The organism is Streptomyces sp. MUSC 14 (assembly GCF_001866675.1).
In the GTDB taxonomy this organism is placed as follows: Bacteria; Actinomycetota; Actinomycetes; order Streptomycetales; family Streptomycetaceae; genus Streptomyces.
On sequence record NZ_MLYN01000009.1, the window covers coordinates 112,534 to 168,076 of the forward strand.

55 protein-coding genes and 1 riboswitch (2 of these 56 running past the window's edge) are annotated in these 55,543 nt (G+C 72.8%); of the genes, 24 read left to right on the forward strand and 31 right to left on the reverse strand.

The features are described from left to right. Positions 1 to 238, reverse strand: partial view of a hypothetical protein gene (locus tag BIV25_RS05060; RefSeq protein ID WP_071370911.1) — the 5' portion only. Its footprint begins 122 nt before the window's first position; only the first 238 of its 360 coding nucleotides appear in the window; its start codon is at positions 236 to 238; its stop codon lies off the left edge, out of view. 110 nt (positions 239 to 348) lie between these two features. Between BIV25_RS05060 and BIV25_RS05065 the strand changes: the two genes are divergently transcribed. Beyond that, positions 349 to 1,146 carry an HAD family acid phosphatase gene (locus BIV25_RS05065; RefSeq protein WP_071370912.1) on the forward strand — a complete coding sequence of 266 codons (798 nt, stop codon included), beginning with the start codon at positions 349 to 351 and terminating at the stop codon, positions 1,144 to 1,146. Positions 1,147 to 1,236: 90 nt separating this feature from the next. On the opposite strand, the gene BIV25_RS05070 is transcribed toward BIV25_RS05065, so the two are convergent. Further along, positions 1,237 to 2,076 (reverse strand): hypothetical protein, encoded by an 840-nt coding sequence (locus BIV25_RS05070; RefSeq protein ID WP_071370913.1) that lies wholly within the window; start codon positions 2,074 to 2,076, stop codon positions 1,237 to 1,239. Continuing rightward, positions 2,073 to 2,642, reverse strand: a complete 570-nt coding sequence (locus BIV25_RS05075) for a SigE family RNA polymerase sigma factor (protein ID WP_071370914.1) — start codon at positions 2,640 to 2,642, stop codon at positions 2,073 to 2,075. The genes BIV25_RS05070 and BIV25_RS05075 overlap by 4 nt, the downstream gene beginning before the upstream one ends. Before the next feature lie 169 nt (positions 2,643 to 2,811). Between BIV25_RS05075 and BIV25_RS05080 the strand changes: the two genes are divergently transcribed. After that, positions 2,812 to 4,209, forward strand: a complete 1,398-nt coding sequence (locus BIV25_RS05080) for an NCS2 family permease (RefSeq protein ID WP_071370915.1) — start codon at positions 2,812 to 2,814, stop codon at positions 4,207 to 4,209. Between the two features lie 6 nt (positions 4,210 to 4,215). Here the strand turns inward: BIV25_RS05080 and BIV25_RS05085 are convergent, their stop codons facing one another. Both BIV25_RS05085 and BIV25_RS05090 read right to left on the reverse strand, forming a co-directional pair. After that, entirely contained in the window at positions 4,216 to 5,670 is a 1,455-nt protein-coding gene (locus BIV25_RS05085; RefSeq protein WP_071370916.1) for a penicillin-binding protein 2, read from the reverse strand. Between the two features lie 95 nt (positions 5,671 to 5,765). After that, positions 5,766 to 6,539, reverse strand: a complete 774-nt coding sequence (locus BIV25_RS05090; RefSeq protein WP_071370917.1) for an IclR family transcriptional regulator — start codon at positions 6,537 to 6,539, stop codon at positions 5,766 to 5,768. 158 nt (positions 6,540 to 6,697) lie between these two features. On the opposite strand from BIV25_RS05090, the gene BIV25_RS05095 reads away from it, so the two are divergent. The 5 genes from BIV25_RS05095 to BIV25_RS05115 all read left to right on the forward strand — a co-directional run bounded on the left by BIV25_RS05095 (position 6,698) and on the right by BIV25_RS05115 (position 11,391). Next, complete coding sequence (locus BIV25_RS05095; protein WP_079176424.1) at positions 6,698 to 8,227, forward strand: aldehyde dehydrogenase (NADP(+)); 1,530 nt, start codon at positions 6,698 to 6,700, stop codon at positions 8,225 to 8,227. Between the two features lie 47 nt (positions 8,228 to 8,274). Next, positions 8,275 to 8,883: a DUF1349 domain-containing protein gene (locus BIV25_RS05100; protein WP_071370919.1), complete on the forward strand. Its 609-nt coding sequence runs from the start codon at positions 8,275 to 8,277 to the stop codon at positions 8,881 to 8,883. A 58-nt stretch (positions 8,884 to 8,941) separates the two neighbouring features. Further along, the gene (locus tag BIV25_RS05105; protein ID WP_177235157.1) at positions 8,942 to 9,445 is read left to right on the forward strand and encodes a GNAT family N-acetyltransferase; all 504 of its coding nucleotides are present in this window, start codon (positions 8,942 to 8,944) and stop codon (positions 9,443 to 9,445) included. A 78-nt stretch (positions 9,446 to 9,523) separates the two neighbouring features. Next, positions 9,524 to 10,243, forward strand: coding sequence for a DsbA family oxidoreductase (locus tag BIV25_RS05110; RefSeq protein WP_071370992.1), 720 nt, complete (start codon positions 9,524 to 9,526; stop codon positions 10,241 to 10,243). 95 nt (positions 10,244 to 10,338) lie between these two features. Then, entirely contained in the window at positions 10,339 to 11,391 is a 1,053-nt protein-coding gene (locus BIV25_RS05115) for an aminotransferase class V-fold PLP-dependent enzyme (RefSeq protein ID WP_071370920.1), read from the forward strand. Between the two features lie 97 nt (positions 11,392 to 11,488). On the opposite strand, the gene thpD is transcribed toward BIV25_RS05115, so the two are convergent. The 6 genes from thpD to BIV25_RS05145 form a co-directional block, all read right to left on the reverse strand. Continuing rightward, a complete protein-coding gene (gene thpD / locus BIV25_RS05120) occupies positions 11,489 to 12,376 on the reverse strand; it encodes an ectoine hydroxylase (RefSeq protein WP_071370993.1) in 888 nt (295 codons plus the stop codon). Positions 12,377 to 12,381: 5 nt separating this feature from the next. Then, positions 12,382 to 12,786 carry an ectoine synthase gene (locus tag BIV25_RS05125; RefSeq protein WP_071370921.1) on the reverse strand — a complete coding sequence of 135 codons (405 nt, stop codon included), beginning with the start codon at positions 12,784 to 12,786 and terminating at the stop codon, positions 12,382 to 12,384. A gap of 40 nt (positions 12,787 to 12,826) precedes the next feature. Further along, complete coding sequence (gene ectB, locus BIV25_RS05130) at positions 12,827 to 14,098, reverse strand: diaminobutyrate--2-oxoglutarate transaminase (RefSeq protein WP_071370922.1); 1,272 nt, start codon at positions 14,096 to 14,098, stop codon at positions 12,827 to 12,829. Between the two features lie 52 nt (positions 14,099 to 14,150). Beyond that, positions 14,151 to 14,669 carry a diaminobutyrate acetyltransferase gene (gene ectA / locus BIV25_RS05135; protein WP_071370923.1) on the reverse strand — a complete coding sequence of 173 codons (519 nt, stop codon included), beginning with the start codon at positions 14,667 to 14,669 and terminating at the stop codon, positions 14,151 to 14,153. A gap of 266 nt (positions 14,670 to 14,935) precedes the next feature. Continuing rightward, positions 14,936 to 15,472, reverse strand: a complete 537-nt coding sequence (locus tag BIV25_RS05140; protein WP_071370924.1) for a DinB family protein — start codon at positions 15,470 to 15,472, stop codon at positions 14,936 to 14,938. A 453-nt stretch (positions 15,473 to 15,925) separates the two neighbouring features. Further along, the gene (locus BIV25_RS05145; protein WP_071370925.1) at positions 15,926 to 17,032 is read right to left on the reverse strand and encodes an alanine--glyoxylate aminotransferase family protein; all 1,107 of its coding nucleotides are present in this window, start codon (positions 17,030 to 17,032) and stop codon (positions 15,926 to 15,928) included. 167 nt (positions 17,033 to 17,199) lie between these two features. Here BIV25_RS05145 and BIV25_RS05150 point away from each other — a divergent pair, with 167 nt between their 5' ends. From BIV25_RS05150 to BIV25_RS05170, 5 genes are all read left to right on the forward strand, one after another. Continuing rightward, on the forward strand, positions 17,200 to 18,072 hold the full coding sequence (locus BIV25_RS05150; RefSeq protein WP_071370926.1) for a transporter substrate-binding domain-containing protein: 873 nt from the start codon (positions 17,200 to 17,202) through the stop codon (positions 18,070 to 18,072). A gap of 4 nt (positions 18,073 to 18,076) precedes the next feature. Then, entirely contained in the window at positions 18,077 to 18,913 is an 837-nt protein-coding gene (locus tag BIV25_RS05155) for an amino acid ABC transporter permease (RefSeq protein ID WP_071370927.1), read from the forward strand. Continuing rightward, entirely contained in the window at positions 18,910 to 19,704 is a 795-nt protein-coding gene (locus BIV25_RS05160) for an amino acid ABC transporter ATP-binding protein (RefSeq protein WP_071370928.1), read from the forward strand. Before BIV25_RS05155 ends, BIV25_RS05160 begins: the two co-directional genes overlap by 4 nt. A gap of 18 nt (positions 19,705 to 19,722) precedes the next feature. Further along, positions 19,723 to 20,814: an amidohydrolase family protein gene (locus BIV25_RS05165; protein WP_071370929.1), complete on the forward strand. Its 1,092-nt coding sequence runs from the start codon at positions 19,723 to 19,725 to the stop codon at positions 20,812 to 20,814. Positions 20,815 to 20,977: 163 nt separating this feature from the next. Then, a complete protein-coding gene (locus BIV25_RS05170; RefSeq protein WP_107485935.1) occupies positions 20,978 to 21,931 on the forward strand; it encodes an SCO1860 family LAETG-anchored protein in 954 nt (317 codons plus the stop codon). A gap of 91 nt (positions 21,932 to 22,022) precedes the next feature. Here BIV25_RS05170 and cobC read toward each other — a convergent pair whose 3' ends face one another. The 6 genes from cobC to cobM are packed head-to-tail and all read right to left on the reverse strand — an operon-like array spanning position 22,023 to position 28,457. Next, positions 22,023 to 23,096: an Rv2231c family pyridoxal phosphate-dependent protein CobC gene (cobC, locus tag BIV25_RS05175; protein WP_079176425.1), complete on the reverse strand. Its 1,074-nt coding sequence runs from the start codon at positions 23,094 to 23,096 to the stop codon at positions 22,023 to 22,025. Beyond that, positions 23,086 to 24,021 (reverse strand): sirohydrochlorin chelatase, encoded by a 936-nt coding sequence (locus BIV25_RS05180; protein WP_071370931.1) that lies wholly within the window; start codon positions 24,019 to 24,021, stop codon positions 23,086 to 23,088. The genes cobC and BIV25_RS05180 overlap by 11 nt, the downstream gene beginning before the upstream one ends. Next, positions 24,018 to 24,605 (reverse strand): precorrin-8X methylmutase, encoded by a 588-nt coding sequence (locus BIV25_RS05185; RefSeq protein WP_071370932.1) that lies wholly within the window; start codon positions 24,603 to 24,605, stop codon positions 24,018 to 24,020. The genes BIV25_RS05180 and BIV25_RS05185 overlap by 4 nt, the downstream gene beginning before the upstream one ends. Further along, positions 24,602 to 26,305 carry a precorrin-3B C(17)-methyltransferase gene (gene cobJ, locus BIV25_RS05190; RefSeq protein WP_071370933.1) on the reverse strand — a complete coding sequence of 568 codons (1,704 nt, stop codon included), beginning with the start codon at positions 26,303 to 26,305 and terminating at the stop codon, positions 24,602 to 24,604. The genes BIV25_RS05185 and cobJ overlap by 4 nt, the downstream gene beginning before the upstream one ends. Beyond that, entirely contained in the window at positions 26,302 to 27,630 is a 1,329-nt protein-coding gene (locus tag BIV25_RS05195) for a bifunctional cobalt-precorrin-7 (C(5))-methyltransferase/cobalt-precorrin-6B (C(15))-methyltransferase (protein ID WP_071370934.1), read from the reverse strand. The genes cobJ and BIV25_RS05195 overlap by 4 nt, the downstream gene beginning before the upstream one ends. After that, on the reverse strand, positions 27,627 to 28,457 hold the full coding sequence (gene cobM, locus BIV25_RS05200) for a precorrin-4 C(11)-methyltransferase (RefSeq protein WP_071370935.1): 831 nt from the start codon (positions 28,455 to 28,457) through the stop codon (positions 27,627 to 27,629). The genes BIV25_RS05195 and cobM overlap by 4 nt, the downstream gene beginning before the upstream one ends. A gap of 117 nt (positions 28,458 to 28,574) precedes the next feature. On the opposite strand from cobM, the gene BIV25_RS05205 reads away from it, so the two are divergent. Continuing rightward, positions 28,575 to 29,309, forward strand: a complete 735-nt coding sequence (locus tag BIV25_RS05205; RefSeq protein ID WP_071370936.1) for a ZIP family metal transporter — start codon at positions 28,575 to 28,577, stop codon at positions 29,307 to 29,309. 53 nt (positions 29,310 to 29,362) lie between these two features. Here BIV25_RS05205 and cobI read toward each other — a convergent pair whose 3' ends face one another. The 10 genes from cobI to BIV25_RS05255 all read right to left on the reverse strand — a co-directional run bounded on the left by cobI (position 29,363) and on the right by BIV25_RS05255 (position 42,995). Further along, a complete protein-coding gene (cobI, locus tag BIV25_RS05210) occupies positions 29,363 to 30,112 on the reverse strand; it encodes a precorrin-2 C(20)-methyltransferase (RefSeq protein ID WP_071370995.1) in 750 nt (249 codons plus the stop codon). Beyond that, complete coding sequence (locus tag BIV25_RS05215; RefSeq protein ID WP_071370996.1) at positions 30,109 to 31,458, reverse strand: cobyrinate a,c-diamide synthase; 1,350 nt, start codon at positions 31,456 to 31,458, stop codon at positions 30,109 to 30,111. Before BIV25_RS05215 ends, cobI begins: the two co-directional genes overlap by 4 nt. Continuing rightward, positions 31,455 to 32,063 carry a cob(I)yrinic acid a,c-diamide adenosyltransferase gene (cobO, locus tag BIV25_RS05220; RefSeq protein ID WP_071370937.1) on the reverse strand — a complete coding sequence of 203 codons (609 nt, stop codon included), beginning with the start codon at positions 32,061 to 32,063 and terminating at the stop codon, positions 31,455 to 31,457. The genes BIV25_RS05215 and cobO overlap by 4 nt, the downstream gene beginning before the upstream one ends. After that, positions 32,063 to 34,063 (reverse strand): putative cobaltochelatase, encoded by a 2,001-nt coding sequence (locus tag BIV25_RS05225; RefSeq protein ID WP_071370938.1) that lies wholly within the window; start codon positions 34,061 to 34,063, stop codon positions 32,063 to 32,065. Before BIV25_RS05225 ends, cobO begins: the two co-directional genes overlap by 1 nt. Beyond that, the gene (cobN, locus tag BIV25_RS05230; RefSeq protein ID WP_079176426.1) at positions 34,060 to 37,725 is read right to left on the reverse strand and encodes a cobaltochelatase subunit CobN; all 3,666 of its coding nucleotides are present in this window, start codon (positions 37,723 to 37,725) and stop codon (positions 34,060 to 34,062) included. Before cobN ends, BIV25_RS05225 begins: the two co-directional genes overlap by 4 nt. Then, a complete protein-coding gene (locus BIV25_RS05235; protein ID WP_071370940.1) occupies positions 37,722 to 39,230 on the reverse strand; it encodes a cobyric acid synthase in 1,509 nt (502 codons plus the stop codon). The genes cobN and BIV25_RS05235 overlap by 4 nt, the downstream gene beginning before the upstream one ends. Then, positions 39,227 to 40,189, reverse strand: coding sequence for a cobalamin biosynthesis protein (locus BIV25_RS05240; protein WP_071370941.1), 963 nt, complete (start codon positions 40,187 to 40,189; stop codon positions 39,227 to 39,229). The genes BIV25_RS05235 and BIV25_RS05240 overlap by 4 nt, the downstream gene beginning before the upstream one ends. Before the next feature lie 97 nt (positions 40,190 to 40,286). Then, positions 40,287 to 40,429: riboswitch (cobalamin riboswitch) on the reverse strand. Positions 40,430 to 40,561: 132 nt separating this feature from the next. After that, on the reverse strand, positions 40,562 to 40,789 hold the full coding sequence (locus BIV25_RS05245) for a hypothetical protein (protein WP_071370942.1): 228 nt from the start codon (positions 40,787 to 40,789) through the stop codon (positions 40,562 to 40,564). Between the two features lie 34 nt (positions 40,790 to 40,823). Beyond that, positions 40,824 to 42,095: an inorganic phosphate transporter gene (locus BIV25_RS05250; RefSeq protein WP_071370943.1), complete on the reverse strand. Its 1,272-nt coding sequence runs from the start codon at positions 42,093 to 42,095 to the stop codon at positions 40,824 to 40,826. Positions 42,096 to 42,251: 156 nt separating this feature from the next. Then, positions 42,252 to 42,995 carry a lysozyme gene (locus BIV25_RS05255; protein ID WP_071370944.1) on the reverse strand — a complete coding sequence of 248 codons (744 nt, stop codon included), beginning with the start codon at positions 42,993 to 42,995 and terminating at the stop codon, positions 42,252 to 42,254. A gap of 211 nt (positions 42,996 to 43,206) precedes the next feature. Between BIV25_RS05255 and BIV25_RS05260 the strand changes: the two genes are divergently transcribed. The 3 genes from BIV25_RS05260 to BIV25_RS05270 all read left to right on the forward strand — a co-directional run bounded on the left by BIV25_RS05260 (position 43,207) and on the right by BIV25_RS05270 (position 46,808). Next, positions 43,207 to 43,869, forward strand: coding sequence for a class II aldolase/adducin family protein (locus tag BIV25_RS05260; protein ID WP_071370945.1), 663 nt, complete (start codon positions 43,207 to 43,209; stop codon positions 43,867 to 43,869). Positions 43,870 to 44,092: 223 nt separating this feature from the next. Next, entirely contained in the window at positions 44,093 to 45,220 is a 1,128-nt protein-coding gene (locus BIV25_RS05265) for an alpha/beta hydrolase (protein WP_071370946.1), read from the forward strand. A gap of 181 nt (positions 45,221 to 45,401) precedes the next feature. Further along, positions 45,402 to 46,808: a hypothetical protein gene (locus BIV25_RS05270; RefSeq protein WP_177235158.1), complete on the forward strand. Its 1,407-nt coding sequence runs from the start codon at positions 45,402 to 45,404 to the stop codon at positions 46,806 to 46,808. A 27-nt stretch (positions 46,809 to 46,835) separates the two neighbouring features. Here the strand turns inward: BIV25_RS05270 and BIV25_RS05275 are convergent, their stop codons facing one another. Next, positions 46,836 to 47,249 (reverse strand): VOC family protein, encoded by a 414-nt coding sequence (locus BIV25_RS05275; RefSeq protein WP_071370948.1) that lies wholly within the window; start codon positions 47,247 to 47,249, stop codon positions 46,836 to 46,838. Between the two features lie 226 nt (positions 47,250 to 47,475). Between BIV25_RS05275 and abc-f the strand changes: the two genes are divergently transcribed. The 3 genes from abc-f to BIV25_RS05290 all read left to right on the forward strand — a co-directional run bounded on the left by abc-f (position 47,476) and on the right by BIV25_RS05290 (position 50,558). After that, a complete protein-coding gene (abc-f, locus tag BIV25_RS05280) occupies positions 47,476 to 49,074 on the forward strand; it encodes a ribosomal protection-like ABC-F family protein (protein ID WP_071370997.1) in 1,599 nt (532 codons plus the stop codon). 323 nt (positions 49,075 to 49,397) lie between these two features. Next, the gene (locus tag BIV25_RS05285) at positions 49,398 to 49,619 is read left to right on the forward strand and encodes a helix-turn-helix domain-containing protein (RefSeq protein WP_004002281.1); all 222 of its coding nucleotides are present in this window, start codon (positions 49,398 to 49,400) and stop codon (positions 49,617 to 49,619) included. 135 nt (positions 49,620 to 49,754) lie between these two features. After that, the gene (locus BIV25_RS05290; protein ID WP_071370949.1) at positions 49,755 to 50,558 is read left to right on the forward strand and encodes an enoyl-CoA hydratase/isomerase family protein; all 804 of its coding nucleotides are present in this window, start codon (positions 49,755 to 49,757) and stop codon (positions 50,556 to 50,558) included. A 54-nt stretch (positions 50,559 to 50,612) separates the two neighbouring features. Here the strand turns inward: BIV25_RS05290 and BIV25_RS05295 are convergent, their stop codons facing one another. Next, positions 50,613 to 51,317 carry a nucleopolyhedrovirus P10 family protein gene (locus BIV25_RS05295; protein ID WP_071370950.1) on the reverse strand — a complete coding sequence of 235 codons (705 nt, stop codon included), beginning with the start codon at positions 51,315 to 51,317 and terminating at the stop codon, positions 50,613 to 50,615. Between the two features lie 87 nt (positions 51,318 to 51,404). Between BIV25_RS05295 and BIV25_RS05300 the strand changes: the two genes are divergently transcribed. Genes BIV25_RS05300 through amaP form a run of 5 tightly spaced genes read left to right on the forward strand, consistent with a single transcriptional unit; the run spans position 51,405 to position 53,709 of the window. Beyond that, a complete protein-coding gene (locus tag BIV25_RS05300) occupies positions 51,405 to 51,887 on the forward strand; it encodes an Asp23/Gls24 family envelope stress response protein (RefSeq protein WP_071370951.1) in 483 nt (160 codons plus the stop codon). Between the two features lie 51 nt (positions 51,888 to 51,938). Continuing rightward, a complete protein-coding gene (locus tag BIV25_RS05305; protein ID WP_071370952.1) occupies positions 51,939 to 52,133 on the forward strand; it encodes a hypothetical protein in 195 nt (64 codons plus the stop codon). 6 nt (positions 52,134 to 52,139) lie between these two features. Then, on the forward strand, positions 52,140 to 52,511 hold the full coding sequence (locus BIV25_RS05310; RefSeq protein WP_071370953.1) for an Asp23/Gls24 family envelope stress response protein: 372 nt from the start codon (positions 52,140 to 52,142) through the stop codon (positions 52,509 to 52,511). Then, on the forward strand, positions 52,511 to 53,122 hold the full coding sequence (locus tag BIV25_RS05315; RefSeq protein WP_071370954.1) for a DUF6286 domain-containing protein: 612 nt from the start codon (positions 52,511 to 52,513) through the stop codon (positions 53,120 to 53,122). The genes BIV25_RS05310 and BIV25_RS05315 overlap by 1 nt, the downstream gene beginning before the upstream one ends. Before the next feature lie 5 nt (positions 53,123 to 53,127). Further along, positions 53,128 to 53,709, forward strand: a complete 582-nt coding sequence (gene amaP / locus BIV25_RS05320) for an alkaline shock response membrane anchor protein AmaP (protein WP_071370998.1) — start codon at positions 53,128 to 53,130, stop codon at positions 53,707 to 53,709. Between the two features lie 3 nt (positions 53,710 to 53,712). On the opposite strand, the gene BIV25_RS05325 is transcribed toward amaP, so the two are convergent. Next, entirely contained in the window at positions 53,713 to 54,468 is a 756-nt protein-coding gene (locus tag BIV25_RS05325) for an SDR family oxidoreductase (protein ID WP_071370955.1), read from the reverse strand. A gap of 5 nt (positions 54,469 to 54,473) precedes the next feature. Continuing rightward, on the reverse strand, positions 54,474 to 55,543 hold the 3' portion of the coding sequence (locus tag BIV25_RS05330) for a glycoside hydrolase family 15 protein (RefSeq protein WP_071370956.1). It continues 715 nt past the right edge of the window; 1,070 of the gene's 1,785 nt are visible here — the last part of the coding sequence; its start codon lies beyond the right edge, outside the window; it ends in the stop codon at positions 54,474 to 54,476.

The window sequence follows — 55,543 nt, forward strand, 5'->3', positions numbered from 1 at the left end:
CTCCGGAATGGTCGACGACCGTGCCCACCGCCGGGAGGACGCCGTCCGTGACCGGGGCCGCCGGGACCCACGAGGGCACGGTCAGGTCCGTGCTCGGCGACTCGGCGCCCCAGGGCCGCCCGGGGCTCACCTGCGGGACCTGGGCCCGGAGTTCGCGCACGCCGGGGAAGTCCGCCGCGAGGAGTGCGGTGAGGACTTCCCGGAGACCGAGTCCGGCAGGAGGAGGGCGGCGTGGCATGGGACCGCCATCGTATCGATCGGATAACACCGCTCGCCCTGTGGGGTGTGATGCGCGTAGACAGTCGGTGACCTGGTGCATCACTCTCAATATCCGGATCCGGAGTTTTCATGCGGAAGTCCCACAGGGTTGTCGCCGCCGGTGCCGCCTGTGCCATCGCCGGTGCCGCGCTGTACGGCGCGGGCGCGGCCGGTGCCCGGCAGTCGACCGCCAACTCGACCCACGAGCCCTACAACATCGGGCAGTTGGTGAAGGACATCGACACCTACTACGGCACCTCCGCCGACAGCAACGGTGTCTACCAGGCGTCGCCCCACAGCCCGTACGCCAAGGACCTGGCGCGGATCGACGCCGACGCCAGGGCCTACATCGACAAGGCCGCCCGCAAGGCGCACCGGCACGGCGAGAAGCCGGCCGTCATGTTCGACATCGACGACACGCTGCTGCTCAGCCTGGACTACGAGAAGCGGTACAACTACACGTACAACTCCACCACGTGGAACGACTACGTGAACCGCGCCGACCGGCCGGCCGTCTTCGGCAGCCCCGAACTGGTCCGCTACGCGCAGTCCAAGGGCGTCGAGGTCTTCTACAACTCCGGTCTCACCGAGGCCCAGCGCACCGCCGCCGTCGCCAACCTGAAGAAGGTCGGCGCCGACGTGAACCTCGACGCCGACCACATGTTCCTCAAGGACGCGGCCAACCCGCCCGCCTACCTGAGCGGTTGCGCCACCCAGGGCAGCTGGAAGTGCACGACCGTGCAGTACAAGTCCGGCACCCGCAAGCACATCGAGGACGACCTCGGGTACGAGATCATCGCCAACTTCGGCGACCAGTACTCGGACCTGGACGGCGGCTTCGCCGACCGGACGTACAAGCTGCCGAACCCGACGTACTTCGTCGCCTGACGGCCGTACCCGCTCCGCCCCCGTCCGCCGGCAGCACCGTGCCGTGGCGGGGCGCGTGAGCGGGGTGGTGCCCTTCCCGGGGGCGCGGCCTCACCTGTGTGCCGCGAAGTCGCCCTTCACCGCGTAGCCGACGCCGTCCGCGGTGCCCGTGATGGTGTAGCCGTCGGCCTTCGCGTCCCGGCTGCCGCGCCCGTGGTTGTACTGGCCGGCGAACACCCACTGGCCCGCCGGGACCGTACGGCCCTCCTTGAGGGTCCAGGTGCAGACGAGGAAGCCGTCCCGCTCCTCGGCCGTCTGTGTGAAGTCCGTCTCCGGCAGGGAGCGCCAGGCACCCGCAAAGGACACTCCGCCGGTCTGGGCGACCGTCAACTCGACGGTGAGCGAGCTCAGTTGCCTCGACGTCTTGAGGGTCAGATCGCTCTGCGCCCAGAAGTCGTTGCTGTGCGGGTCGACCGAGCCGTCCGACCACAGGGGGCCCTGCTGGCCGCCGCGGGCCGCGGGCGGCCGCCCGGAGGCGTCCGGTGTGCGCGCCGGGGCGGAACCCGGTGCGCGCGTCGCGTGGGTGGCGCCCGTGCCGGGCGCCGGGTTCGTGGCGCCCGCCGACGGGTGTGCCGGCGTCGTGTGCGGAGCCGGCGTCGGGGTCGGCGAGACCGCGACCGTCTGTTGCGCGGGAGGCTTGTCCTTCGCCGCGGACGCCACCGCGTATCCGCCGACCGCCAGCACACCCGCCACCGCCGCCGTGGCGCCGGCCACCCGGGCCCAGCCCCACACCGGCGGGCGGCTGGACCGGTGTCCGGCACGGGGGGAGCCGGCCGGGGCGGCCATCCCGCGTTCCACGCGGGCCAGGATGCGCGCGCGGTCCGGCTCGTGGGCCTCGGCCGCCTCGTGCAGCCGGGCGCGCAGCTCGTCGTGCACGTCCTGCCGCCTCATCGGTTCCTTCCTCCGTTCTCGCCGGCCCGGGCCGCCATCGCCTCGTGCACCCGCCGCGGATCGCCCTGGGGGCCGAGCAGCCGTTGCAGCTCGGCCATGCCCTTGGACGTCTGGCTCTTAACCGTACCCACCGACACCCCGAGCGCGAGCGCGGTGTCCTTCTCCGAGAGGTCGAACGCGTGCCGCAGCACCACACACGCCCGTTTACGGAACGGCAGTCCGCGCAGCGCCCCCCGCACGTCCACCACGCCGGCCACGTCCGGGTTCTCGGTCCTCTCCTCGCGGTGCGACCAGAACAGCGCGATCCGGCGCCGCTCGCGCACCGCGCTGCGGATCCGGGTGCGGGCGAGGTTGGCGACCACGCCGCGTGCGTACGCCACCGGGTGGTCGGCGGCGCGCACCCGGTCCCAGCGGTGCCACAGCGCCAGCAGCGCGTCCGCCGCGAGATCGTCGGCGGCGTCGGACTCGCCGGTCAACAGGCAGGCAAGACGGGAGAGTTCGGCGTAGTGCCGTTCGAAGAAGGCATGGAACTCCACGGAGGCGGCGTCGTCGACGACTGTGCCCACGGGTGACCTCTTCTCGGTGCGGCTCTTGGAGTGAATGTACGGGGTATCGGACAACGTATGGTCCACCGAACCAGATTCCGTAACACAGGGAAAACCTGAAACAGGTTGAACAGGGGAACAATCCAGCCAGCATCCGCAAGCCGATCACCAGGTCACGAGGAGTGGCACGATGTCAGTGGACCGGTATTTCCGGATCTCCGAGCGGGGATCCACGTTCGGCAGGGAGATACGCGGCGGCTTCGCCACGTTCTTCACCATGGCCTACATCCTTGTCCTGAATCCGATCATCCTGGGAAGCGCCAAGGACAAGTACGGCCACACGCTCGACACCGGCCAACTCGCCACCGCCACCGCGCTGGTGGCGTGTGTGATGACGATCGTCATGGGCGTCGGCGGCAACCTGCCGCTCGCGATCGCCGCCGGCCTCGGCCTGAACGCCGTCGTCGCCTTCCAGCTCGCCCCGCTGATGAGCTGGCCCGACGCGATGGGCCTCGTCGTGCTGGAAGGCCTGATCATCTGCCTCCTGGTCCTCACCGGGCTCCGGGAAGCGATCATGAACGCGATCCCGCACCAGCTGAAGCAGGCCATCGGCGTCGGCATCGGTCTGTTCATCGCGTTCATCGGCTTCGTCGACGCCGGGTTCGTCAGCCGGATCCCGGACGCCGCCGACACCACCGTGCCCGTGCAGCTCGGCGCCGTCGGACGCCTCACCGGCTGGCCCGTGCTCGTCTTCTGCCTCGGTGTGCTGCTGACCATCGCCCTGCTCGCCCGCAAGGTGAAGGGCGCGATCCTCATCAGCATCGTGACGATGACGGCCGTCGCGATCGTCATCGACTCCGTCGCCGACATCAAGACCTGGGGCCTGACCACGCCCAAGGTCCCGGACAGGCTCGTCGCCGCCCCGGACTTCGGACTGGTCGGTCATTTCAGCGTGTTCGGCGGCTTCGGCAAGGCCGGCGGGCTCACCGCCGTCCTGCTCGTCTTCACCCTGATCCTGTCGGACTTCTTCGACGCCATGGGCACGATCGTCGGCATCAGCGCCGAGGCCGGGCTGCTGGACGAGCGGGGCCAGGTGCCCGGCATCGGCCGCGTGCTGTTCATCGACGGCGCTGCCGCTGTCGCGGGCGGCCTCGGCTCCGCCTCCTCCAACACCGCCTACATCGAGTCGGCCGCCGGCGTCGGCGAGGGCGCCCGCACCGGCCTCGCCAACATCGTCACCGGCGGCCTCTTCGGCCTCGCCCTCTTCCTCACCCCGCTGCTCACCATCGTCCCGCTCCAGGCGGCGGCCCCCGCGCTGATCGCGGTCGGGTTCCTGATGATGACCCACGTCAAGCACATCGACTGGGACCGGTACGAGATCGCCGTCCCGGCGTTCCTGACCATCGCGGCGATGCCGTTCACCTACTCCATCACCGACGGCATCGGCGCCGGTTTCCTGGCCTACGTGCTCATCAAGACGGTGCTGGGGAAGGCGAAGGAGGTCAACTGGCTGCTGTGGGGGGTCTCGGCGCTGTTCCTCGTGTACTTCGCCATCGACCCCCTGGAGCAGGTTCTCGGGGTGAAGTGAGCGGGACTACTTCAGCGCCGCCCGCATCATCGCCTTCGCCACCGGCGCCGCCAGGCCGTTGCCGCTGACCTCCGACCTGGCCGCGTCCGACTGCTCGACCAGCACCGCCACGGCGACCTCCTTGCCGTTGCTGTCGGACTTGCCGAAGGACGTGAACCAGGCGTACGGCGTCTTGCTGTTGTTCTCGCCGTGCTGGGCGGTGCCGGTCTTGCCGCCGACGGTGGCGCCGTCGACCAGGGCGTTCGTGCCGGTGCCGTCCTTGACCACCGTCTCCATCGCCGACTGGAGCTGCTCGGCGGTGGAGGAGCTGACGATCTCCTTGGTCCCGGCGGCGGAGTCATAGTCCTTCACCACATCGCCGCCGCTGTCGGTGATCTGGGACACCATGTGCGGCGAGACCAGCTTGCCGCCGTTGGCTATGGCCGCGGACACCATGGCCATCTGGAGCGGGGTCGCCGTGACGTCGAACTGACCGATGCCGGACAGCCCGGTCTGCGCCTTGTCCATGTGCGACGGGTACACGCTGGCGTAGGCCCGCACCGGCACATCGAGCGAGTCGTCGTTGAAGCCGAACTTCTCGGCCATGGCCTTCACCTTGTCCTGCCCGAGGTCGACGGCCATCTTGCCGAAGACGTTGTTGCAGGAGTACTGCAGGGCGACCCGGATCGAGGCGTTCTCGCAGGGGGCCGACGGGTTCTCGTTCGCCAGTGGCCGCACCGTGCCCGGCAGGGTGTACGGGTTGGGGCTGTCGGTGTGCTCGTCCACGTTCTTGTAGAGCCCGTCCTCCAGCGCGGCCGCCGCCACGACCAGCTTGAACGTCGAGCCCGGCGGCAGCGGCTGGCGCAGCGCCCGGTTGGTCAGCGGCTTGTTCTTGTCCGCGTTGAGCTGCTTCCAAGCGCTGCCGGCCGTGTTGGCGTCGGTGAGCGAGGAGGGGTCGTACGACGGCGTCGAGACCACCGCGAGGATCCTGCCGGTCTTCGGGTCGATCGCGACGGCCGCGCCCTTCTTGTCACCGAGGGCCTGGTAGGCGGCCTTCTGGACGGCGGGATCGATCGTGGTGAGCACGTTGCCCGGGTCGGAGCGCTCGCCGGTGAGCGTGCCCAGCACGGTCTTGAGCCGGGGGTCCGTGCCGTTGAGCAGGTCCTGGTAGATGCCCTCCAGCTGGGTGGGGGCGTAGGCCTGCGAGGCGTAGCCCGTCACCGCGGCGTAGAGCTTGCCGTCCGTGTACGTCCGCTTGTACGCGAGGTCGCTCCCTGTCGTCCGCGTGGAGCCGGTGATCGCGCTGCCGGCCACGATGATGTTCCCGAGCGGCCGCGAGTACGTCTCGATCGCGTTCCGCCGGTTGTCATTGTCGTCCGCGAGGGCCTTGCCGTCGTAGAACTGCACCCACGTCGCCCTGACCAGCAGAGCGAGTACGAGCAGCATCGTGAAGACGGACGCCCGCCTGATCGTCTTGTTCATCCCGCTCAGGAGGACGAGTGAGAAGGGGACGATCGTTCCCGTACGCCCGATTTCTTATCGAACGCTCAGGAACGCCGGCCCCCTGGGGTGTCCGGTCAGAGCCTGCGTGTCGCCAGCGCAAGCCGGTCGCGGGCGTCGAACAGCGCGTCCTTGATCATCTGCTCGTGCGCGGGGGTGAGCCGGGCCACCGGCACCGAGCAGCTGATCGCGTCCCGGGCCGGGGTGCGGTACGGGATCGCCACGCCGAAGCAGCGCAGGCCGAGCGTGTTCTCCTCGCGGTCGACGGCGAAACCCTGCTCCCGCACCTGGTGCAGCTCCTCGATGAGCTTCTCGCGGTCGGTGATCGTGTGCTCGGTCAGCGCCGGGAGGGTCTCCGGGAGGAGCCCCCGGACCTGCTCGTCGGAGTACGTGGCGAGGATCGCCTTGCCGAGCGAGGTGGAGTGCGCGGGCAGCCGGCGGCCGACCCGGGTGAAGGGGCGCAGATAGTGCTGGGACTGGCGGGTGGCCAGATAGACCACGTTCGTGCCGTCGAGGCGCGCGAGGTGGATCGTCTCCGTGGTGTCGTCCGACAGCCGGTCCAGCGTAGGGCGGGCCGCGGCCACCACCTCGTCGCCGTCGATGTACGACGTGCCGACCAGCAGCGCCCGCACCCCGATGCCGTACCGCGTGCCCGTCGCGTCCGTCTCCACCCAGCCCAGCTCCACGAGGGTGCGCAGCAGCATGTACAGGCTGGACTTGGGGTATCCCACGGCCTCCTGGACCGCCGCGAGGGAGTGCATGCCAGGGCGGCCGGCGAAGTACTCCAGCAGCTCAACGGTCCGTACCGCGGACTTGACCTGCGCCCCGCCCCCTGCGTCGCCTGCCGTCATCGCCCTTGACCCCTTCGTTCGACGAGGGCCTGGATATTCAGGACCCGAGATATGTAGTCTCCGAGCAGCGAATTCATCATCAGAGACAGTGTTCAGTATATCGAACGCGGTTGATGGGTGACCCAGTTAAGCGCAGTCTCGTCTGGAGAGGACCCGCGGTGGCAGCAGCACCAGTCTGGAGTGTCGACCCGCGCACCGGGAAGCAGCGTGAACAGGTTGCGGTGGAGGCCACAGCCCAGGAGGTGGACGCCGCGGTCCTGGCGGCACACGCCGCGCGCGGCGCCCTCGCCGACCGCACGGTCCGCGCCGCCTTCCTGCGCTCCGCCGCCGACGGCCTGGACGCGGCCAGGGACGGCCTCGTCGAGACCGCCGACGCCGAGACCGCGCTCGGCCCCGTCCGGCTCACCGGCGAACTCGCCCGCACCAGCTACCAGTTGCGGGCCTTCGCCGGCATCGTCGACGAGGGCGCCTTCCTCGACGTCGTCATCGACCACCCCGACGACACCGCCACCCCGCCCGTCCCGGACCTGCGCCGCTACAAGGTGCCGCTCGGCGTCGTCGCCGTCTACTCGGCCTCCAACTTCCCCTTCGCCTTCTCCGTCGCCGGCGGTGACACCGCGAGCGCGCTCGCCGCGGGCTGCCCGGTCGTCGTCAAGGCCCACCCCGACCACCCGGCCCTGTCCGAGCTGGTCGCCAAGGTGCTGCGCCGGGCCGCCGCGGCACACGGCATCCCCGCAGGCGTCGTCGGCCTCGTGCACGGTTTCACGGCGGGCATCGAGCTGATCAGGCACCCGCAGGTCGCGGCCGCGGGCTTCACCGGGTCGGTCCGGGGCGGCCGCGCGCTCTTCGACGCCGCCGCCGCGCGCCCGGTGCCGATCCCGTTCCACGGTGAACTCGGCTCGCTCAACCCGGTCCTCGTGACCGAGGCGGCCGCCGCCGAGCGCGCCGAGGCGATCGGCACCGGGCTCGCCGGTTCCATGACCCTCGGGGCCGGGCAGTTCTGCGTGAAGCCCGGGCTGGTGCTCGTACCGTCCGGCGCGGCCGGGGACCGGCTGGTGAAGTCCCTCACCGACGCGGTCAGCGACACCGACGCCGGGGTCCTGCTCGACCACCGCATGCGGGACAACTTCGTCGCCGGGGTCGAGGAGCGGGCCCGGCTCGCGGACGTCGACTCGCCCGTCACACCGGGCGCGGGCGGCGAGCACACGGTCAGCGCGGGGTTCCTCACGGTGCCGGCGGCGAGGCTGACCGAGGAGGGCGCCTACGACCTCCTGCTGGAGGAGTGCTTCGGGCCGGTCTCGGTCGTGGCCCGCTACACCGGCGAGGCCGAGGCGAGTGCCGTGCTCTCGCGGCTGCCGGGCAACCTGACCGCCACGGTCCAGGTGTCGGCGGAGGAGGCCGCCGGGCAGGGCCGGGGGCCGGAGCTGCTCGCCTCGCTGACCCCGCTGGCCGGGCGCGTGGTCGTGAACGCGTGGCCGACGGGTGTCGCCGTGGCTCCGGCCCAGCACCACGGCGGGCCGTACCCGGCCACGACGTCCACGTCCACGTCCGTGGGCGGTACGGCCATCGAGCGGTGGCTGCGCCCGGTGGCCTACCAGAACGCGCCCACCGCACTGCTGCCCGCCGAGCTGAAGGACGAGAACCCGCTGGGGCTTCCCCGGCGGTTCAACGGGCTCCTGGAGCGGTAGGCGGGAAGACCCCGGCCGGCTCGAAGTCCCCCTGACACAATCGGACGATGGACGTGGAACTCCCCGAACTCCCCTTCCCCCTGCGCACCTACGGCCCCGCAGGGCACTGGTCCTACGAGGACGGCGTGCTGACCGGCTGGGCCGGGCCCCGGCAGGACCGGTTCGTCCCGCCCACCGGCGCGGCCCTCGACCCCGCCGCCGACGCGCCCCGGCTGCTGGGGGCGCCGGAGGGGGACTTCCAGCTGATCGCCCGGGTGACCGTGGGGTTCCGGGCGGCCTTCGACGCCGGCGTGCTGTACGCGCACGTCGGCGAGCGGGCCTGGGCCAAGCTGTGCCTGGAGTACTCCCCGGACGTGCCCACCGTCTGCACGGTGGTCACCCGGGGACACTCCGACGACTGCAACTCCTTCACCGTGGACGGCAGTTCGGTCTGGCTGCGGATCAGCCGCACCGGCCGGGCCTTCGCCTTCCACGCCTCCCGGGACGGCGAGAGCTGGACCTTCGTCCGGCTCTTCACCCTGGGCGACGAGCAGGAGACCGGCGACGCCCTGGTCGGGTTCATGACGCAGTCCCCGATGGGGGAGGGGTGCGTGGTGACGTACGACCACATCGAGCTCAGGCCGAGCTGGCCCCAGGATCTGAGGGACGGGAGTTAGGGGGGCTTCGAGCCGGCGGGTGCGGAACCGCACCGCGGGCGAGCACGTCCCCGGTGACATGATCAATGACCGAATCGCGGGCGCCCGCGTGATCCGCACCGCCCTGCCCGCCGAGGCCGAGACCATCGCCGATCTGCACTTCCGGGCCCGGTCCACGTACTACCCGGACGGCGTCCCCCGGTCCGACGTCGACTGGGCCGAGGCCTGGCGCGGCTCCGTCGAGCGGCCCGAGGGGCAGGTGCTGTGCGCCGTGGAGCAGAGCCGGATCGTGGGCATCGCCTCCTTCCGTACCCCGGACGGCGGCCCCGCCGACACGGTCAAGCTGTTCCAGTTCCACGTCGACCCCGACCGCTGGCGCGCCGGCATCGGTACCGACCTGCACGCGGCCTGTGTGGAGCAGTGGCGCGCCGACGGCAGGCGGCGCGCGATGCTCGACGTACACGTGGACAACCGGCGCGCCCAGGCCTTCTACGCCCGCCTCGGCTGGTTCCCGGACCCGGAGAACCCGCCGGCCGACGGTGACCACCACCTGTTCCTGCGCTTCTCCGTGCCCGGGGAATGAAACGGGCTGTTTGAACGTTCACGTACCGGGAGCGGGGAGAGCCCCTGTGCCCGTACGACCCGGAGAAGAGCCGTGAGCATGCGCGTCGAGATCTGGACGGACATCGCCTGTCCCTGGTGCTACGTCGGAAAGGCGCGGTTCGACAAGGCCCTCGCCGCCTTCCCGCACCGCGACGAGGTCGAGGTGGTGCACCGCTCCTTCGAACTGGATCCGGGCCGCGCCAAGGGCGACGTCCAGCCGGTGATCACCATGCTCGCCAAGAAGTACGGCATGAGCGAGGCGCAGGCCGAGGCCGGCGAGGACAACCTCGGCGCGCAGGCCGCCGCCGAGGGCCTCGACTACCGCACGCGCGGCCGCGACCACGGCAACACCTTCGACATGCACCGCCTGCTGCACTTCGCCGGGGAGCAGGGCGTCCAGGACGCGCTGATCCAGATCCTGTACCGGGCGAACTTCGCCGAGGAGCGGTCGGTGTTCAGCGAGGGCGACGAGCGCCTGGTCGAGCTCGCGGTGGAGGCCGGGCTGGACGCGGAGGCCGTCCGCGCCGTACTCGCCGACCCGGCCCGCTACGCCGACGAGGTCCGCGCCGACGAGCGCGAGGCCGCCCAGCTCGGCGCGAACGGCGTGCCGTTCTTCGTCCTCGACCGCGCCTACGGCGTCTCCGGCGCCCAGCCCGCCGAGGTCTTCTCCCAGGCCCTCAGCCAGGCCTGGGGCGAGCGGACCCCGCTGAAGCTGGTGGACCAGGGCGGGGCGCAGGCTTGCGGACCGGACGGGTGCGCCGTACCGCAGCAGGACTGAAACCGCAGGTCGGCGCGGATGTATAAGGCGCGCTAAGCGAATCCACGTATGTTTTCGCAATGGACGGGAGGTGCCATGCCCCGCAGAGTGGGGGCATGGAGACCTTCGAGAGCCTCGTCCGTGCCGAGTTCAGCCCGAAGAACACTTTTCTGAACACCGCGAGCAGCGGCCTGCTGCCCGTCCGCACCGTCGCCGCCCTGCACGAAGCGGTGGCGATCAGGGCGGCGGGCCGGCCGCTGGACCCGCTGTTCGAGGACGTGGAGCTGGCCCGCGCCGCGTTCGCCCGGCTCGCCGGGGTGCCGGTGGCCCGGGTGGCGGCCGGAGCGTCGGTCGCCTCGCAGACCGGCCTGGTCGCCGCCTCGCTGCCGGCCGGCGCCGAAGTCCTCACCGCCGAGGACGACTTCACCTCGGTGCTCAACCCGTTCCACACGCGGGGCGACCTCAAGGTCCGCGCCGTACCGCTGGAGCGGCTCGCCGAGTCCGTGCGGCCCGGCACCGCGCTCGTCGCGGTCAGCGCCGCCCAGTCCGCCGACGGACGGATCGCCGACCTGCCCGCCCTGCGCGAGGCGGCCCGGGCGCACGGCACGCGCACCTACGTCGACTTCTCCCAGGCCGCGGGCTGGCTGCCGATGGAGGCCGGGGACTACGACTTCACCGTCTCCACGACCTTCAAGTGGCTGCTCGGCCCGCACGGGGCGGCCTTCCTCGTCGTCCCCGAGGACTTCGGGGGCCTCGCCCCGCTGCTGGCGGGCTGGGTCGCGGCCGAGGAACCCTGGGACAGCTGCTACGGCCCGGTGGCCGAACTCGCCCATTCGGCGCGGCGGTTCGACGTAAGCCCCGCCCTGTTCACCTACACCGGCGTGCGCCACTCCCTCGCCCTGATCGAGGAGCTGGGCGTGGCCGCCGTACAGGCCCACGACCTGGCCCTCGCCGACCGGTTCCGGGCCGGACTCGGCTCGCTCGGCCACGCGCCCCTGCCCGCCCCCGGCTCGGCCATCGTCTCCGTCCCCGGACTGGGCGCGCGCCAGGGCGAGTTGAGCCGCGCGGGTGTCGAGGTGTCGAACCGGGCCGGCAACCTGCGGGCCTCGTTCCACCTCTACAACACGCCCGCGGACGTGGACCGGCTGCTGGACGTGCTGGCCGGCTGACGGCGCCCACGACATGACCGGGCCGGAGCCTCCCGTCCCACACAGGAGGCCCCGGCCCGGGGTTCGCAGGCGTACCGCGGTCATCGGTACGCCGGGGCTACTTCACCGGCGTGAAGTCCCGCGCCCCGATGAACTCGGGCCGCCGCACCGGTGCCGCGAAGGGTTCGACGGCCGCGTTGTCCACGCTGTTGAACACGATGAACACGTTGCTGCGCGGGAACGGCGTGATGTTGTCGCCGGAGCCGTGCATGCAGTTGCAGTCGAACCAGGTCGCCGAACCGGCCTTGCCCGTGAAGAGCTTGATGCCGTGCGCGCCCGCCATCTTCGTCAGCGCCTCGTCGGACGGTGTGCCCGCGTCCTGCATCTGGAGGGACTTCTTGTAGTTGTCCCTGGGCGTGGCGCCGGCGCAGCCCAGGAACGTGCGGTGCGAGCCCGGCATGATCATGAGGCCGCCGTTGGTGTCGTGGTTCTCGGTCAGCGCGATCGAGACGGACACCGTGCGCATGTGCGGCAGGCCGTCCTCGGCGTGCCAGGTCTCGAAGTCCGAGTGCCAGTAGAAGCCGCTCGCGCCGAAGCCCGGCTTGACGTTGATCCGGGACTGGTGGACGTACACGTCCGAGCCGAGGATCTGCCGGGCCCGGCCGACGACGCGCTCGTCGCGCACCAGGTTCGCGAACACCTCGCTGATCCGGTGCACCTCGAAGACCGAGCGGATCTCCTGCGACGCCGGCTCGATGACCGAGCGCTCGTCGGCGCGGATCGCCGGGTCGTCGATCAGCCGGTCCAGCTCCTGCCGGTAGACCTCGACCTCGTCGGGGGCGATCAGCTGGTCGATCGCGAGGAAGCCGTCACGCTCGTACGACCGCAGGTCGCCGGTGGCGATCGGACCGGGCACGTCCGGGGAGCCCCAGACGACCGGGTCCTGCCGGGGGACGCTGACCTCGGTGGCTCCGCGGCTGGGGTACAGATCGGTCAGGGTGGTCATGTCCGTCACACCTCCTCGGGCTCCGTCAGGAGCGGGTAGACGCCGTTCTCGTCGTGGTCCTCCCGTCCGGTCACGGGCGGGTTGAACACGCACAGGCAGTGGAAGTCCTCCTTGACCTTCAGCGTGTGCCGCTCGTGGCCGTCGAGGAGGTACATGGTGCCGGGCGTGATCGTGTACGACGTCCCGGTCTCGTGGTCGGTGAGTTCGGCCTCGCCCCGGGTGCAGACGACGGCCTCGATGTGGTTGGCGTACCACATCGACGTCTCCGTGCCGGCGTAGAGGACGGTCTCGTGCAGGGAGAAGCCGACCCGCTCCTTGGCGAGGACGATCCGCTTGCTCTCCCAGGTGCCGGACTTCGCCCTCACATGCCGGTCGGTGCCTTCGATGTCCTTGAACGATCGGACGATCACGGTGCTGTTCTTCCTCCTCGCTTGTGCGCTGATGCGCTGGTCAGGCCGTTTCGCGGACGGCGCGGGCGAGGATCCGCAGGCCCTCGTCCAGCTCGTCCGGTGTGATGGTGAGCGCGGGCAGCAGCTTGACGACCTCGCTCTCGGGGCCGGACGTCTCGATGAGCAGCCCGAGTTCGAAGGCCCGCGTGGCGATCCGGCCGGCCCGCGCCTTGTCGTGGAACTCCATGCCCCACACCAGTCCGCGCCCGCGGTACTCCTTGATGTCGGCGAGGTTCTCCTCGGTGATCGAGATCAGCGCCTGCTCGACCTGCTCGCCCCGGGACCGGGTCTGCTTCTCCATCGCCGAGCCGTCCGCCCAGTACGTCTCCAGCGCCGCGGTCGCGGTGACGAAGGCGGGGTTGTTGCCGCGGAAGGTGCCGTTGTGCTCGCCGGGCTCCCACACGTCCAGCTCCGGCTTGAACAGGCACAGCGACATCGGCAGCCCGTAGCCGCTGATCGACTTGGAGACGGTGACGATGTCCGGCGTGATGCCCGCCTCCTCGAAGGAGAAGAAGGCGCCGGTGCGGCCGCAGCCCATCTGGATGTCGTCGACGATCAGCAGCATGTCCTGCCGCTCGCACAACTCCGCCAGCGCGCGCAGCCATTCGGGCCGGGCCACGTTGATGCCGCCCTCGCCCTGCACGGTCTCCACGATCACCGCGGCGGGCTTGTTGAGCCCCGAGCCCTGGTCCTCCAGCAGCCGCTCGAACCACAGGAAGTCCGGGACCTTGCCGTCGAAGTAGTTGTCGAACGGCATCGGGGTGCCGTGCACCAGCGGAATGCCGGCGCCGGCCCGCTTGAAGGCGTTGCCGGTGACGGCGAGGGAGCCCAGCGACATCCCGTGGAAGGCGTTCGTGAACGACACGATCGCCTCCCGGCCCTTGACCTTGCGGGCCAGCTTCAGCGCCGACTCCACGGCGTTGGTGCCGGTCGGGCCCGGGAACATGACCTTGTACGGCAGGTCGCGCGGGCGCAGCACCAGATCCTGGAAGGCCTGCAGGAAGGACCGCTTGGCCGTGGTCGACATGTCCAGGCCGTGGGTGACCCCGTCCCGGTCCAGATAGTCGATCAGCGCCCGTTTGAGTACCCGGTTGTTGTGGCCGTAGTTGAGTGACCCGGCACCGGCGAAGAAGTCGAGGTACACATGGCCGTCCTCGTCGAACATCCGGCTGCCCTGCGCGCGGTCGAAGACCGTGGGCCAGCCGCGGCAGTAGCTGCGCACCTCGGACTCGAGGGTCTCGAAGACGCTGAGGTCGGGCTGGGTGATGGTCACGGTGAATCGCTCCTCGGGAGGGGGCTCGGTGGGGGGCTCGGCAGGAGGGGGCTCAGCGCGCGGTGACGCCGGTCAACGGGCTGATGCGGTACAGGACTTCGGGGTCGTGCGGGCCGTCCGGGAACAGCTCGGTGGGGAACAGCACCTCGCGTTCGAGGCGCGCTCCGTGCCGCTCGGCGAACGACGTGAACAGCCGCTCGGAGGCGGTGTTGCCGGGGGTGATGGTGGTCTCCACCTCGGTGACGCCGCGCTCGGCGGTCAGCCGGGCGGTCAGTCCGTCCAGCAGCGTGGCGGCGATGCCGAGACCCCGGTGGGCGGAGTCCACCGCCACCTGCCAGACGAGCAGGGTGTGCGGGCGGTCGGGCCGCACGTAGCCGGTGACGAAGCCGACCGGCTCCCCGCCCGCACCGCGTGCCACCGCCGAGGTGCCGGCGAAGTCCCGGCACCACAGCAGATAGCTGTACGAGGAGTTCAGGTCGAGGGTTTTCGAGTCCTTGGCGAGACGCCAGAGCGCGGCTCCGTCGGTCACCGCCGGCTGGTCGATGAGCAGGTCTGCGGGTGCTGCAGTCATGCGGCACGAATTTAGCGAGGCGAATTAGGAAATGCACGGCGGCCGTCGTCAGGCCGCACGAGCGACTCGGCGTTTTGCCCGAATTGCCCCATGGCAAATCCGGGCAAAACTACCTTGATGTGGAGTGCGTCACAGCCAGGAATCCGTCAAGTGGCCGTAAGAAACACGCTCGAAAACTCCCCCGTTTAGCCTTGCGAAAAGCGGGCAGAAGAAGACGGGAAGCTGTCGTCCGGAAAATAGGCGGGAATTGTGAAAGTAAATTGAATTCAGGCGCCGGTGGTTCCGTCGATTCGTTCACGCAGAATGTCGGCGTGTCCGTTGTGCCGGGCGTACTCCTCGATGAGATGGATGAGCACCCAGCGCACACTGACCTCGGCGCCGGTCATCGGCCCGTCGGTGATCCGTCCGGTGTCCTCCAGGCTCCGCCCGGCGAGCAGCTCCCGCCCGCTCGCGATCTCCCGTCGCCAGACGCCCAGCACCTCCTGAAGCCCGCGCCCGGGATCGAGGGCGTACCCCGCCCCCGCCTCGTCCCCGAACACCAGCGGCACGTCCAGTCCGCCCAGCACGCGCTGGAACCAGTTCCGTTCGACCTCGGCGAGATGCTGCACGAGTCCGAGCAGCGTCAGCGGCGACGGCTCCGCCGTGGCGAGCCGGACCTGCTCGTCGTCCAGCCCGCGGCACTTCAGCTCCAGCGTGCTCCGGTGGAAGTCCAGCCAGCTTTCCAGCATGGGCAGTTCGGGCCCGGTCAGCAGCGGCACGGGCCGGCCGTCGGGAAGGGTCTGCGGTGCCTGAGGTGTGGTCATGGCGGCAGCATGCCAGGCGGGTACGACAACGCCCCGGGCGCGGCACGCGGTTCCGCCGGGTGCGGTTCGGGACGATGGCCGGCCCCGGTGGGCGGCGCGCCGGCGCCGAGCGCGAGTCCTGGTGGCGGCGGGCCGAGGGGCGGGCGGACAGGGACGCCCGCCTCGCTCGGCGCGGCGACGGGGAACGGACCGGACGCCGGTGCGACAGGGCGGCCTGCCGTCCGGACACGGGCTGCGCGTGCGGGCGCAGGCCCGGCCGGCCGGGCGAGGCCGGGCACAGAGCCTTCGAGGCGCGTCCCAGCCGCCCGCCACCGCAAGGAAGCCCTGGGCCGCGCAGCGAAGCAACGGAACGGGAACGCTGCTACCCCCAGGCCCAGGCCCCGTCCGCGGTCCGCTGCGCTGCCTCCGGATCCGCGCTCAGCCTCTGTTCGGCGGATGCCCCGCATGTGCGGGCTAGCGCGTCCGGGTCCAGGCTTCGTCCACGGCTCGGCGTGCCGTCTCCAGGTCCACGGCCAGGCCCTGTTCGGCGAGTGCGCCGCCCAGGGCTGCGAGGGAGCTCTGGACCGCGCCCGGTGTGGCGTCCGGGCCGTAGTGGTTGACGCGGATCATCTCCTTCGCCAGCGCACCGCCGCCCGCGACCAGGGGCAGCGTGGGGTCGCTCGCCAGGGCCCGGGCCACCAGTTCCGAGGCCGCCACGTCCGCCGGCACCCGCAGGGTGGTCGCGACCGGTGCCGCGTCCTTCTCCTCGTACACGTACGGCTCCAGGCCGCCCAGCGCCACCGCACCGGCCCGCGTGGCCAGCGCCGCGCTGCGGTGCCGGGCCATCACGGTGTCGAGGCCCGCCGACTCGATCCGCTCCAGGCACGCCTGCAGTGCCAGCATCTCCAGCTGCGCCGGAGCGTGCGGCAGCACCGCGCGGCCCGCGTCGGTCCAGCGCTCCTTCCAGTCCAGCAGGGACAGGTAGGAGCGGCGCGGCGCGTGCGGGTTGGCCGCCATCCGGGTCCAGGCCCGCTCGCTCACCGAGATCGCCGACACACCGGCCGGGCCGCCCATCGCCTTCTGCGCCCCGATCACGCACAGGTCCACGCCCCACGCGTCCGGCAGCACCGGCTCCGCGCCCACCGAGGCGACCGCGTCCAGGTAGAAGAGCGCGCCGTGTTCCCGTACCACCTCGCCGATCTCCGCGACCGGGTTGGTGTTGCCGGTCGCCGCCTCGGCGTGCACGAGGGACACGAAGTCGATCTCGGGGTGCTCGGCGAACGCCTCGCGGATCTGCTCGGCCGTGACCGCCGTGTGGAAGGGGACCGCGATGTCGTGCACGGTCGCGCCGCAGGAGCGCAGCCAGTCGCCGAAGGTCTGCCCGTAGGGGCCCGTGATCACGTTCAGCGCCACCGTGCCCGGACCGGCCGCCGCGCGGATCGCGCCCTCCAGCGGCAGCAGCGCCTCGCCCTGGGTGATCAGCACGTCCTGGCGGGTGTCCAGCAGCCGGGCCACCCCGTCCTCGATGGCGGCGAAGCGCTCGGCACTCAGCGGGGGCAGGTCGAGGAAGGGGTGCGTCACGGCGGGCTCTCTCTTCGTTCTCGGGTGGTTCCCGGATCTTCGGCCGACGGGGCCGACTCCACCGATCTTAAGTGGAATGCCCCCGTTACCATCAGTTTGATTTGAGGCACTCAAACTCTTCCTTATAATCGGAACCCAAAGGTCCCCCACAGAGAAGATCACTCCCCATGAAGACGTTCCTCGGGCGCCGGTCCCGCTTCCTGGCCGCCACCACCGCGACCGCCGCGCTGGCGCTCGTGGTCGCCGGCTGCTCCTCCAGCGGCTCGGGGGGCGGTCCGACGACGGTCAAGGGTGTCCACCTCGTCAAGGGCGGCCAGCTGACCACCTGCACCCACCTGCCGTACCCGCCCTTCCAGTCGGAGATCGACGGCAAGGTGCAGGGCTTCGACGTCTCCCTGATCGACCTCGTCGCCAAGAACCTGGGCGTCAAGCAGCAGATCCTGGACACGCCGTTCGAGAACTTCAAGACCGGCGCCTTCCTGAACTCCGGCCAGTGCGACCTGGCCGCCGCCGGCATGACGATCACCGCCGAGCGCAGGAAGAACGTCGACTTCTCCGACCCGTACTTCGAGGCCACACAGGCCGTGCTCGTCGCCAAGAACAGCGGCATCACCTCGTTCGCCGGCCTCAAGGGCAAGAAGCTCGGCGCGCAGGCGCAGACCACCGGCGAGGACTTCGCCCGCAGCAAGGGCTACGACCCGGTCTCCTTCGCCTCCTCCGACGCGGTCCTCAACGGCCTGCGCACCGGCCAGGTCCAGGCCGTCGTCATCGACTACCCGGTGGTCCAGGGCTGGCTGAAGGACAAGGCCAACGCGAACGCGTTCAAGGTCGTCGACAACCTCAAGACCGGCGAGCAGTACGGCTTCACGGTCAAGAAGGGCAACAAGGCCCTGCTCGACGCCGTCAACACGGCCCTGAAGGACGCCAAGGCCGACGGCACGTACAAGAAGGTCTACGAGAAGTGGATCGGTCCGTACGCCGTTTCTACGGCAAATGGTGCCTCCGTCGCCTCCCCGGCCGCCTCGGCCTCCGCTTCCTGACCCCATGGCCATCGACACGGACGCAGAACTCCAGCCGAGGAAGAGCGGCTTGACGCCCCGTCAGAAGCGGAGGCTCTCGCGCGGGGCGCAGTACGTCGTCTTCGTCGCCGCGCTGGTCGCGCTCGCGGCCGGCGCGGACTGGGGGCGGCTGAAGAACCAGTTCGCGCAGGCCCACATCGCGCGCCAGCTGTTCCCGGACCTCATCACGGTGGCCCTGAAGAACACCGTGCTGTTCACCCTGTCCGGGTTCGTGGTCGGCCTCGCCCTCGGCATGGTCATCGCCCTGATGCGCCTGTCGTCCGTGGGGCCGTACCGCTGGCTCGCCGGCATCTACATCGAGATCTTCCGCGGCCTGCCCGCGCTGCTGATCTTCATCTTCGTGGGCACCGGCGTACCGCTCGCCTTCCCGAGCATCGAGTACCCGGGCGGCATCTACGGCAAGGTCGCCGTCGCGCTCGGACTGGTCTCCGCCGCCTACATGGCGGAGACGATCCGCGCGGGCATCCAGGCCGTGCCCAAGGGGCAGATGGAGGCGGCCCGTTCGCTCGGGTTCTCGCCCGCCAGGGCGATGGTCTCGATCATCCTGCCGCAGGCCTTCCGCATCATCCTGCCGCCGCTGACCAACGAACTCGTCCTGCTCTTCAAGGACTCCTCGCTGGTGCTGTTCCTCGGCGTCACCCTGGAGCAGCGCGAGCTGTCCAAGTTCGGCAACGACCTGGCCAGTACGACGGCCAACTCCACGCCGATCCTGGTCGCGGGCCTGTGCTACCTGCTGATCACGATCCCGCTCAGCCTCGTCGTGCGCAGGATGGAATCCAAGGCCAAGAGGGAGATCAGGTGACCCGCCCCGAGATCCGCGTCCAGGATCTGCACAAGTCCTTCGGCGACAACCAGGTGCTCAAGGGCATCGACCTGGAGATAGAGCAGGGCGAGGTCGTCTGCGTCATCGGCCCCTCCGGCTCCGGCAAGTCCACGCTGCTGCGCTGTGTGAACCTGCTGGAGGAGCCCACCAAGGGGCAGGTCTTCGTCGGCGGCACCGAGATCACCGACCCCGACGTGGACATCGACGCCGTACGCCGCCGGATCGGCATGGTCTTCCAGCAGTTCAACCTCTTCCCGCACCTCAGCGTCACCGAGAACCTCACGCTGCCCCAGCGCCGGGTCCTCAAGCGGGACAGGGCGAGCGCCGCGAGGACGGCCGCCGAGAACCTGGCCCGCGTCGGCCTGTCCGAGAAGGCGCAGGCGTATCCCGCCTCGCTCTCCGGCGGGCAGCAGCAGCGCGTGGCCATCGCCCGGGCCCTCGCCATGGGCCCCCAGGTGATGCTCTTCGACGAGCCGACCTCCGCGCTCGACCCCGAGCTGGTCGGCGACGTCCTCGCCGTCATGCGCCGGCTGGCCCGCGAGGGCATGACCATGATGGTCGTCACGCACGAGATGACCTTCGCACGCGAGGTCGCCGACCGGGTCGTCTTCATGGACGGCGGCGTGATCGTCGAGGACGGCACCCCGGACCAGGTCATCGGCAACCCGCGGCACGAGCGCACCCGGCACTTCCTGTCCCGGCTCCTCGACCCGGCGATGGCCGAGGTGGAGGAGGAGACGTCGGACCAGGTGGGCGGGCCCGCGCAGTAGCTCATTAAGGTGCAGTACATGAGCGATGGCGCCGTGCTGCACGTGAAGGGGCGGGTCCTCGTCGGGCCCGAGGACGTCCGCGACGAGCTGTGGGTGGTCGGGGGCAGGATCTGCTACGACCGCCCCGTCGGGGCCCGGGACGTCACCACCGTCGAGGGCTGGGTGCTGCCCGGCCTCGTCGACGCGCACTGCCACGTCGGCCTCGACGCGCACGGCCCGGTCGACGCGGACACCGCGGAGAAGCAGGCGCGCACCGACCGGGAGGCGGGCGCCCTGCTGCTGCGCGACGCCGGCTCGCCCTCCGACACCCGCTGGATCGACGACCGCGCCGACCTGCCGAAGATCGTCCGGGCCGGCCGGCACATCGCCCGCACCCGCCGCTACATCCGCAACTACGCGTGGGAGATCGAGCCCGAGGACCTGGCCGCCTACGTCGCCCAGGAGGCGAGGCGCGGCGACGGCTGGGTCAAGCTCGTCGGCGACTGGATCGACCGCGACCTCGGCGACCTGTCCGCCTGCTGGCCGCGCGCGGCCGTCGAGGCGGGCATCGCCGAAGCCCACCGCCTGGGCGCCCGCGTCACCGCGCACTGCTTCGCCACGGACTCCCTGCGCGACCTGGTCGAGGCGGGCATCGACTGCGTCGAGCACGCCACGGGCCTCACCGACGACCTGATCCCGCTCTTCGCCGAGCGGGGCGTCGCGATCGTCCCCACCCTCGTCAACATCGCCACCTTCCCGCAGCTCGCGGCCGGTGGCGAGAGCAAGTTCCCGCGGTGGTCCGCGCACATGCGCCGGCTGCACGAGCGCCGCTACGACACCGTGCGCGGCGCCTACGACGCCGGGATCCCGGTCTACGTCGGCACGGACGCCGGCGGCTCGCTGGCCCACGGACTGGTGGGCGCCGAGGTCGCCGAACTGGTCACCGCCGGCATCCCGCCCGTGGCCGCCCTGTCCGCCACGACCTGGGGCGCCCGCGCCTGGCTCGGCCGGCCCGGACTGGAGGAGGGCGCACCGGCCGACCTGGTGGTGTACGAGGGCGACCCGCGCGCCGACGTACGGGTGCTGAGGGCGCCGCGCCGGGTGGTGCTGAACGGGAAGGTTGTGGAGTAGGAGAGGCGCGGGAGAACGCATGTGCTTCACGATTCGAAGAGGCGTGCGGAAACGGCCCGATTGAGTGAAGTAACCGGGGAACGCTGACCGTTCACCCGTACTGCGGACAAGGTTGACGGGTCCCAAGCACGTTCTTCCGGGGAGTCCCACCACCGTGAACACCTTGACCAGAGCGAACTTCCGCATGCCCGCCCGTCGTCTCGCCGCCGCGGCGACGGTCACGGCCCTCGCCGCGGCACCCGCGGTCCTGGGCGCGGGCGCCGCGCACGCGACCGATGACCACGGTCGCGCCTCCGCCGTCGTCCTGCGCAGCGGGCTCGACGTGTCCCTGCTCGACAAGACCGTCGACGTCCCGCTCACCCTCTCCCTCAACGAGGTCCGGGCGCCGCAGAGCGCCGACAGGACCGCGCTGTCCGCCCGGCTCGACGGCGTGGACGGCGGCAGGCCGTTCACCGTCCTCGGCGCGGACGTCGCCTCGGCGAAGGCCACGGTGACCGCACGGCGCGCCGAGGGCTCGGTCCGGCTCGCCCACGCCCGGCTGCACGTCCCCGGGCTGCCCCTGCTGTCCCTGATCGAGGCCGACACGGTCACCGCGCAGGCGGTCTGCGAGGCCGGCCGGACGCCTGTCGCCTCCGCGAACGTCCTCGGCGGCGTCACGGTCCTCGGCAAGCGCGTCACCCTCACCGCCGGCGGCCCGACCGAGGTGAAGGTGCCCGGCATCGGCGAGGTCCGCCTCGACCTGTCCCAGCGGCGCACCACGACCCGCACGGCCGCCGCCACCGCCCTCCAACTCAAGGTGTCCGTCAACCCCTTGAAGCTCAACGTGGCCGACGTCGAGGGCACGGTCACGCTCGCCCAGGCGACCTGCGAGTCCCCGACGGCCGCGTCCTCGGGCGACCCGGTGCCGAGCCACGACCCGGCCGCGGGCACGACGTCGAAGGACGCGCCCGGCAACGCCGCCCCCGCGTCCGACGTGAAGCCCCAGGGCGGCGCGTCGAAGAGCAACCTCGCCGAGACCGGCGGCAGTTCGGCGACTCCCTATCTCGCGGGCGGCGCGCTGGCGCTGGTCCTGGCGGGCGGGGGAGCGGTGGTACTGGCCCGGCGCCGCAGGGGCTGACGCGGGGCGGACGCTGCGCTGACGGAGGGCTGATGCCCTCGTGCCGCTCCCGTTCCCGGCTGTCCCACCGGGAACGGGAGCGGCGCCCCGGTCACGGGAGGGCGGCGGACAGGGCCGAGAGGAAACCGTTGACCGTCGTCCGGTCGCGCACGGCCACCCGGACCCACTCCTCGCCGAGCCCCGGAAACGTGTCACCCCGGCGCACGGCGTACCCGGCCTCGCGCAACCGTCGTCGTACCTGAGCCGCCCCCGCCATCCGGACCAGCACGAACGGCCCCTGCGCGGGGCCGGCCACCGAGACACCCCGGTCGGCGAGAGCCGTCAGCCCCGCCACCAGGTGGGCCCGGTCGGCGGCGATCCGATGCGCCGCGTGCCCCGCCTCCGCCAGCGCTCGCGACGCCACACACGCCTCGGCGGCGGCCAGCGCCGGTGTGGACACCGGCCACAGCGGCTGGGCCTGCTCCAGCGAGGCGACGACCTCTGGCGCGGCCAGGACGTACCCGATCCGCAGCCCGGCCAGCCCCCAGGTCTTGGTCAGGCTGCGCAGGACGACCAGCCCGGGTACGTCCGTGCGCCCGGCCAGCGCCTCCCGCTCGCCCGGCACCGCGTCCATGAACGCCTCGTCCACCACCAACGTCCGTCCGGGCCGGGCGAGCCGGGCGATCCCGTCCGCCGGATGCAGGACCGACGTGGGGTTGGTCGGATTCCCGATCACCACCAGATCGGCGTCCTCCGGCACCGCCGCCGGATCCAGCCGGAACCCGTCCGCCTCCCGCAGCAGCACCCGGTCCACGCTGTGCCCGGCGTCCCGCAGTGCGGCCTCCGGCTCCGTGAACTGCGGGTGTACGACGACCGGTCGGCGTACCTTCAGCGCCCGGGCCAGCAGCACGAACGCCTCCGCCGCTCCGGCCGTCAGCAGCACCCGCTCCACCGGCAGCCCGTGCCGCGCCGCCACCGCCGCCCGCGCGGCCCGCCCGTCAGGGTAGGCCGCGAGCGAGCCCAGCGACGCGGCGATCCGCTCCCGCAGCCAGGGCGGGGGAGTGTCCGCGCGCACGTTGACGGCGAGGTCGACCAGCGCCGAGCCGTCGTCCCGCACCTCGGCGTCGCCGTGATGCCGCAGATCGTGCCCGGTGTCCCCGGTCCGCCCGGTGTCCTCAGTGCGCATGGCTGTGCGTGTGCCCCCCGTGATGGTGATGCCCGTGGCCGTGGTCGTGCCCGTCGTCGTCCGGGTGGAAGTGCGGCTGCTGCGGCAGCCCCACCTTGTCCTCGAAACCTGGCAGCGCGATCCGGTACACGCACGAGTCGCAGTTCATCCGCAGGTCGCCCTTGACCGCCTCCGCGTACCGCTCCATCACCAGGTCCAGCAGCTCCGGCTCGGGCCCGATGACATCGGCGGACCGCACCTCGACCTCCGGGTGCGCGGCCGCCCAGCCCTCGGTCTGCTGCCGCACCCGGTCCGGCAGGATCCCGGTGAACAGGAAGTAGGGCAGGACGACGATCCGCTTCGCCCCCAGCCGCACGCACCGGTCCAGCCCGCTCGGCACGTCCGGCGCCGCCAGCGACACGAACGCCGTCTCCACCCCGGCGTACCCCCGGCCCTCCCACAGCAGCCGCGCCGCCTTGTGCACCTCGGCGTTGGCGTCCGGATCCGTCGACCCGCGCCCGACCAGCAGCACGGTCACATCGGCCCGGTCCCCGGGCGTACGGGCGCCGGCCCCGAGGGCCTCGTCCAGCCGCCGCTCCAGCACGCCCAGCAGCGACGGATGCGGGCCCAGCGGACGGCCGTAGGTGTACGAGATCCCCGGGTGCCGTTCCTTCTCGCGGGCCAGCGCCGCCGGGATGTCGCCCTTGGCGTGCCCGGCGGACACCAGCATCAGCGGCACCGCCGCGAACCGGCGTACGCCCCGCTCGACCAGCTCGGTGACGGCGTCGCCGAGCGGTGGCGGGGACAGCTCGATGAAGCCGCCCGCGACGGGCAGTTCGGGGTGGCGGCGGCCCAGCTCCCGCACGAAGTCGCGGAACGCCTCGGCTCCGGCCTCGTCCCGGGTGCCGTGGCCGGCGATGAGCAGGGCGGGCGGCGGGGTGGTCACGGGGTCTCCTCGGGTGAAGTGGGGTGGTACAACAGGGCGTTGAGCGCGGCGGCGGCGACCGCCGACCCGCCCTTCTCGGACACGTTGCTCACGGCGGGCAGCCCGCTCTCGCGCAGCGCGGCCTTGGACTCGACCGCGCCGACGAAGCCGACCGGCAGCCCGATGACGAGCGCCGGGGCGGCGTCCAGGGTGAGCAGCTCCTCCAGCGCGGTGGGGGCGTTGCCGATCACCCACAGCGCGCCGGGCCCGACCTGCTCGTACGCCAGCCGGATCGCACGGGCGGAGCGGGTGAGCCCCGCACCGGCCTCGGCGTCCCTGAGCCGGCACACGGTCTCGCGGCGGGTGATCCCGGCGCCGACCATCTCCACGTCCACGACGACGGGCGCCCCGGCGTGCAGCGCGGCATGCGCCCTGACCAGCTCGTCCTCGTCGGTCACGAGGTCGGTGGCGTACTCCAGGTCGGCGGCTGAGTGGATGACCCGCTCCACCACCGCCCGGGTCAGCGGCGGGAAGTGCGAGGTGTCCAGGCGGGCGCGCAGCCGCCGGTAGGACTCCTGCTCGATGGGATGGACGATCCGGTTCACTCGGCTTCCTCCTGCTCGCCGGGGTGCGCCGCCTGCCAGCGGTAGCCGCGCGGGGTCACCATGCGGCCCGCGACGATCCGGGTCGCGGTGTTGCCGACCGTCACGACCGTCATCATGTCGACCGTCGCCGGGTCGAGCGCGCCGAGGGTGCTCACCCGGCTCGACTCGTCCGGCCGGGACGCGTTGCGGACGACACCGACCGGCGTCGTCGGCTCCCGGTGCCCGGCGAGGATCGCGAGCGCCTTGGTCAGCTGCCAGTCGCGGCCCCGCGAGCGCGGGTTGTAGAAGGTGACGACGAGGTCCGCCCCGGCCGCCGCCCGCACCCGCCGCTCGATGACCTCCCACGGCGTGTGCAGGTCGGACAGGCTGATCGACACATGGTCGTGGCCCAGCGGCGCGCCCAGGATCGCCCCGGCGGCCAGCGCGGCCGTCACGCCGGGCACCCCGACCACGTCGATGTCGTCGGACGCCTCGGCCAGCGCCGGGGACGCCATCGCGTACACACCGGCGTCCCCGCTGCCGATCAGCGCCACCGCCTGCCCCGTGCGGGCCTCCGCGACCGCCGTACGGGCCCGCTCCTCCTCGGCGCCGAGCCCGGACTCCAGCACCCGGGTGCCCGGCCGCAGCAGATCGCGGATCTGGTCGACGTACTGGTCGAGCCCCACCAGCACCGAAGCGCGCCGGAGTTCGGCCGTGGCGCGCGGGGTCAGCAGGTCCCGGGCGCCCGGTCCGAGCCCGACCACCGCGAGCCGCCCGCGCCCCGGCCGCCGTGCGACGGCACAGGTGGCCATCGCGGGCTGGGCCGCCGACTTCCTTTTGGACACGAGGAGTTCACCGCCCCGGACCAGCGCCGCGGCCTCCGCCACGGACGGTGTGCCGACGGCGGCGAGCGGTGCGTCGGACGGGTTGGGCACCTCGACGCCCGCCAGCTCCTCGGCCGGGTACGTCACCAGGGGCACTCCCAGCCGCTCGGCGGCCGCGACGATCCCCGGCTCCGCCGACTTGGCGTCCACGGTGGCCAGTTCGGCGACCGACCTCACCGAGAGCCCCGCCTCCGCGAGCGCCTCCTCGACCAGCCCGAGCACCTCCTCGGCCGGCGCCCCCTTGGACGCGCCGACGCCGACCACCAGGGACGGCGGCCGCAGCAGCACCTCGCGCTCGCCGGGCGCGACGGCCCGGTCGGTCAGCCGGACGGTGTACGCCCCGCGCGCGGAGGTGGGCAGGGGCGGCAGCGGCCAGGCGACCTCGGCCTCCAGCGCGACCGGTTCGCCGTCCAGCAGCGCCCGCGAGACCACGGCCACCGACCCCTCGTACGGCAGCCCGAGCGTGTCCAGCCCCGGCAGCCCGACGGAGTCCGTCGCGGTCGTCACCACGGGCTCAGCGCCCAGCAACTCGCCCACCTCGCGGGCGAGTTCGTTGGCGCCGCCGCCGTGCCCGCCGACGAGCGAGACCGCGTACCGGCCGCCCTCGTCCACGCACACCACGCCCGGGTCGGCGGTCTTGTCGCCGAGCAGCGGCGCGAGCAGCCGCACGGTCGCGCCCGTCGCGAGGAAGCACACCAGCTGCTCGCACTGCGCGAACGCCGCCCGCACCGCCTCCCCGACGGGACCCTCGTACACGCGCGTCCGCTCCGGCCACGCCGCGGCCAGCCGGTCCCGCGCCGCCGCCCCCGCCGCGGTGGCGGAAATGAGGCCGATCACTCGTCAACTCCCTTACTGAATACCTGGGTTCGCATGCCCCAGAGCAGAAACACAGGATTGGTCGCCGCCAGCCGGGACACCTCGCCCGGCAGCGGCGCCAGGCGCGACGCCTGCAACAGCACCCCGTCGCAGGCGAACCCGGCGGCCGTGAGCGCCGTGCGCGCCGCCGGTACCCGGTCGAGCGCGGCCATGGCGACGACGACCGTCCGCCGCGCCCGCCGCGCACAGGCGCCGACGATGTCCGGCAGCTCCCGGCCGCCACCGCCGACGAACACCGCGTCGGGATCGTCGAGCCCGGCCAGCGCCTCCGGTGCCGCGCCGTGCACCACGGCCACGTCGACACCGTGGGCGCGGGCGTTGGCCCGGACGCGCGCCACACCGTCCGCCGCCTTCTCGACGGCGACGACGGCCGCACCGAGCCGCGCGCACTCCACCGCCACCGAGCCCGACCCGGCGCCCACGTCCCACACCAGGTCGCCGAGCCGGGGCCCGAGCCGAGCCAGGGCCAGCGCACGCACCTCGAACTTGGTGATCATCGAGTCCCGGTGCGCGAACGCGTCCTCGTCCAGCGCCCACCCGCCGGGCCGCTCCGGCACCCCGGCGACCGTGCGCACCGCGCCGAGCGCCCGTGTCTCGTCCAGGCACAGCACCACGCTGACGTCCGTGCCCCAGTCCCGGGCGGCGGCCTCGGCGGGCGTGACCCGTTCGACGCGCTCGTCCACGGAGCCGAGGGCGCGGGCGACGACCAGGACCCGCCCGCCGGACGGGTGCGCCGTCTCCGCTTCGGGGGAGTCGTGCGCGGGCGCGGCCACCGGCCCGGCCGGCGCGCTCCCCGGCGCCCGCGGGCCGTGCCGCAGCAGCGCCGCCCCCAGTTCCGCCGGACCCGCGCCCGGACCCGTCAGCAGCGCCACCTTCGGCCGCGCCCGGCAGACGTTGACGGCCGTCCGCAGATCCCGGCCGTGCGCGCTGACCACGACCGCGTCGTCCCAGGGCAGCCCGATCCGCGCGAACGCCGTCGCCACCGAGGAGACACCCGGCCGTACGTCCAGCCGCCCGGCCCCGAACCGCTCGGCCAGCGCCCGCACGATCCCGAAGAACCCCGGATCCCCGGAGGCCAGCACGAGCACGGGCAGCTCCTTGCCGACGTACTCCGCGATGGTGTCCAGGGCGGGCGCCAGTGGCCCGAGGACGACGCGCTCTGCGCCGCCGGGCAGCCGTACGGCGTCCAGGTGCCGACGCCCGCCGACGACGAGCGCGGCTCCGGCGAGGATCTCTTCCGGCAGCGGCGCCCCTGCCCCGGTCCCCGTCCCGACGACCGTGATCAACTCTTCGCCCGCTGCTCGCGCAGGGCCCGCCGGGCCTCCGGGTCGGCCTTGCGGAACCCGTGGAAGTGCCCGGGGTGGTACAGGTGCGAGCGCGTGCCGTGGGCGTCGAGCGCCGGGCCGACCAGGAAGAGCGTGTGCTTCCAGAGCCTGTGCTCCTTGACCGTCTCCTCCAGCGTGCCGATCGTGCACTTCACGACCAGCTCCTCCGGCCAGGTCGCCTGGTAGGCGATGACCACCGGGGTGTCGGTGGGGTAGCCGCCCTCCAGCAGCTCGCGCACCAGCTGGCCGCTGCGGGCGGCCGAGAGGAAGATCGCCATCGTCGTGCCGTGCCGGGCGAACTCCCGGACCTCCTCGCCGGGCGGCATCGGCGTCTTGCCGCCGCCCAGCCGGGTCAGGACGACGGACTGCGCGACCTCGGGGATCGTCAGCTCGCGCTGCGCGAGGGCGGCCACGGCCGAGAAGGAGGAGACACCGGGGACGACCTCGGTGGCGATCCCGATCTCCGCGCACCGGTCGAGCTGCTCCTGCGTGCCGCCCCACAGCGCCGGGTCGCCGGAGTGGATCCGGGCCACCCTCAGGCCCTCGGCGTGGGCGCGCGCGTAGACGGCGACGACGTCCTCCAGGGACATGGCCGCCGAGTCCAGGATCTCCGCCTCCGCGCGCGCGTGTTCGAGGACCTCCGCCTGGACCAGGCTCGCCGCCCAGATCACCACGTCCGCGTCCGCGATCGCGCGCGCGGCGCGGAACGTCAGCAGGTCGGCGGCGCCGGGGCCGGCACCGACGAACGTCACCTTGCCGGCGGTGGCATCGATGAGGGCATCGGCCATGAGAAAGATCCTCTCGTACGGAAAACACACAGCAGAAGCAGTGAAATGTCAGGGTGTGCGGATATATGGGAGGTGCCGGATGTGCGCGAAGGCGCCTCCATCGGATAGCAAGTCCCTATGGCGGTCTTCGTCGCGCTCGGCGCGTTCCTGATGACGCTGGCCGGCGGCTGGACGGCTCAGCGCGTGACCGACCGTCGGCACCTGGTCCTGGGCCTGGCCGGCGGTCTGATGCTGGGCGTGGTCGGCCTGGACCTGCTGCCGGAGGCGCTGCACGCCGCCGACCGCGAGATCTTCGGCGTACCCGCCGCCCTGCTGCTCTTCGTGGCCGGTTTCCTGCTGGCCCATCTGGTGGAACGCACCCTGGCCGCGCGCCAGGCCGCCCACGGCGGCGACGAGGGTCACCAGCACCGGGCGCCCGAGGTGGGCCTGGCGGCGGCCGGCGCGATGGTGGGGCACAGCGCCATGGACGGCGTGGCGATCGGCGCGGCCTTCCAGGTGGGCGGCGGCATGGGCGCGGCCGTCGCACTCGCGGTGATCGCGCACGACTTCGCCGACGGCTTCAACACCTTCACCCTCACGAGCCTGTACGGCAACGCCCGCCGCCGGGCCGTGGCGATGCTGGTGGCCGACGCCTGCGCACCGCTGGTGGGCGCGCTGTCGACGGCCTTCGTCCACATCCCCGAACCGGTGCTCGGCGGCTATCTGGGCCTCTTCGGCGGCGTCCTGCTCTACCTCGCCGCCGCCGAGATCCTCCCCGAGGCCCACCACGAACACCCGGCGCGCTCCACCCTCCTGTGCACGGTGGCCGGCGCGGCCTTCATCTGGCTGGTGGTCGGCATCTCCGCCGGCTGACCCGCCCCCCGTCTCTGCGGACCGACCGAACGGACGGAGGCCGGCCGACGCGGTCACAGTTTGCCGCCCCGGCCGTCGTCGCGGCGTGGTGGTGCGATCAGTGTGGAGAGGTACGGCAGCGGCTCCCCGTCCAGTTCGGCGGCCGGCCGCACCGACTCCTCCGGCAGCCCGAGCGCCGAACCCCACACCGCGTCCTCGATCCGCCCGGTCTCCGTGAGGGCCTCGGCGACCTCGGCGGCCTGCCGGCCGAACTTGTACGCCACGACCGTCCCCGGCCCGGCCAGCGCGTCCTTGAGCACGGCGGACCCGGCCGTGACCGGCACGAGGGTCAGCGGCTCGGTGCCCTCGGTCAGCACGGCTCCCGAGCGCGCCGCGAGATCCTGCATCGCGGTGATCCCGGGCACGGTCTCCACGACCACGTCCGGCACCAGCTCCACGATGGTCTGCGCGAGATACGTGAACGTCGAGTACACGTTGGGATCGCCGATGGTGGCGAAGGCGACGCAGCCGTGTGCCCGCAGCAACTCGGCCACCCGCTCGCCCGCCGCGTCCCAGGCCGCCTCCCGGCGCGCGCGGTCGCTCCGCTCGTTCAGCGCGAACACCACCCGGACGACCTTCTCGGCGGGCACGTAGTGCAACACGGTCGCCTCGGCTCGCCCCGGCTCGCCCCCGTCCTTTCCGTCAGGCGCAGCCATGACGGGTACGACGACGGCATCGGCCGCACGCAGCGCGTTGACCCCCTTGACCGTCACCAGCTCCGGGTCACCGGGACCGACCCCGACTCCGATCAGCCTGCTGCTCATGACGTCCGGCACCTCTCCACGAACCGATGGGCCACACCGGGCTCGGCCGCCCAGTGCGTGTGCAGATAACTCGCGTGCACACCTCGCTGTACGAAACCCTCCACCCGCCGTACGGGCGTCCTGACCCCCCAGGCGGGAGCCGCACCGGCACCCGGCGCGACGACCGTGCGGTGGAACTCGTGCCCCCGCATCCGCGTCCCGGCGGCGGCCAGCACACTGTCGCCGACGGCCACGGCGTCCCGGTAGCCGAGGGTGAGCCGCTCCGACATCCGCGCGGTGGCATCGAGCACCCCGCACATCGGCCGGCCGTCCAACTCCCGGCAGAGGTACAGCAGTCCGGCGCACTCGGCCGCGACCGGGGCACCGCGCAGCGCCAGTTCCGCCACGGCTTTCCGCAGCGGCTCGTTGGCGGACAGCTCACCGGCGTACACCTCGGGAAACCCGCCGCCGATCACCAACCCGGCGGTGTCCTCGGGCAGTTGCTCGTCCCGCAGCGGATCGAAGGTGACGACCTCGGCGCCTGCGGCGGTGAGGAGCTCGGTGTGCTCGGCGTAGGAGAAGGTGAAGGCGGGACCGCCCGCGACGGCGACCACCGTACGCCTGCCTGTCGTGGTGAGGGGCGGGTCCCACGGAGCGCCTGGCAGGGTGCCCGCGCTGCGGGCCAGTCCGAGCAGGGCTTCGAGATCACACCCCTGCTCGACCTGAGAGGCCATCGCCGCCACCGCGTCCACGGCCCCGGCCCGCCGCTCGGCAACCGGCACCAACCCCAGGTGCCGCGACGGCGTGTCCACCTGAGGAACCCGCCGCAGCACACCCAGCACCGGCACCCCGGCCGCGTCCAACGCCTCCCGCAGCAGCTCCTCGTGCCGGTCGGACGCGACCTTGTTCAGGATCACCCCCCCGACCCGCACTTCTGGATCCCACGAGGCGAACCCGTGCACCAGCGCCGCCACCGACCGCGACTGCGACGACGCGTCGACCACCAGCACCACCGGCGCCCGCAGCAGCTTCGCGACATGGGCGGTGGAGGCCAGCTCGCCTTCCCCCGCAGCCCCGTCGTACAGCCCCATCACGCCCTCGACCACGGCCAGGTCGCAGCCCCGCGCCCCGTGCAGGAACAGCGGAGCGACCAGCTCCGGCCCGCACAGGTAGGCGTCCAGGTTCCGCCCGGCCCGGCCGGTCGCGAGCGCGTGGTACCCGGGGTCGATGTAGTCCGGTCCGACCTTGTGCGGGGACACGGCGAGCCCCCGCGCGGCGAACGCGGCCATCAGCCCCGTGGCCACGGTGGTCTTGCCGCTGCCCGACGAGGGCGCGGCGACGACCAGCCGTGGCACCGACGACCTCACCACTCGATGCCCTTCTGGCCCTTCTGCCCCACGTCCATGGGGTGCTTGACCTTCGACATGTCCGTGACGAGATCCGCGAAGTCCACCAGCTTCTCGGGTGCGTTCCGCCCGGTGATCACCACATGCTGGGTGCCCGGCCGGTTCCGCAGCACGTCCACGACCTCGTCGGTGTCCACCCAGCCCCAGTGCATGGGGTACGCGAACTCGTCCAGCACGTACAGCCGGTACGTCTCGGCCGCCAGGTCCCGCTTGACCTGCTCCCAGCCCTCGCGCGCCTTCTCCTCGTTGCTGAAGTTGTCCCCCTGGATGTCCCGCTGGACCCACGACCAGCCCTCGCCCATCTTGTGCCAGTCGACGGTGCCGCCCTCGCCGGAGGCGCCGAGCACGCGCAGCGCGTTCTCCTCACCGACCTTCCACTTCGCCGACTTGACGAACTGGAACACCCCGATCGGCCACCCCTGGTTCCAGGCGCGCAGCGCGAGCCCGAACGCGGCGGTGGACTTGCCCTTGCCGATGCCGGTGTGCACGACGACCAGCGGCCGGTTCCGTCGCTGACGCGTCGTCAGACCGTCGTCCGGCACGACACTCGGCTGTCCCTGCGGCATTACGCGGCCCTCCTCGACGTCCCCTGCACATCCCTGACCAGCCCGGCGATCGAGTCCGCCCGCAGCTCGTCCAGCGTGACCGCCGTACCGCCGAGCTCACCCGCGAGCTGCCCGGCCAGCCCGAGCCGGACCGGCCCCGACTCGCAGTCCACGACCACCGAGGCGACCTGTTCGGCCGCGAACAGCCGCGCCGCCCGCCCCGCCAGCGCCACCGGTTCAGGGCCGCCCGTCGCCCGCCCGTCGGTCACCACGACCACCAGCGCCCGGCGCGCCGGATCCCGCAGCCGCTCCACCCGCAGCACCTCGTGCGCCTTCAGCAGCCCGGCCGCCAGCGGCGTACGACCGCCCGTCGGCAGCGACTCCAGCCGCACGGCGGCCGCGTCGACCGACGAGGTCGGCGGCAGCGCCACGTCCGCCCCGGAGCCCCGGAAGGTCACCAGCCCCACCTTGTCCCGCCGCTGATACGCGTCCAGCAGCAGCGACAGCACGGCGCCCTTCACCGCGCCCATCCGCTGCCGCGCCGCCATCGAGCCCGAGGCGTCGACCACGAACAGCACGAGGTTGCCCTCGCGCCCCTCCCGCGTCGCCTGCCGCAGATCGTCCCGGCGGATCACCAGCCCCGGCCCGGACCGGCCGCGCGCCCGCTGGTACGGGGCCGCGGCCTGCACGGTGGCGGCCAGGTGCAGCTTGGTCAGCGCGCCCCGCGGCCGCCGGGACCCGGTGGTCCGCCCGTGCTCGGTCCGCGCCCGCGAGCGCCGCCCGGCGGCACCCTCGCCGATCCCGGGCACGCTCAGCACCTTGGTGCGGAACGGCTCCGCGGCCCGTACGGCCGACTGCTCCCGGGCCGACCCGGACGCCTGCGGTTCCCCGTCCTCGCCGGCCTCCGGGCGCGCGGACGCGTCCCCGCCCCCCTGCGGACCGGGGTCGGGCTGCGGCCGGCCACCGCCCCCACCGGGACCGTCGGGGTCCGGATCGTCCTCGGGGGACTCGCCGGAGAACTCCTCCAGCGTCTCGTCCAGCTTGTCCTCGTCCAGACCGGGCGCGTCGAAGGGGTTGCGGCGCCTGCGGTGGGGCAGCGCGAGCAGCGCCGCCTGCCGTACGTCCTCCGCCAGCACATCCGTCCGCCCGGCCCACGCGGCCAGCGCCGTCGCCGTACGCGCCATCACGATGTCGGCCCGCATGCCGTCCACCTCGAAGGCCGCGCAGGTCGCCGCGATCTGCCGCAGCGCACCGTCACCGAGACGCACCTGCGCCAGCAACTCCCGTGCGGCGACGATCCGTTGCCGTACGGCGGCCTCCTCGTCCGCCCACCGCGCGGCGAAGCCGGCCGGATCGTCGTCGTACGCCAGCCGGCGCCGTACGACCTCCACCCGCTGGTCGGGCTCGCGGGAGGCCGCGACCTCCACGGTCAGCCCGAACCGGTCCAGCAGCTGCGGGCGCAGCTCGCCCTCCTCCGGGTTCATCGTGCCGACGAGCAGGAACCGGGCCGCGTGCCGCACGGAGACGCCCTCGCGCTCCACGTACGAGGCGCCCATCGCCGCCGCGTCCAGCAGCAGGTCGACCAGGTGGTCGTGGAGGAGGTTGACCTCGTCGACGTACAGGATGCCCCGGTGCGCGTCGGCCAGCAGGCCCGGCTCGAACGCCTTCACGCCCTCCGCGAGCGCCCGCTCGATGTCGAGCGCGCCGACCAGCCGGTCCTCGGAGGCGCCGACGGGCAGCTCGACCATCCGCGCCGGCCGTGCCGTACCCGGTGCCGGCTCGTGCGGGCCGTCGGGGCAGCCCGGGTCCGGTGCCGCCGGGTCGCAGGAGAACCGGCAGCCGGCGACGACGGCCACCTCGGGCAGCAGCGCCGAAAGGGCGCGTACGGCCGTCGACTTGGCCGTGCCCTTCTCGCCGCGCACCAGTACACCGCCGACGGCGGGGCTGACCGCGTTCAGCAGCAGCGCGAGCCGCAGATCGTCCTGGCCGACAACGGCCGTAAAGGGGAAGGGGGTGCTCACTGGTCTCCCTCCAGGTCGCCTTCGAGCTCCAGGTAGGTGGCGCGCAGCCGCTCCAGGGTGTCCGCGTCCGGCTCGGCCCACAGGCCCCGGTCCGCGGCCTCCAGGAGCCGCTCGGTGATGCCCCGCAGCGCCCACGGATTGGACTTCTTCATGAAGTCCCGGTTCTCCGGGTCGAAGACGTACTCCGCGCTGAGCTTCTCGTACATCCAGTCGTCCACCACACCGGCCGTGGCGTCGTAGCCGAACAGGTAGTCCACGGTCGCCGCCATCTCGAAGGCGCCCTTGTAGCCGTGCCGGCGCATGGCCGCCATCCAGCGCGGGTTGACCACCCGGGCCCGGAAGACGCGGTGCGTCTCCTCGCCCAGCGTCCGCGTCCGCACCTGGTCCGGTACGGCCGAATCACCCACGTACGCCTCGGGGTTGGCGCCGGTCAGATGCCGGACCATGGCGACCATGCCACCGTGGTACTGGAAGTAGTCGTCCGCGTCGACCAGGTCGTGCTCGCGGGTGTCGACGTTCTTCGCCGCCACCGCGATCCGCTTGAACGCGGTCTCCATGTCGCCGCGCGCCGCCCGCCCGTCGAGCCCGCGCCCGTAGGCGTAGCCGCCCCAGACCGCGTACACCTCGGCGAGGTCCGCGTCGGAGCGCCAGTTGCGGGCGTCGATCAGCGGGAGCAGACCGGCGCCGTACGCGCCCGGCTTCGAACCGAAGACACGGGCCGTCGCGCGGCGCCGGTCGCCGTGCTCGGCGGTGTCCTCGTCGGCGTGCGCCTTCACGTAGTTGCTCTCGGCGGGCTCGTCCAGCTCCGCCACGGCCCGCACGGCGTCGTCGATCAGGCCGACGACGTGCGGGAACGCGTCCCGGAAGAAGCCGGAGATCCGGACCGTGACGTCGATGCGCGGCCGGCCCAGCTCCGCCGGGGGCACGATCTCGAAGCCCGTCACCCGGCGCGAGGCGTCGTCCCACACCGGGCGGCAGCCCAGCAGCGCCAGGATCTCGGCGATGTCGTCGCCCTGGGTGCGCATCGCGGAGGTACCCCAGACCGTCAGGCCGACGGACTTCGGGTACGCGCCCGTGTCCTGGAGGTACCGCTGCACCAGCGAGTCGGCGAGCGACTGCCCGACCTCCCAACTCAGCCTGGACGGAATGGCCTTGGGGTCGACCGAGTAGAAGTTACGGCCGGTCGGCAGGACGTTCACGAGGCCGCGGGTCGGCGAACCCGACGGGCCCGCCGGGACGTAACCGCCGTTCAGCGCCCGCAGGATGTGCCCGATCTCGTCCGTGGTGCGCGCCAGCCGGGGTACGACCTCGTCGCACGCGAACTCCAGCACCCGGACGGCGTCCGGGAGTTCGGTGCCGAGCACGCCCCGCAGCACGGCGGGCACGACCGCACGGTCCCACGCCCGCGCCTCCATCCCCTCCGCGATCCCCCGGCACAGCTGCTCCAGCAGGTCGATCGCGTCGGCGGCCGTCCGGGAGGGACCGGCGGCCAGGTCCGTCAGCTCCGCCGGCACCTTCACCGGCGCGCCGGGCTCGGCCAGCAGCTCCTTCTCGACCAGCCCGAAGTGAGCGGCCAGAGCGGCCCGGAGGCCCGGCAGGGCGTTCGCCTGCCCGCCCCACACCTGGGACGCCCGCAGCACGGCCAGTACCAGGTTCACGCGCGGCTCGCCGACCGGACCGCCGCCCAGGACGTGCAGACCGTCGCGGATCTGCACGTCCTTGATCTCGCACAGATAGCCGTCGATGTGCATGACGAACTCGTCGAAGGCGTCGTCGTCCGGCTGCTCGTCCACATGCAGGTCGTGGTGCAGCTCGGCCGCCTTGACCAGCGTCCAGATCTGCGCCCGCACGGCCGGGGCCTTGGTCGGGTCCAGGTCGGAGACGAGCGCGTACTCGTCGAGCAGCTGCTCCAGCTTGGCCAGGTCGCCGTAGGTGTCGGCGCGGGCCATCGGCGGCACCAGGTGGTCGACCACCGTGGCGTGCCCGCGCCGCTTGGCCTGGGTGCCCTCACCGGGGTCGTTGACGATGAACGGGTAGACGAGGGGGAGGTTCCCGAGGACGGCGTCCGGGGCACAGCCGCCGGAGAGCCCGAGCCCCTTGCCCGGCAGCCACTCCATCGTGCCGTGCTTGCCCATGTGCACGATCGCGTCCGCGCCGAAGCCCCCCTCCGACGGCGCGGCCTCCAGCCACCGGTACGCCGCCATGTAGTGGTGCGAGGGCGGCATGTCGGGGTCGTGGTAGATCGCGATCGGGTTCTCCCCGAAGCCGCGCGGCGGCTGGATCATGACGACGACGTTCCCGAACCGGAGGGACGCCAGCACGATGTCCTCGCCGTCGACGTACAGGCTGCCCGGCGGCTCGCCCCACGCCTCGGTCACGGCCCCCTTGAGGCCGGGGTCGAGCTTCTCGAACCACGCCCGGTAGTGCGCCAGCGGCACCCGCGCGGGCGCGGCGGCCAGCTGCTCCTCGGTCAGCCACTCCACGTCGTGACCGCCGGCCTCGATGAGCCGGTGGATCAACTCGTCGCCCTCGGAGGGGTATTCGGTGAGCCCGTACCCGGCGTCCCGGAACGCGTCCAGCACCCGCACCGCCGACGCGGGCGTGTCCAGACCGACCGCGTTGCCGACCCGCGAGTGCTTGGTCGGGTACGCCGTGAAGACCAGCGCGATCTTCTTCTCGGCGTTCGGCTTGTGCTTCAACCGGGCGTGCCGCAGGGCGATTCCGGCCACGCGCGCGGCCCGCTCGGGGTCGGCGACGTACACCGGGACCTCGTCCGGACCCTGCTCCTTGAAGGAGAAGGGCACGGTGATCAGCCGGCCGTCGAACTCCGGGATGGCGACCTGCATCGCCGCGTCCATGGGGGACAGGGCGGCGTCCGACTCGTCCCAGGCCTTCTTCGACGAGGTGAGGCAGAGCCCTTGCAGCACCGGGATGTCCAGGTCGGCGAGGGCGCCGATGTCCCAGGACTCCTCGTCGCCGCCCGCCGAGGCCTGCGACGCGTGCGTGCCGCCCGCCGCGAGTACGGTCGCGACCAGCGCGTCGGCCCTGCCCAGCAGCTCGTACAGCCCGGCGTCCGCGCCGCGCAGCGAACCGCAGTACACGGGGAGGGCGTTCGCGCCCTCCGCCTCGATCGCCTCGCACAGGGTGTCCACGAAGGCGGTGTTGCCGCTCAGCTCGTGCGCCCGGTAGAAGAGCACGCCCACGGTCGGGCGGCCGTCCCGTGCCGCGTACGAGCCGTGGGCGCCGTACTCCGGCATCTTCCGCGGCTCCTCGAAGCCCTCGCCGGTCAGCAGCACGGTGTCCGACAGGAACCGGGACAGCTCCAGCAGGTTCGCCGGGCCGCCCTCGACCAGGTACTTCAGCGCCTCCGCGACCACACCGGCCGGCACCGAGGACTCGGCCATCAGCTCCGCGTCCGGTACGCTCTCGCCGCCCAGCAGCACCGTCGGGATCCCGGCCGCCTTCAGCGCGGCGAGCCCGTCCTCCCAGGCCCGCTTGCCGCCGAGCAGCCGTACGACGGCGAGGTCCGCGCCGTCCAGCAGTCGCGGCAGCTCCTGCCGGACGTCCACCCGGGTCGGGTTGCCGATGCGGAAGTCCGCGCCGGAGGCCCGGGCCGCCAGCAGGTCCGTGTCGGCGGTGGACAACAACAACACTGTGCTCATGCGGGCGCTCCCGGTGGAATGAAAGGCAGTCCTTGCGGCGCGCCCGACTCGATGAGCCGCCACAGCGCGTCCGTGTCCGCGTGCTGTTCGATCAGGTCGCCGAGCCGGTCGAGCTGCTCCTCGCGCAGCGCGGCGAAGGAGGTGTCCGGCGCGGGCACGAAGCGGCGGCCCGCGGCGGCGGCCACCTCGCGCAGGAAGGCCCGCCGGAAGCCGTCCGACTCCAGCGAGCCGTGCCAGTGGGTGCCCCAGGTCTGCCCGGCCCGGCAGCCGTCCAGGAAGGCTTCCCCGCCGGTCACTTCGGCGACCCCGTGATGGATCTCGTACCCCTCGACCCGCTCGCCGAGTGCCTCCCCCTCCGGCCGGGCAAGGGTCTTCTCGGGGGCGAACCGCACCCTTAGGGGCAGCACCCCGAGGCCCTCGACCCGCCCCCGGCGGCTCTCGACCTCGTCCTCGATGTGCTCACCGAGGATCTGGAAGCCGCCGCAGATGCCGAGGACGGGCCGGTGTTCGGCGGCCCTGCGGCGCAGCGCGTCCGCGAGCCCCCGCTCGTGCAGCCACTCCAGGGCCCGGACCGTCCCGCGGGTGCCGGGGACGACGACGAGGTCGGCGTCGGCCAGCTCCTCCGGGCGGTCCACGAACCGCACCACGACGCCCGGTTCGGCGGTGAGCGCGTCCACGTCCGTGAAGTTGGACATCAGGGGAACGGCACAGACGGCGACCCGCAGTACGTCTTCCCCCAGGGGCTCGATGACGTTCGACTCCCGTACCGCACCCCGCAGCGAGACGCGGAGCCCGTCCTCCTCGTCGATGCCGAGGCCGTGTTGGAAGGGGAGCACGCCGTACGTCCGCCGGCCGGTCAGGCCGTGCAGCATGTCGAGCCCGGGCTCCAGAAGGCTCACGTCCCCCCGGAACTTGTTCACCAGGAACCCGGCGACCAGCTCCTGGTCCTCCGGCGAGAGCAGGGCGACGGTGCCGAAGAAGGAGGCGAAGACGCCCCCGCGGTCGATGTCGCCGACCACGAGCACGGGCAGGCGCGCGTTCCGCGCGATCCCCATGTTCACGATGTCGGTCCGGCGCAGATTGATCTCGGCCGGGCTGCCCGCCCCCTCACAGATCACCGCGTCATACGTGCCCCGCAACTCGGCCAGGCAGTCCAGCACCGTGCCGAGCAGCTTCTGCTGCCGCCCGCCGTGATAGCCGCGGGCGCTCAGCTCACCCACCGGCCTGCCCAGCAGCACGACCTGGCTGCTCTGTTCGCCGCCCGGTTTGAGCAGCACCGGGTTCATCAGCGCGGTCGGCTCGACCCGGCACGCCTGGGCCTGCATGGCCTGCGCCCGGCCGATCTCCGCGCCCTCGCGGGTCACGAAGGAGTTGAGCGACATGTTCTGCGCCTTGAACGGCGCGACCTTCACGCCCTGGCGCACCAGCCACCGGCAGATCCCGGCCGTCACGACGCTCTTGCCGGCGTCGGAGGTGGTGCCGGCGACGAGGAGTCCCCCGTTCACTTCCCACGTCCCTTCGGGCTCTTGACGCTGCTGACGACGAGCCGCGCGGCGACCGTGGTGCCGAGCGCGAGCAGGCCGACGCGGCGGGAGAGCCGCGCCGCCCGGTCGATGTCGGCGACCCGGACGGCCCGCCCGGTGTCCCCGCCCAGCACGGGCCGGTGCTCGACCCGTCCGCCGTAGGAGAGCGTCCCGCCCAGGCGGACGCCGAGCGCACCCGCGAACGAGGCCTCCACGGGCCCGGCGTTGGGGCTCGGGTGCTTGCGGGCGTCGGCCCGCCAGGCGCGCAGGGCGCCGCGCGGGTCGGGTCCGGCGACGGCGGCGAGTACGGCGGTCAGCCGGGCCCCCGGCCAGCCGGCCACGTCGTCGAGTCGGGCGGAGGCCCAGCCGTAGCGGCGGTGGCGCGGGGACGTGTGACCCACCATCGCGTCCAGGGTGTTGACGGCCCGGAAGCCGAGCAGTCCGGGCACCCCGGCCACGGCGCCCCACACCAGGGCGCCCACGACGGCGTCGGAGGTGTTCTCGGCGACGGACTCGACCACGGCCCGGGCGATCCCGTCGGCGTCCAGCGACTGGGGGTCCCGGCCGCACAGGTGGGGCAACCGGGCGCGGGCCGCCTCGATGTCACCGGCCTCCAGCGCCCGTCCGATGGTGCGGGCCTCGCGGCCCAGCGACGTACCGCCGACGACCGACCAGACGGCGGCGGCGGTCAGGGCGGCGGAGGCGGCGGGGGAGGGGCGTACGGCGCGTGCGGCGGCCGCGCCGAGTGCGACGGCGCCGCCCGCACACACGACGGTGTGCAGCGTGCCCCAGCCGCGGTGGTCGCGCCACAACACGCCTTCCACGGCAGCGGCCGCCCGCCCGAACGCGGCGACCGGATGCCCACGGCGCGGGTCGCCGAGGAGCAGGTCACCGAGAAGGCCGGCGGCGGCGCCGTACGCGTAGGAGCGATCGGCACCCATGGGCTCAGCCGGCCGTGGGTGCGGGAGCGGGCCTGGTACGGGTCCTTCGGCAGCCGGGCATGGCGATCGGTGTCCTCACTCAGGGTGTCCGCGCCCTGGTTCGACGAGATTCGGCGGTGAGAGTTCCTGGCTCCCGGGGGTTCTTCCCCGGTGACAGTGGCGGGACCGCGCCGGATTCGCACCGGCTTCCTCTCCTGCCGCCGTACATGGCCCGGGCAGTCCACCACGGGCCCGGAACGGCCGTCAACTTGCCGTTGACCTGCACGGGGAGAGTGTGCCGATCCCCACATCGCGGGGCACGTGGGGCCGCCCGGCATGGCAAAGGCTCCCCTGCGTCATGGACGCAGGGGAGCCTTTGCCGGTGCCGTTCTGTCAGCTCTTGGAGACGATCAGGAAGATGCCGTACGCCACCGCCGCCGCGCAGGCCGCGAAGCAGACGTAGGCGCCGGTGACGGCGAGGGCGGCGGAGTCGCCCTGGGCCGCGGCCTGTTCGCGCCGGGTCAGGCCCCTGATGCCGAGGGTGAACAGGACCACGAGGCCCACCGTGAACACGAGGCTGACGCCGAAGACGGAGCCGATGGCCGACCAGTCGATCTTCATGGGGATGCTTCCTTGGTAACCGAGGGGGCCGGGGTCAGACGGTGGTGGCCGGGGGAGCGACCGAGGCGACGGGGGCCGTGGGCTCCGTGCCGGCCGGGGCGGGGATCGTGGCGGTCAGATCCTCGCCGATCGTCCCCGAGGGGGGCGGGGCCACCGCGGCGATGGCGGTGGTCACCACACCGGCGGGCACCTCGGTCTCCTCGACGACGTTGGTGTGGTCGACGACCTCGCGGCGGGACATCTTCCAGATCGCGGCGCTCGACGTGACCAGGAAGACGGCGACCACGGCGGTGCCCCAGTCGCCGAGGTCCGTGACGGACTCGGCGCCCGCGCCGACCAGCGCGGCGGCCGGGAGCGTGAGGATCCAGGCGACCAGCATGCGGGTCGCGGTGGACCAGCGGACCACCCCGCCCTTGCGGCCGACGCCGGTGCCCATCACCGCACCGGAGACGACGTGCGTGGTGGAGAGGGAGAAGCCCAGGTGGGAGGAGGCCAGGATGGCGGTCGCGGCGCTGGTCTGGGCGGCGAAGCCCTGGCGCGGCTCCAGGTCGGTCAGGCCCGTGCCCATGGTGCGGATGATGCGCCAGCCGCCGATGTAGGTGCCGAGCGCGATGGCCAGGCCGGCGGAGAGGATCACCCAGGTGGGAGGGTTCGAGCCGGGGGCGATGGCGCCGCCCGCGATCAGTGCGAGGGTGATGATGCCCATCGTCTTCTGGGCGTCGTTGGTGCCGTGGGCCAGGGAGACCAGACCGGCGGAGGCGATCTGGCCGACGCGGTAGCCCTTGCGGGAGGCCTCGCTCTCGGCCTTGCCCTCGGTCCTGCTGTCGACGCCGTACGACAGCCGGGTGGAGATCATGGCCGCGATGCCCGCGACGATCGGCGCGGCGACCGCCGGGAGCAGCACCTTGGTCACCAGCACGTCGCCGTGCACGGCACCGAAGCCGGCCGAGGCGATCGTGGCGCCGATCAGACCGCCCATCAGAGCGTGCGAGGAACTGGACGGGAGGCCCACCAGCCAGGTCACCAGGTTCCAGAGGATCGCGCCGACCAGGGCGGCGAAGATGACCTCGGGCCGGATGCCCTTCTCGTCGACGAGTCCCTTGGAGATCGTGTTCGCGACCTCCACGGACAGAAAAGCGCCGACCAGGTTCAGGCCGGCGGACATGGCAACTGCGATCTTGGGCTTCAGGGCGCCTGTCGAGATGGTGGTGGCCATCGCGTTGGCGGTGTCGTGGAAACCGTTCGTGAAATCAAACGCGAGTGCGGTTACCACCACAATCGCGAGGATCAGCGAGAAGCTTTCCATTTACCCAGGCAATCGTTCGAGGTCATTGGCTGGACGAACGTAGGCAACCTGGATGAACGGAAGGTGAACTGGGGCGGGCTTGGTGGTGTCCGGGGCGGGCGGATGGGATTCCGTTTGTCTCCGGGCGCCGCCCGCGCCCCGGGCGCCCCATGGCTGTCAGCCGTGCGCGAAGGTCCGCAGCCGGCCGGTCGAACCGTTGAAGAGATCCTGGTCACCCGGCAGAGCGCCGTCGGTGGCGTGCTGCCAGAACGTCCAGTACTGCCAGCCGCCCGGCAGCGGCCCCGGTCCCGAGGTGTCGTGTCCGGCGATCCACAGCGGGTTGCTGGCGGAGAACGCGCCGCTGTTGCCGGTGCACAGCTTCCACCACTGGGTGGTGGTGTAGATCACCGGGCGGCGCCCGGTCTCGTTGCGCACCTCGTCGCTGAAGGACCGGATCCAGCGGACCATCTGCTTCTTCGTCAGCCCGTAGCACTTGCGCTTCTTGCTGTACGGGTTGTACTCGATGTCGAGCGCGGGCGGCAGGGTCCAGCCGTCCGCCTGCCAGCCGCCGCCGTGCCGCACGAAGTACCGGGCCTGTGCCGTGCCCGAGGAACTGTCCGGCAGTGCGAAGTGGTAGGCGCCCCGGACCAGGCCGGCGGCACGGGAGCCGTTGTACTGCTCGGCGAAGTAGGGGTTGCGGTAGCTCGTCGCCTCGGTCGCCTTGACGTAGGCGAAGCGCGCGCCGTTGTTCCGGGCCGCCTGCCAGCCGACGTGCTTCTGGTGCGAGGAGACGTCGTGCCCCCGGGGCAGGCCCGAGGCCGCGGCCGGGGGGCCGGCTGCGGGCACCGCGAGGGCGAGTGCCGCCGTGACCGCGGCGAGGGCACCGGCGCGGCGACGGAGAAGGGTGCGTACACGGGCCATGTGTCTCCCCGGGTCGGCGGATGGTGTGGCGTCCGGCGAACAAGAGGGCTCATTCAAGGCCTGGCGAGCGTCGAAGTGTGACTGTTTCTCGGCGATTCGAGACAGGTTCCGCCCATTGGGGGTAGGTGATGGTGATCGCGGACGCCTTTCGGGTGACCTGTGCGCCCCGGAAGCGACCACGTCCGGGCCGCACGGCTGGCAGGATCACGGCATGGCTGAGCAGCGGCGGGACGCGGAACTGGAACGTACGTGGACGGAGCTGGTCGTCACAGCGCGGCGGACTGTAGCCGACGGGCTGGTGGTCGGCACCTCGGGCAACGTCTCGGCCCGCGTCGGGGACCGCGTGCTGGTGACCCCGTCGGGCGTCCCCTACGACCGGCTCACCCCGGACGACCTCACCTGCGTCGACCTCGCCGGCCGCCGGGTGCTCGGCACCCTGGTGCCGACCAGCGAGCTGCCCCTGCACCTCGCCGTCTACCGCACGACCGACGCCCGCGCCATCGTCCACACCCACGCCGTGCACGCCACCGCGGTCTCCACGCTCGTCCCCGAACTCCCGCCCGTCCACTACATGACCGGCGCCCTCGGCGGTCCGGTCCGGGTCGCCCCCTACGCCACCTACGGCACCGACGAGCTGGCCGCGAACATGCTCCGCGCCCTCGCCGGCCGCTCCGGCTGCCTCCTCCAGAACCACGGCACGATCACCTACGGCGCCACCCTCGGCCAGGCCTACGACCGCACCGCCCAACTGGAATGGATGTGCCGCCTGTGGCTGACGGCGTCCAGCGTGCCGGGCCTGACGCCGTCCCTGCTGACCGAGGCCCAACTGGCCGAGGCCGCCGAGAAGTTGCGGGGGTACGGCCAGCGGCCGTGAACACGGGACGCGCGCCGCCCGCACCGCCCTCGGCTCCGCTCACCTCGATCAGCCCCGCGTCCCCGTGCCTCCGCTCACCTTGATCCGTTCCCACCGCGCCCGGCCGCGACGGCGGCGCCCGACGGCCCCGGCCCGCGCTCCCACGGCTCTGCACCCCCACCGTCGCCCCGCCCGCCCCGCCTCTCCACTGGCCGGTGACCGCGACGCCTACCACACTGGACAGGTGCGTCCCGTCAAAGCGACCGCCACGGCAGTCACCGCGGTCCTGGCGGCCGGTGCGGCGTCCGTCGCCGCCGGCCGGTACGCCAGCGACGCCGCGCTGAAGGCGCCCGCGGGCCGGCCGCTGCCCACCGAACCCCGCCTGACCGTGCACGGTACGGCCGCCGGCCGGATCACACTGACCCGCGCCCTCGCCTCCCTGCGTCCCGGCACCTACGGCCTCGCCGGCGACGGCTCCCACGCGGTCGTCGGCCCCGTCCTGGCGGGGGCGGAGCACAGCGCCGACACCGTCGTACGCCGCCTGGAGCGCGTCACGCACGGCACCCTCGCCGCCGGCGACGCGGTGTGGCTCACCCCGAACCTGTACGTCGGCAATCCGGGCGACGCCCTCGGCCTCGACCACGCCGACATCGACGTACCCGGCGAACTCGGCAACCTGCCCGCCTGGTTCGTACCCGCGGCCCGGGACACCTGGGTGATCGCCGTGCACGGCCTCGGCGCCACCCGGGAACAGGCCATGAACCTCATGGGCCCCCTGCACTCCCGCCGCGTGCCCGTCCTCGCCCTCGCCTACCGCGGCGACCTCGGTGCCCCGCGTCCGCCGGACGGCCTGAACCACCTCGGCGAGACCGAGTGGCGGGACGTGGACGCGGCGATCCGCTACGCCGTCCGCTACGGCGCCCGCCGCGTCGTGCTGCTCGGCTGGTCCACCGGCGCCACCATGGCCCTGCGCGCCGCAGAACACTCCCCGGTACGCGAGCGCGTCGTCGGGCTGGTCCTCGACTCGCCGGTGCTGAGCTGGGAGGCCACGCTGCGCGCCCTCGCCCGGGCCCGGCACACCCCGCCGCCCCTGCTGCCGCTCGCCGTACGCGCCGCCCAGGGCCGCACCGGCCTGTACGCCGACCGGGCCGCCGAGCCCACCGACCCCGACCTGCTCACCGTACCGACCCTGGTCTTCCACGGCCCGGACGACCAGGTGGCCCCCTGGGAGTACTCCCGCCGCCTCGCCGCCCGCCGCCCGGACCTCGTCGCCCTGCACACCGTGGCCCGGGCCCCGCACGCGGCGATGTGGAACGCCGGCCCGCAGGAATACCAGGAACGGCTGCGCCGGTTCATGACCCCGCTGGTGTGAGCGGGGACCCGGCTGTCCGGCATGCACCGAAAGCCCCGGTGCCAGACATTCCGTTTAAGGTCGTACGACTGGCCTGATCCCCCCTCCTCGGCCCGCGCCGGACCCCGTGCGTTGGCCAGCCCCGTCGCCCGCCGTGACATTCCGTTTGGGTTTTCGGACCGTCAACCGGAAGACTGCACCCGTGACGTCCCGTATCCCGCGCGACTCCAGGCTTCGACTCGTCCGACCGCGACCCCTGGCCGCCGCCCCCAGAGCCGTGAACCAGCGGCGCCCGCAGCGCCCCGCACCCCGGCCGCCGGAGGGCACCCCCGCCCCCGCCGAACTGGCCAGAATGGCGCGCACCGGCCTCGCGGGCGCGGTCCGCGTCGCCCGCTGGGCCGACACCGCTCTCGGCTCCGGCAGCCCCGGCGCCACCGCCGACGGCAAGGCCACCCTCTCCGACCCGACGGCCGCGCGCGCCGCCGCCGATCTCGGCCTGAACGCCGCCCAGGTCCGCGCCGACTGGGACACCGCCCGCCTCGCCGGACTCGTCGAGGTGCACGGCGACAGCGCGCGGCCCGGCTGGCGGCTGCGCGCCTGGGACCGCGACGACAGCGCCGTGCTGCGCGGCTGGGTCGCCCTCTTCGACGCCTGGTCGCTGGCCTCTCCGGAGCCCGAGGAGCACGAGCCGGCCGCCGTCGCCGAGGTCGTCTCGGCCATGCCCCAGGTGCTCTCCTTCCTCCAGCTGTCCGCCGGGCCCGTCCCGCGCGTGCAGCTGCTCGACCTGCTCCAGCAGCGGGTCACCGAACTGCGCACCGAGCGCTGCGAGGTCTCCTACGAGCCCGGCACCGAGCTGCCCGCGCAGACCGACGCCGAGCCCGCCGCCGACACCCCGCTGCCCCCGCTCCTCGACTGGGCGCTGGGGGCCCTCGGCGCCGTCGGCGCCCTGACCTACGGCGACGACCAGGCCACCCTCACCCCGCTGGGAAGCTGGGCGGTGTGGGTCAAGCTGGAGCAGATCTGCGTGGCCGCGCAGAGCCCCGCCGGCAACATCGAGCAGTCCGCCGAGGACATGCTCCGCGGCTGCGCCCAGCTCCGCCCGAACGCGGCCCGCGCCGAGTACCGGGCCTGGCTCGCCGCGCGGCCCGTCGGCGGCGCCGTCACCGAGCTGATCGGCGCCGCGCGCGGCGAGGACGCCCTGCTGCGCGGCCTGGCCTTCGAGGCGCTGCGCGTCGTGGGCGGCTCCGCCGAGCCCGACGTGCACGCGGTCGTGGACGAGCCGGCCCTGCGGCCGTACGCCCTGCTGTGGCTCGCCGAGCACGACGGGGTCGACCCGGAGGACGCCCACGAGGTCCTCACCCGTGAGGAGGCGACGTGGCTGTGGGTCGACACCGCTGCCGCCGTCGCCGACCACGGGGAGGCGCCGATGCTGGTCCGGCATCTGGAATCCGCGGTGCAGCCCACCGTCCCCCAGCTGCTCGACGAGGTCCGCGCCGTCGGTCACCCGCGTACCGTGCAGGTCCTCGTCGCGCTCGCCGCCGCCCACCCCGACCCGGCCCTGGCCAAGGCCGTGCGCCGGGCCGCGTTCCAGGTGCACACCGGCGGCTGAGCCCTCGCCCCGGTCGCCTCCGACGTCTCAGACGCCGATCTCGGGGGCGTACGTCCCGAAGCTCCAGATGTTGCCTTCGAGGTCCCGCGCCATGTAGTCCCGTGCGCCGTAGTCCTGGTCCGTCGGGGGCACCAGGATCTCCACGCCGTGCTCCAGGGCCCGCTGGTGGTGGGCGTCCACGTCGTCCACGACGACGTACACCCCGGCGGGCCCCGCGTCCTTCATCGCCGCGTCGAAACGGCCGCCCCGGTCCTTGGAGCCGAGCATGACCGCGCCGTGGCCCTGGACCAGCTCGGCGTGCATCACCTTGCCGCCCTCGGTCTCGTACACCGACAGCTCCGTGAAGCCCAGCGCCTCCGTCAGCTGTCTGATCGCCGCCTTCGCGTCCGCGTACAGCAGCGAGGGATAGATGCTCGGCCGTCCACCACCCATGTCCGCCATGCCGATCACTCCTTGGTACGCCCAGGTACGCCTTCGTACGCCGGTTCCGTGGCGTTCTGCCCAGTCTCGCAGCCACCACTGACAGCGCTGCCCGAACGCGCGGACGCAGAAAAACCGCTTGCACCGTCCCGTTAGACTTGTCCTATGGCCATTCTCCTCGCGCAATAGACGGCGCGAACGCCCTCAGCCGTCCGCCCGCCCCTTCTTTACGCCCTGGAGTATGTCCGTGATCTCCGCCTCCGGTATCGAGCTGCGCGCCGGTGCGCGCGTCCTCATCGAGAACGCCACCTTCCGTGTCGCCAAGGGCGACCGCATCGGCCTCGTCGGCCGCAACGGCGCCGGCAAGACGACCCTCACCAAGTGCCTCGCCGGCGAGGGCATCCCGGCCGGCGGCCAGATCGCCCGCTCCGGCGAGGTCGGCTACCTCCCGCAGGACCCCCGCACCGGCGACCTCGACGTCCTCGCCCGGGACCGGATCCTGTCCGCGCGCGGACTCGACGTGCTGATCCGCAAGATGCGCGAGAACGAACAGCGCATCGCGAACGGCCAGGGCGCCACCCGTGAGAAAGCGCTCAAGCAGTACGAGCGCCAGGAGACCGAGTTCCTCACCAAGGGCGGGTACGCCGCGGAGGCCGAGGCCGCCACCATCGCCGCCGCGCTCAACCTGCCCGACCGTGTCCTCGGCCAGCCCCTGCACACGCTCTCCGGTGGTCAGCGCCGCCGTATCGAGCTGGCCCGGATCCTGTTCTCGGACGCGGACACCCTGCTCCTCGACGAGCCGACCAACCACCTCGACGCGGACTCGATCATCTGGCTGCGGGACTACCTGAAGACCTACCGCGGCGGCTTCATCGTGATCAGCCACGACGTCGACCTGGTTGAGACGGTCGTCAACAAGGTGTTCTACCTGGACGCCAACCGCGCCCAGATCGACGTCTACAACATGGGCTGGAAGCTCTACCAGCAGCAGCGCGAGGCCGACGAGAAGCGCCGCAAGCGCGAGCGCGCCAACGCCGAGAAGAAGGCCGCCGCGCTCAACGCGCAGGCCGACAAGATGCGCGCCAAGGCCACCAAGACGGTCGCCGCGCAGAACATGGCCCGCCGGGCCGACAAGCTGCTCTCCGGCCTGGAGGCGGTCCGCCAGTCCGACAAGGTCGCCAAGCTCCGCTTCCCGGAGCCCGCGCCCTGCGGCAGGACCCCGCTGATGGCCGAGGGCCTGTCGAAGTCGTACGGCTCGCTGGAGATCTTCACCGACGTCGACCTCGCCATCGACAAGGGCTCCCGGGTCGTCATCCTCGGCCTCAACGGCGCCGGCAAGACCACCCTGCTGCGCCTGCTCGGCGGGGTCGAGACGCCCGACACCGGCGAGGTCGTCCCCGGCCACGGCCTCAAGCTCGGCTACTACGCGCAGGAGCACGAGACCCTGGACCCCGAGCGCACGGTCCTGGAGAACATGCGCTCCTCCGCCCCCGACATGGACCTGGTCGAGGTCCGCAAGGTGCTCGGCTCGTTCCTGTTCTCCGGCGACGACGTCGACAAGCCGGCCGGCGTCCTGTCCGGCGGCGAGAAGACCCGGCTCGCCCTGGCGACCCTGGTGGTCTCCTCGGCGAACGTGCTCCTGCTCGACGAGCCGACCAACAACCTCGACCCGGCGAGCCGCGAGGAGATCCTCGGCGCGCTGCGCACCTACAAGGGCGCGGTCGTCCTCGTCACGCACGACGAGGGCGCCGTCGAGGCGCTCCAGCCGGAGCGGATCATCCTGCTCCCGGACGGCGTCGAGGACCTGTGGGGCTCCGACTACGCGGACCTCGTCGCCCTGGCGTGATCCACTGCGGATGGATCATTCGGCTCATCGGTGATCCATCATCTGTGTGAGATCTCCTCGTATCGGGGTGTGTCGTACACGGATTTTCCGGCCGATCCCTTCATCGCCAAGGGGTCGGCCGTTTCGCGTCGCTGACCTGGCACTTCGTGAATCCACCCGTTCGGTCGCACCGGCACCACCTCCTGGAACATCAAATTCCGCTTGTGGGGATCCGCTCCTGTCGTCACAACGATGTCCCACCGACCTTGCCGAATGGGTGGCCATAGCGCCCAGGAGGGGTGATCATGAGGAGACCAGAGCGCACTTCCCATGAGGAGGCACGGGTGGCCGAGACTCTGAAGAAGGGCAGCCGGGTGACCGGCGCCGCGCGCGACAAGCTCGCGGCAGACCTGAAGAAGAAGTACGACTCCGGTGCGAGCATCCGGGCGCTGGCCGAGGAGACCGGCCGCTCGTATGGCTTCGTACACCGGATGCTCAGCGAGTCGGGCGTCACGCTTCGTGGGCGTGGCGGAGCGACCCGGGGCAAGAAGGCCGCATCGTCCTGACTCCGGGCGGCCCATCGGCTTCGATGGTGGCCACCCGGTCGGCGGTCTGACCGGCCGGGTGGTTACTGTGCAGTCACTTAAGTGTGCCCAGCACAGCTGGCATGCCTGACCGACCGCACCCATCGGAGGCGCCCCATGGCTTCGCCCGACCAGGACCTCGCTCCTGTACTCGACAAGGACGGCGTACGGCTCACCGTCGACGACGCGCTCGCCACGGTGACGCTGACCAACCCGGCCAAGCGCAACGCGCAGAGCCCCGCCCTGTGGCGGGCGCTCACCGAGGCCGGCCGGTCGCTGCCGGGCTCCGTCCGTGTCGTCGTGCTGCGTGGCGAGGGCATGTCCTTCTCCGCGGGGCTGGACCGACAGATGTTCACCCCGGAGGGGATCCCGGGCGAGCCGACCTTCATCGATCTCGCGCGTCGTGACGACGCCGGGCTCGACGCGAGCATCGCCGAGTTCCAGGAGGCGTTCACCTGGTGGCGGCGTAACGACCTCGTGTCCATCGCCGCCGTCCAGGGACATGCCATCGGGGCCGGCTTCCAACTCGCGCTCGCGTGCGACCTGCGGGTCGTCGCGGACGACGTGCAGTTCGCCATGCGCGAGACCAGCCTCGGCCTCGTACCCGACCTGACCGGCACGCACCCGCTGGTCGGTCTCGTCGGGTACGCCCGCGCGCTGGAGATCTGCGCCACCGGACGGTTCGTCGGCGCCGAGGAGTCGGTGGCGTCCGGGCTGGCCAACCTCGCCGTGCCCGCCGACCAACTGGACGCGGCCGCGCGGGACTTGGCCGCGGCGCTGGTGGCCGCTCCGCGGGACGCGGTCGTGGAGACCAAGGCGTTGCTGCGCGGTGCCACGGACCGTACCTATGACGAGCAGCGGGCCGCCGAGCGGGCCGCTCAGGCACGCCGCCTCCGGGACCTGGCCGGCCTCGGCGAATAGCGGCCGAAGGAGGCGAAAACACCCGGGCCGGGGACGGCGGTGCGGGCACGCCGGTCAGCCGACCGCCGTGATCGACACCGTCACCGTCGGCCTGTCCTCCAGCGCCTCCCGTACTGCCGTGCGGACCCGCCGGGCCACGTCGACGGCCCGGTGATCCGCGCCGGCCGTCAGCTCCACGCGCGCGTGCCGGTGCGCCAGGGCCGGCGTACCGGTCGTGCGCTCCTCCAGGCGGACCCCGCGCCCGAGGGACGCGGCCAGCCCCGTCACCCCCGGGACCGACAGCACGGCCGCGGCCGTCCGGGCCTCGTCCGGATCCGTGGGCTGCCCGGCCGCCGCCGGCCGGGGCGGACGTACCTCCCGGGGCGGCTCCGCCGCCTCCAGCAGATCGGTCACCCGCAGGTCCACTTCCCGCACCAGCAGGCCGAGTCCGTCCGTCGCGGCCGTGGCCAGGGCCTGCCGCAGCCGGGCCGCCACCGCCGGCAGCGGTTCGGCGGCCGTCGCCGCGAAGTCCGCCGTCACCCGCAGCGGGCCCGGCGGCAGCGCGCCCGGCGGAGGCGGTACGACGGGTTCGTGCGTCTCCTGCGGATCGGCGAGCCCGATGCGCAGCGCGCCCAGCCGCACTCCGGGCACCCCCTCCGCCGCCGCACGCTCCAGCACGGCCGCGGCCGCCCCCTCCGCGATCCACGCGCCGTCGCGCACCCCGCCGAGCGGCAGCAGCCTGCCCGGCCCCACCGTCCGTGTCCACCGGTCCGCCGTCATTCCACCAGCCTGCCGTATCCCCGGTGTGCGGGCGGGGAACCATGCGTACGGTGGTCGGGAGGCGACGACCGAAAGGGACGTACGGCGATGACCGACATGACGACGACCCCCGAGGGCGATCACGAGGGCGATCAGTGGGAGCGGCTGTCGACCCGCAAGGCCACCCGGCGCGGCGGCGGCGACCCGGCGGGCCGGGGCCGGACGACCATCGCCGACGGCGTCGTGGAGAAGATCGCCGGGCTCGCGGCCCGGGACGTGGTCGGCGTGCACACCATGGGCAGCGGCCTGGCCCGCACCTTCGGCGCCGTGCGCGACCGGGTGCCGGGCGGCTCCAAGTCGGTGACGCGGGGCGTCAAGGCCGAGGTCGGCGAGGTGCAGACCGCGCTCGACCTGGAGATCGTCGTGGACTACGGCGTCTCGATCGCCGACGTCGCCCGCGCGGTGCGCGAGAACGTGATCGCCGCCGTGGAGCGCATGACGAGCCTTGAGGTCGTGGAGGTCAACATCGCCGTCAGCGACGTGAAGCTGCCCGAGGAAGAGGACGAGGAGCCCGAGCCCCGGATCCAGTGATCCGGCCGCACGGCCCCGGACCCCGCACGCTGACGAGCTGAGGAGCGCTGCATGAGCATGGCCCTGGCCGGCATGATCGCCGGAATGGCGCTGGGATTCGCCGGGTACTTCGGCGGGTTCGGTGCCTTTCTGCTGGTGGCGGCGTTGGGTGCGATCGGGTTCGTCGCCGGCCGGTTCGCCGAGGGCGACCTGGAGCTGGGCGACTTCTTCCGCACTCGTGACGACCGGCGCGACCGGCGGCGGTGACGGGCGGTGAGCGCCGAGACCGGCGTGCCGCGCCCGCGCCCGGCCCTCGCACCGCGGGGTGAGCGCGGCGCCCTGCGGATCGCCGACCGGGTCGTGGCGAAGATCGCCGCGCAGGCGGCCCGCGAGGCACTGCCACCTCCGCCCGCCGGCGCCGCCGCCCCGCACGCCACCGTCGTCCGCCACGACGACGCGGCCCGCATCCAGGTGCACCTCGAACTCGCCTACCCCTGCGACATCGGCGCCCACAGCGCGGCCGTGCGTCGCCATGTCGCCCAGCGGGTAAGCGCGTTGGTGGACATGGAGGTGACCGAGGTCGGCGTCCGGATCGAGCGGCTGCATCCGGCACCGGCACCCGGCACGGTCCCCGGGAGGGCGTGATGAGCGAGCCACCGACGAGCACCCCGACCCTCGACAAACCCCCGCCCGCCGCCTCGCCCGCACCCCGGGGCAGCCGGCGCTTCTGGTCACCGCGCCGTGTCCCGGCCGCCGTCGTCGCCGTCCTGCTCGTGGCCGGCGCCTGCCTGCTGCTCTACGACGTCGCCGCCGTCCGTGCCCACCGCCCGGCGATGCACTGGCGCCGCGCCCTGGCCCGGCAGCTGGCCGAGCGGCAACTGGACGACACCTGGGTGCTGGTGGGCGCGGGCGTCGCCGCCGCCCTCGGCCTGTGGCTGATCGTCCTCGCGGTCACGCCCGGCCGGCGCGGCCTGCTGCCGATGCGGCGTCCCCACCCCGACGTGCGCGCCGCGCTCCGGCGCGAGGCCGCGGCGCTGCTGCTGCGCGACCGGGCCCTGGGCGTGTCCGGGGTCCGCTCGGTACGGGTACGGATGCGCCGGCGCACGGCCGACGTCCGCGCCGTCTCGCACTTCCGCGACCTGGACGACGTCCGCGCCGACCTCTCCCTCACGCTCGGCGAGTCGATCCGGGGCCTCGGCCTGGACCGGCCGCCCACGCTGTCGCTGCGGGTGGCCCGGCCCGGACGGAAGGGGTGACGACGATGCGCGCGGGCGGCCTCAACCGTGTCGTGCTGGGCCTGGCCGGCCTGTTCCTGCTCGTGCTCGGCGGCTCGGCGCTGGCCGTCGGCCTGGGCGCGCCGGTGCCCTCCTGGTGGCCGCACGCCGGCCCGCACGACGTGCTGCTGAGCCGGGCCGAGCGCACCCGCTGGCGGCACACCGACTGGTGGTGGCCGACTGTCCTCGCCGGCCTGGCCGTTCTGCTGCTGCTCGCCCTGTGGTGGCTGACCACGGTCCTGCGCCGCCGCCGGCCGGCCGAGATCGTCGTCGACACCGGCGACGGCGGGTACGCGCTCCTCCAGGGCAGGGCCCTGGAGGCGGCGCTCGCCGAGGAGGCCGTGCGGCAGGACGGCGTGGCCCACGCCGAGGCCGTCCTGTGTGGCCGCCGTACGGCACCCACGGCGCGGATCTGGCTCCAACTGGAGCCGCACACGGACCCGTCGACGGCGCTGACCGCCTTCACGACCGGGGCACTGGCGCACGCCCGCGACTCGGCCCGGCTGGCGTCCCTCCCGGCGGAGGTACGCCTGCGGGCGGTCAAACACCCTGCCGAGAGGGTCACTTGACGGTCAGAACCCGTGCCGCATGCCGCCGTCCACCGGCAGCATGATCCCCGTCAGATAGGAAGCCGCCGGCGACAGCAGGAACGCCGCGGCCTTCCCGAACTCCTCCGGCGTCCCGTACCGGCGCAGCGGGATCCGCGACTCGTTGGCGGCCCGGGTGGCCTCGGGGTCGGCGGACAGACCGTCCAGCTCGCGCACACGGTCCGTGTCGATGCGCGACGGCAGCAGACCGAGCACTCGGATCCCGCGCGGCCCGAGCTCGTCCGCGAGGGACTTGGCGAACCCGGCGAGACCGGGCCGCAGCCCGTTGGAGATGGTCAGCGCGGGGATCGGCTCGTACACCGACGCGGACAGCACGAAGCCGATGACCCCGCCCGGCTCCAGCTCGGCCGCCGCCGCGCGCGCGAGCCGCACCGCGCCGAGGAACACCGACTCGAACGCGCCGCGCCACTGCTCGTCGGTGTTGTCCGCGACGAACCCCGGCGGCGGACCGCCCACGCTCACCAGCACGCCGTGGAAGCCCCCGAAGTGCTCACGGGCGGCCGCGATCAGCTGCTCGGGAGCACGCTCGGCGGAGTTGTCCACGGCCACGCCCAGCGCGTTCGGGCCCAGTTCGGCGGCGGCGTCGGCGACCCGCTTCTCGTCCCGGCCGCTGATCACGACCTTCGCGCCGTCGGCGACGAGTTCCCGCGCGGCGGCGTTGCCCAGCCCGCGCGTCGCCCCGGTGACGATGTACACCCGGTTGTTCAGTCCAAGATCCATGCGCTCTATCCTGCCTGTTCGTCGCCGAACAGGGTGAGGGCGGTGTTCACCAGGGCGATGTGGCTGAAGGCCTGCGGGAAGTTGCCCACCTGGCCGCCCAGCGCCGGGTCGTACTCCTCCGCCAGCAGCCCCACGTCGTTGACCAGCGCGACCAGCCGCTCGAAGAGTTCCTTGGCCTCGTCCGTCCGGCCCGTCATGTGCAGAGCGTCCGCGAGCCAGAACGAGCAGGCGAGGAAGGCTCCCTCGCCGCCCGGCATGCCGTCCACGCCGACGGCGTCCGTGTCGTAACGGCGTACGAAGCCGCCGTGGCCGAGGTCCTCGCGGATCGCGTCGACCGTGCCGATCACCCGCGGATCGTCGGGCGGCAGGAAGCCGACCCGGGGGATCAGCAGCAGGGCGGCGTCCAGTTCGCGCGAGCCGTAGTACTGGGTGAAGGTCCCGCGCCGGGAGTCGTAGCCCTGCTCGCACACCTCCCGGTGCACCTCGTCGCGCATCGCCCGCCAGCCGTCCGCGTCGCCCTCCAGCTCCGGGTGCTCCTCCAGAGTCCGTACGGCGCGGTCGGCGGCCACCCACACCATCACCTTCGAGTGCACGAACTGGCGCCGCCCGCCGCGCACCTCCCACAGGCCTTCGTCGGGCTGGCGCCACGCCGACCGGAGGAACGTCATCAGCGCCCGCTGGAACGCCCACATGTGCGGCTTGGTGGACAGCCCCGTGGCGCGGGCCAGGTACAGCGAGTCCATGACCTCGCCGTACACGTCCAGCTGGAGCTGGTCGACGGCGCCGTTGCCGACGCGCACGGGCGCGGAGTCGGCGAAGCCGGGCAGCCAGGCCAGCTCCCACTCCGGCAGCCGGCGCTCGCCGGCCAGCCCGTACATGATCTGCAGGTCCACCGGATCGCCCGCGACCGCGCGCAGCAGCCAGTCGCGCCAGGCCTCGGCCTCCTTGTGGTAGCCGGCGGTGAGCAGGGCGCCGAGGGTGAGGGTGGAGTCGCGCAGCCAGCAGTAGCGGTAGTCCCAGTTGCGCACCCCGCCCGGTTCCTCGGGCAGCGAGGTGGTGGCCGCGGCGACGATGC

What these genes read in the sequence shown, in the direction of transcription:
- BIV25_RS05065 (WP_071370912.1), top strand. Translation starts at nt 349, where the DNA reads ATGCGGAAGTCCCACAGGGTTGTCGCCGCCGGTGCCGCCTGTGCCATC.
- BIV25_RS05070 (WP_071370913.1), bottom strand. Translation starts at nt 2,076, where the DNA reads ATGAGGCGGCAGGACGTGCACGACGAGCTGCGCGCCCGGCTGCACGAG.
- BIV25_RS05080 (WP_071370915.1), top strand. Translation starts at nt 2,812, where the DNA reads ATGTCAGTGGACCGGTATTTCCGGATCTCCGAGCGGGGATCCACGTTC.
- BIV25_RS05085 (WP_071370916.1), bottom strand. Translation starts at nt 5,670, where the DNA reads ATGAACAAGACGATCAGGCGGGCGTCCGTCTTCACGATGCTGCTCGTA.
- BIV25_RS05090 (WP_071370917.1), bottom strand. Translation starts at nt 6,539, where the DNA reads ATGACGGCAGGCGACGCAGGGGGCGGGGCGCAGGTCAAGTCCGCGGTA.
- BIV25_RS05100 (WP_071370919.1), top strand. Translation starts at nt 8,275, where the DNA reads ATGGACGTGGAACTCCCCGAACTCCCCTTCCCCCTGCGCACCTACGGC.
- BIV25_RS05105 (WP_177235157.1), top strand. Translation starts at nt 8,942, where the DNA reads ATGATCAATGACCGAATCGCGGGCGCCCGCGTGATCCGCACCGCCCTG.
- BIV25_RS05110 (WP_071370992.1), top strand. Translation starts at nt 9,524, where the DNA reads ATGCGCGTCGAGATCTGGACGGACATCGCCTGTCCCTGGTGCTACGTC.
- BIV25_RS05115 (WP_071370920.1), top strand. Translation starts at nt 10,339, where the DNA reads ATGGAGACCTTCGAGAGCCTCGTCCGTGCCGAGTTCAGCCCGAAGAAC.
- thpD (WP_071370993.1), bottom strand. Translation starts at nt 12,376, where the DNA reads ATGACCACCCTGACCGATCTGTACCCCAGCCGCGGAGCCACCGAGGTC.
- ectA (WP_071370923.1), bottom strand. Translation starts at nt 14,669, where the DNA reads ATGACTGCAGCACCCGCAGACCTGCTCATCGACCAGCCGGCGGTGACC.
- BIV25_RS05140 (WP_071370924.1), bottom strand. Translation starts at nt 15,472, where the DNA reads ATGACCACACCTCAGGCACCGCAGACCCTTCCCGACGGCCGGCCCGTG.
- BIV25_RS05150 (WP_071370926.1), top strand. Translation starts at nt 17,200, where the DNA reads ATGAAGACGTTCCTCGGGCGCCGGTCCCGCTTCCTGGCCGCCACCACC.
- BIV25_RS05155 (WP_071370927.1), top strand. Translation starts at nt 18,077, where the DNA reads ATGGCCATCGACACGGACGCAGAACTCCAGCCGAGGAAGAGCGGCTTG.
- BIV25_RS05165 (WP_071370929.1), top strand. Translation starts at nt 19,723, where the DNA reads ATGAGCGATGGCGCCGTGCTGCACGTGAAGGGGCGGGTCCTCGTCGGG.
- cobC (WP_079176425.1), bottom strand. Translation starts at nt 23,096, where the DNA reads ATGCGCACTGAGGACACCGGGCGGACCGGGGACACCGGGCACGATCTG.
- cobM (WP_071370935.1), bottom strand. Translation starts at nt 28,457, where the DNA reads ATGGCCGATGCCCTCATCGATGCCACCGCCGGCAAGGTGACGTTCGTC.
- BIV25_RS05205 (WP_071370936.1), top strand. Translation starts at nt 28,575, where the DNA reads ATGGCGGTCTTCGTCGCGCTCGGCGCGTTCCTGATGACGCTGGCCGGC.
- cobI (WP_071370995.1), bottom strand. Translation starts at nt 30,112, where the DNA reads ATGAGCAGCAGGCTGATCGGAGTCGGGGTCGGTCCCGGTGACCCGGAG.
- cobO (WP_071370937.1), bottom strand. Translation starts at nt 32,063, where the DNA reads ATGCCGCAGGGACAGCCGAGTGTCGTGCCGGACGACGGTCTGACGACG.
- cobN (WP_079176426.1), bottom strand. Translation starts at nt 37,725, where the DNA reads ATGAGCACAGTGTTGTTGTTGTCCACCGCCGACACGGACCTGCTGGCG.
- BIV25_RS05240 (WP_071370941.1), bottom strand. Translation starts at nt 40,189, where the DNA reads ATGGGTGCCGATCGCTCCTACGCGTACGGCGCCGCCGCCGGCCTTCTC.
- BIV25_RS05245 (WP_071370942.1), bottom strand. Translation starts at nt 40,789, where the DNA reads ATGAAGATCGACTGGTCGGCCATCGGCTCCGTCTTCGGCGTCAGCCTC.
- BIV25_RS05250 (WP_071370943.1), bottom strand. Translation starts at nt 42,095, where the DNA reads ATGGAAAGCTTCTCGCTGATCCTCGCGATTGTGGTGGTAACCGCACTC.
- BIV25_RS05255 (WP_071370944.1), bottom strand. Translation starts at nt 42,995, where the DNA reads ATGGCCCGTGTACGCACCCTTCTCCGTCGCCGCGCCGGTGCCCTCGCC.
- BIV25_RS05260 (WP_071370945.1), top strand. Translation starts at nt 43,207, where the DNA reads ATGGCTGAGCAGCGGCGGGACGCGGAACTGGAACGTACGTGGACGGAG.
- BIV25_RS05275 (WP_071370948.1), bottom strand. Translation starts at nt 47,249, where the DNA reads ATGGCGGACATGGGTGGTGGACGGCCGAGCATCTATCCCTCGCTGCTG.
- BIV25_RS05290 (WP_071370949.1), top strand. Translation starts at nt 49,755, where the DNA reads ATGGCTTCGCCCGACCAGGACCTCGCTCCTGTACTCGACAAGGACGGC.
- BIV25_RS05295 (WP_071370950.1), bottom strand. Translation starts at nt 51,317, where the DNA reads ATGACGGCGGACCGGTGGACACGGACGGTGGGGCCGGGCAGGCTGCTG.
- BIV25_RS05300 (WP_071370951.1), top strand. Translation starts at nt 51,405, where the DNA reads ATGACCGACATGACGACGACCCCCGAGGGCGATCACGAGGGCGATCAG.
- BIV25_RS05305 (WP_071370952.1), top strand. Translation starts at nt 51,939, where the DNA reads ATGAGCATGGCCCTGGCCGGCATGATCGCCGGAATGGCGCTGGGATTC.
- BIV25_RS05315 (WP_071370954.1), top strand. Translation starts at nt 52,511, where the DNA reads ATGAGCGAGCCACCGACGAGCACCCCGACCCTCGACAAACCCCCGCCC.
- amaP (WP_071370998.1), top strand. Translation starts at nt 53,128, where the DNA reads ATGCGCGCGGGCGGCCTCAACCGTGTCGTGCTGGGCCTGGCCGGCCTG.
- BIV25_RS05325 (WP_071370955.1), bottom strand. Translation starts at nt 54,468, where the DNA reads ATGGATCTTGGACTGAACAACCGGGTGTACATCGTCACCGGGGCGACG.